The sequence below is a fragment of the Paenibacillus vandeheii genome (assembly GCF_030433635.1).
Taxonomy (GTDB): Bacteria; Bacillota; Bacilli; order Paenibacillales; family Paenibacillaceae; genus Paenibacillus; species Paenibacillus vandeheii.
Map to the genome: position 1 here is coordinate 173,015 of NZ_JAROCD010000010.1, position 57,671 is coordinate 230,685.

General features: G+C 46.5%; 49 protein-coding genes and 1 riboswitch (1 of these 50 cut by a window edge). Of the genes, 48 read left to right on the plus strand and 1 reads right to left on the minus strand.

Annotated features, from left to right (window positions below; genetic code table 11):
* The first annotated feature begins 83 nt into the window (after window positions 1-83).
* Window positions 84-257 carry an aspartyl-phosphate phosphatase Spo0E family protein gene (locus P5G61_RS20670; protein ID WP_094938876.1) on the plus strand — a complete coding sequence of 58 codons (174 nt, stop codon included), beginning with the start codon at window positions 84-86 and terminating at the stop codon, window positions 255-257.
* 79 nt (window positions 258-336) lie between these two features.
* On the opposite strand, the gene P5G61_RS20675 is transcribed toward P5G61_RS20670, so the two are convergent.
* A complete protein-coding gene (locus P5G61_RS20675) occupies window positions 337-768 on the minus strand; it encodes a hypothetical protein (RefSeq protein WP_301248299.1) in 432 nt (143 codons plus the stop codon).
* Between the two features lie 166 nt (window positions 769-934).
* On the opposite strand from P5G61_RS20675, the gene P5G61_RS20680 reads away from it, so the two are divergent.
* The 47 genes from P5G61_RS20680 to metK form a co-directional block, all read left to right on the plus strand.
* Window positions 935-1,405 carry a GNAT family N-acetyltransferase gene (locus P5G61_RS20680; RefSeq protein ID WP_301248301.1) on the plus strand — a complete coding sequence of 157 codons (471 nt, stop codon included), beginning with the start codon at window positions 935-937 and terminating at the stop codon, window positions 1,403-1,405.
* A 192-nt stretch (window positions 1,406-1,597) separates the two neighbouring features.
* Complete coding sequence (gene ychF / locus P5G61_RS20685) at window positions 1,598-2,698, plus strand: redox-regulated ATPase YchF (RefSeq protein WP_024632737.1); 1,101 nt, start codon at window positions 1,598-1,600, stop codon at window positions 2,696-2,698.
* Between the two features lie 558 nt (window positions 2,699-3,256).
* Complete coding sequence (gene prfA, locus P5G61_RS20690) at window positions 3,257-4,324, plus strand: peptide chain release factor 1 (RefSeq protein ID WP_024632736.1); 1,068 nt, start codon at window positions 3,257-3,259, stop codon at window positions 4,322-4,324.
* 24 nt (window positions 4,325-4,348) lie between these two features.
* Window positions 4,349-5,233, plus strand: coding sequence for a peptide chain release factor N(5)-glutamine methyltransferase (gene prmC / locus P5G61_RS20695; protein WP_301248423.1), 885 nt, complete (start codon window positions 4,349-4,351; stop codon window positions 5,231-5,233).
* Between the two features lie 85 nt (window positions 5,234-5,318).
* Window positions 5,319-6,539 (plus strand): FtsW/RodA/SpoVE family cell cycle protein, encoded by a 1,221-nt coding sequence (locus P5G61_RS20700; protein WP_024632734.1) that lies wholly within the window; start codon window positions 5,319-5,321, stop codon window positions 6,537-6,539.
* Between the two features lie 218 nt (window positions 6,540-6,757).
* On the plus strand, window positions 6,758-7,978 hold the full coding sequence (locus P5G61_RS20705; RefSeq protein WP_301248302.1) for an FtsW/RodA/SpoVE family cell cycle protein: 1,221 nt from the start codon (window positions 6,758-6,760) through the stop codon (window positions 7,976-7,978).
* A gap of 775 nt (window positions 7,979-8,753) precedes the next feature.
* Entirely contained in the window at window positions 8,754-10,313 is a 1,560-nt protein-coding gene (locus P5G61_RS20710; protein WP_301248304.1) for a glycosyl hydrolase family 18 protein, read from the plus strand.
* Between the two features lie 274 nt (window positions 10,314-10,587).
* The gene (spoIIR, locus tag P5G61_RS20715; protein WP_301248305.1) at window positions 10,588-11,247 is read left to right on the plus strand and encodes a stage II sporulation protein R; all 660 of its coding nucleotides are present in this window, start codon (window positions 10,588-10,590) and stop codon (window positions 11,245-11,247) included.
* Window positions 11,248-11,486: 239 nt separating this feature from the next.
* Complete coding sequence (locus tag P5G61_RS20720; RefSeq protein WP_301248306.1) at window positions 11,487-12,680, plus strand: L-threonylcarbamoyladenylate synthase; 1,194 nt, start codon at window positions 11,487-11,489, stop codon at window positions 12,678-12,680.
* A gap of 170 nt (window positions 12,681-12,850) precedes the next feature.
* Window positions 12,851-13,411 carry a manganese efflux pump MntP gene (locus P5G61_RS20725; RefSeq protein ID WP_301248307.1) on the plus strand — a complete coding sequence of 187 codons (561 nt, stop codon included), beginning with the start codon at window positions 12,851-12,853 and terminating at the stop codon, window positions 13,409-13,411.
* A gap of 123 nt (window positions 13,412-13,534) precedes the next feature.
* The gene (locus P5G61_RS20730) at window positions 13,535-14,107 is read left to right on the plus strand and encodes a low molecular weight protein arginine phosphatase (RefSeq protein WP_079350321.1); all 573 of its coding nucleotides are present in this window, start codon (window positions 13,535-13,537) and stop codon (window positions 14,105-14,107) included.
* Window positions 14,108-14,191: 84 nt separating this feature from the next.
* Window positions 14,192-14,273: riboswitch (ZMP/ZTP riboswitch) on the plus strand.
* Between the two features lie 139 nt (window positions 14,274-14,412).
* Window positions 14,413-15,006, plus strand: coding sequence for a TIGR01440 family protein (locus P5G61_RS20735; protein ID WP_024632727.1), 594 nt, complete (start codon window positions 14,413-14,415; stop codon window positions 15,004-15,006).
* A 270-nt stretch (window positions 15,007-15,276) separates the two neighbouring features.
* Complete coding sequence (locus P5G61_RS20740; RefSeq protein WP_024632726.1) at window positions 15,277-16,524, plus strand: serine hydroxymethyltransferase; 1,248 nt, start codon at window positions 15,277-15,279, stop codon at window positions 16,522-16,524.
* Between the two features lie 426 nt (window positions 16,525-16,950).
* Complete coding sequence (upp, locus tag P5G61_RS20745; RefSeq protein ID WP_024632725.1) at window positions 16,951-17,580, plus strand: uracil phosphoribosyltransferase; 630 nt, start codon at window positions 16,951-16,953, stop codon at window positions 17,578-17,580.
* Window positions 17,581-17,618: 38 nt separating this feature from the next.
* Window positions 17,619-18,776: a non-hydrolyzing UDP-N-acetylglucosamine 2-epimerase gene (gene wecB, locus P5G61_RS20750; protein WP_024632724.1), complete on the plus strand. Its 1,158-nt coding sequence runs from the start codon at window positions 17,619-17,621 to the stop codon at window positions 18,774-18,776.
* Window positions 18,777-18,962: 186 nt separating this feature from the next.
* Complete coding sequence (locus P5G61_RS20755; protein WP_024632723.1) at window positions 18,963-19,217, plus strand: AtpZ/AtpI family protein; 255 nt, start codon at window positions 18,963-18,965, stop codon at window positions 19,215-19,217.
* A complete protein-coding gene (locus P5G61_RS20760; RefSeq protein ID WP_024632722.1) occupies window positions 19,210-19,587 on the plus strand; it encodes an ATP synthase subunit I in 378 nt (125 codons plus the stop codon). The genes P5G61_RS20755 and P5G61_RS20760 overlap by 8 nt, the downstream gene beginning before the upstream one ends.
* A 45-nt stretch (window positions 19,588-19,632) precedes the next feature.
* The gene (atpB, locus tag P5G61_RS20765; protein WP_024632721.1) at window positions 19,633-20,451 is read left to right on the plus strand and encodes a F0F1 ATP synthase subunit A; all 819 of its coding nucleotides are present in this window, start codon (window positions 19,633-19,635) and stop codon (window positions 20,449-20,451) included.
* Between the two features lie 78 nt (window positions 20,452-20,529).
* Window positions 20,530-20,754 carry a F0F1 ATP synthase subunit C gene (gene atpE, locus P5G61_RS20770; RefSeq protein WP_017691934.1) on the plus strand — a complete coding sequence of 75 codons (225 nt, stop codon included), beginning with the start codon at window positions 20,530-20,532 and terminating at the stop codon, window positions 20,752-20,754.
* 114 nt (window positions 20,755-20,868) lie between these two features.
* Window positions 20,869-21,357, plus strand: coding sequence for a F0F1 ATP synthase subunit B (gene atpF, locus P5G61_RS20775; protein WP_079350326.1), 489 nt, complete (start codon window positions 20,869-20,871; stop codon window positions 21,355-21,357).
* Window positions 21,354-21,902: a F0F1 ATP synthase subunit delta gene (locus P5G61_RS20780; RefSeq protein WP_301248310.1), complete on the plus strand. Its 549-nt coding sequence runs from the start codon at window positions 21,354-21,356 to the stop codon at window positions 21,900-21,902. The genes atpF and P5G61_RS20780 overlap by 4 nt, the downstream gene beginning before the upstream one ends.
* A gap of 16 nt (window positions 21,903-21,918) precedes the next feature.
* Window positions 21,919-23,433: a F0F1 ATP synthase subunit alpha gene (atpA, locus tag P5G61_RS20785; RefSeq protein ID WP_024632718.1), complete on the plus strand. Its 1,515-nt coding sequence runs from the start codon at window positions 21,919-21,921 to the stop codon at window positions 23,431-23,433.
* A 209-nt stretch (window positions 23,434-23,642) separates the two neighbouring features.
* Window positions 23,643-24,515 (plus strand): ATP synthase F1 subunit gamma, encoded by an 873-nt coding sequence (gene atpG, locus P5G61_RS20790; protein WP_024632717.1) that lies wholly within the window; start codon window positions 23,643-23,645, stop codon window positions 24,513-24,515.
* A 97-nt stretch (window positions 24,516-24,612) separates the two neighbouring features.
* Window positions 24,613-26,016, plus strand: coding sequence for a F0F1 ATP synthase subunit beta (gene atpD, locus P5G61_RS20795; protein WP_024632716.1), 1,404 nt, complete (start codon window positions 24,613-24,615; stop codon window positions 26,014-26,016).
* 59 nt (window positions 26,017-26,075) lie between these two features.
* Window positions 26,076-26,480, plus strand: coding sequence for a F0F1 ATP synthase subunit epsilon (locus P5G61_RS20800; protein ID WP_079350329.1), 405 nt, complete (start codon window positions 26,076-26,078; stop codon window positions 26,478-26,480).
* Window positions 26,481-27,083: 603 nt separating this feature from the next.
* Window positions 27,084-27,341: a DUF1146 family protein gene (locus tag P5G61_RS20805; protein WP_024632714.1), complete on the plus strand. Its 258-nt coding sequence runs from the start codon at window positions 27,084-27,086 to the stop codon at window positions 27,339-27,341.
* 519 nt (window positions 27,342-27,860) lie between these two features.
* Window positions 27,861-29,207, plus strand: coding sequence for a UDP-N-acetylglucosamine 1-carboxyvinyltransferase (gene murA, locus P5G61_RS20810; RefSeq protein ID WP_024632713.1), 1,347 nt, complete (start codon window positions 27,861-27,863; stop codon window positions 29,205-29,207).
* A gap of 462 nt (window positions 29,208-29,669) precedes the next feature.
* On the plus strand, window positions 29,670-31,016 hold the full coding sequence (spoIID, locus tag P5G61_RS20815) for a stage II sporulation protein D (RefSeq protein ID WP_301248313.1): 1,347 nt from the start codon (window positions 29,670-29,672) through the stop codon (window positions 31,014-31,016).
* A 901-nt stretch (window positions 31,017-31,917) separates the two neighbouring features.
* Window positions 31,918-32,655: a stage II sporulation protein SpoIIQ gene (gene spoIIQ, locus P5G61_RS20820; protein WP_301248314.1), complete on the plus strand. Its 738-nt coding sequence runs from the start codon at window positions 31,918-31,920 to the stop codon at window positions 32,653-32,655.
* Between the two features lie 171 nt (window positions 32,656-32,826).
* On the plus strand, window positions 32,827-33,114 hold the full coding sequence (spoIIID, locus tag P5G61_RS20825) for a sporulation transcriptional regulator SpoIIID (protein ID WP_024632710.1): 288 nt from the start codon (window positions 32,827-32,829) through the stop codon (window positions 33,112-33,114).
* A gap of 219 nt (window positions 33,115-33,333) precedes the next feature.
* Window positions 33,334-34,332 (plus strand): rod shape-determining protein, encoded by a 999-nt coding sequence (gene mreB, locus P5G61_RS20830; RefSeq protein ID WP_024632709.1) that lies wholly within the window; start codon window positions 33,334-33,336, stop codon window positions 34,330-34,332.
* A 102-nt stretch (window positions 34,333-34,434) separates the two neighbouring features.
* A complete protein-coding gene (locus P5G61_RS20835; RefSeq protein WP_301248316.1) occupies window positions 34,435-35,319 on the plus strand; it encodes a flagellar hook-basal body protein in 885 nt (294 codons plus the stop codon).
* A gap of 372 nt (window positions 35,320-35,691) precedes the next feature.
* Window positions 35,692-36,531, plus strand: a complete 840-nt coding sequence (locus P5G61_RS20840) for a flagellar hook-basal body protein (RefSeq protein WP_301248317.1) — start codon at window positions 35,692-35,694, stop codon at window positions 36,529-36,531.
* A gap of 12 nt (window positions 36,532-36,543) precedes the next feature.
* On the plus strand, window positions 36,544-36,768 hold the full coding sequence (locus tag P5G61_RS20845) for a DNA-directed RNA polymerase subunit beta (protein WP_024632706.1): 225 nt from the start codon (window positions 36,544-36,546) through the stop codon (window positions 36,766-36,768).
* Between the two features lie 484 nt (window positions 36,769-37,252).
* Entirely contained in the window at window positions 37,253-37,684 is a 432-nt protein-coding gene (gene fabZ / locus P5G61_RS20850) for a 3-hydroxyacyl-ACP dehydratase FabZ (protein ID WP_024632705.1), read from the plus strand.
* 57 nt (window positions 37,685-37,741) lie between these two features.
* Entirely contained in the window at window positions 37,742-39,463 is a 1,722-nt protein-coding gene (locus tag P5G61_RS20855) for a phospho-sugar mutase (RefSeq protein ID WP_301248318.1), read from the plus strand.
* A gap of 239 nt (window positions 39,464-39,702) precedes the next feature.
* The gene (locus P5G61_RS20860; protein WP_301248319.1) at window positions 39,703-41,724 is read left to right on the plus strand and encodes a DUF5693 family protein; all 2,022 of its coding nucleotides are present in this window, start codon (window positions 39,703-39,705) and stop codon (window positions 41,722-41,724) included.
* Window positions 41,700-42,971, plus strand: coding sequence for a polysaccharide pyruvyl transferase CsaB (csaB, locus tag P5G61_RS20865; protein WP_301248321.1), 1,272 nt, complete (start codon window positions 41,700-41,702; stop codon window positions 42,969-42,971). The genes P5G61_RS20860 and csaB overlap by 25 nt, the downstream gene beginning before the upstream one ends.
* Window positions 42,972-42,977: 6 nt before the next feature.
* Window positions 42,978-43,736 (plus strand): WecB/TagA/CpsF family glycosyltransferase, encoded by a 759-nt coding sequence (locus P5G61_RS20870; RefSeq protein ID WP_301248323.1) that lies wholly within the window; start codon window positions 42,978-42,980, stop codon window positions 43,734-43,736.
* A gap of 409 nt (window positions 43,737-44,145) precedes the next feature.
* Entirely contained in the window at window positions 44,146-45,273 is a 1,128-nt protein-coding gene (locus tag P5G61_RS20875) for a glycosyltransferase family 4 protein (protein WP_301248325.1), read from the plus strand.
* A gap of 163 nt (window positions 45,274-45,436) precedes the next feature.
* A complete protein-coding gene (locus tag P5G61_RS20880; protein WP_301248327.1) occupies window positions 45,437-49,381 on the plus strand; it encodes an S-layer homology domain-containing protein in 3,945 nt (1,314 codons plus the stop codon).
* Window positions 49,382-49,585: 204 nt separating this feature from the next.
* Window positions 49,586-49,927, plus strand: a complete 342-nt coding sequence (locus P5G61_RS20885) for a hypothetical protein (protein ID WP_079695642.1) — start codon at window positions 49,586-49,588, stop codon at window positions 49,925-49,927.
* A gap of 416 nt (window positions 49,928-50,343) precedes the next feature.
* The gene (locus P5G61_RS20890) at window positions 50,344-53,526 is read left to right on the plus strand and encodes an S-layer homology domain-containing protein (protein ID WP_301248328.1); all 3,183 of its coding nucleotides are present in this window, start codon (window positions 50,344-50,346) and stop codon (window positions 53,524-53,526) included.
* 155 nt (window positions 53,527-53,681) lie between these two features.
* Complete coding sequence (locus P5G61_RS20895) at window positions 53,682-56,279, plus strand: hypothetical protein (RefSeq protein ID WP_301248329.1); 2,598 nt, start codon at window positions 53,682-53,684, stop codon at window positions 56,277-56,279.
* 138 nt (window positions 56,280-56,417) lie between these two features.
* The gene (locus P5G61_RS20900; RefSeq protein ID WP_301248330.1) at window positions 56,418-56,984 is read left to right on the plus strand and encodes a hypothetical protein; all 567 of its coding nucleotides are present in this window, start codon (window positions 56,418-56,420) and stop codon (window positions 56,982-56,984) included.
* A gap of 136 nt (window positions 56,985-57,120) precedes the next feature.
* Window positions 57,121-57,393, plus strand: a complete 273-nt coding sequence (locus tag P5G61_RS20905; RefSeq protein ID WP_301248331.1) for an alpha/beta-type small acid-soluble spore protein — start codon at window positions 57,121-57,123, stop codon at window positions 57,391-57,393.
* Between the two features lie 257 nt (window positions 57,394-57,650).
* Window positions 57,651-57,671, plus strand: the start of a protein-coding gene (gene metK / locus P5G61_RS20910) for a methionine adenosyltransferase (RefSeq protein ID WP_094939255.1). The gene runs 1,182 nt beyond the window's last position; 21 of the gene's 1,203 nt are visible here — the first part of the coding sequence; the start codon lies at window positions 57,651-57,653; its stop codon lies beyond the right edge, outside the window.

Consider the following 57,671-nt stretch of genomic DNA (forward strand, 5'->3'; position numbering starts at 1 on the left):
GGGAGCTTTTTCGTGTTGGAGTTCGCCTGATTTCCTACTAATTAGCAGAACGGACTAAAATGTTACAACAGGGAGGGGTGAATATGGATTGTGGTAAACTCAAGTTGCAGATCGAAGCTGCGAGACAAAAGCTTTATCAACTAAAGATGGACTATAATGGATATCTGCTTCATCCTCATGTTATAAAGCAATCTATGGTCCTGGATGATCTCATTAATCAATACAATCAAGTTAAAATAAAAAAGCCGATGGGTTAATTCAATCGACTTTGGGCGAGAAACTTTGGCGGGTGCTCGCCCCTATATTTTAACATAGTTCATGGAGGGAAGTACGTTATTACATACATTCTTCTTTTACAGTAATCTTTTTGTTGGTTACAGTCACATACGAGTTGCCAGACAAGTATTCGGTATAACCGCATGCGGTTTCGGTATAGATTTTACCACGACTGTCCGTGAATTCCAGATAGATGGATGCTTCACCGGAAAGTCGCAGCTGCGGAGCGAACTTCATTTTTTCACCGCTGGCTACACCTTTCATTAAGGTGTGTATAGTACCCTCATTGTTTGTATTGAACGAGTCCATGCCGCTGTTCACGCGTGCTGTAATATTTGAAAGATCATAATCGGACTGATTGTGAATCGTGATCCTTAAATGTCTGAAGGGATCCAGCGCCTGGTAACCCATTGAAATAACTAATCCAATAAAGAGAATCACTGTAGATAGGATGAATATTTTCCTTTTTGAAAAGGGACGACGTGTATTCATAAGTATTCTGCTCCTTTCTTTCATATAGATATAAACAGAGTGAGGTAAGCAAAAGTTGTATAGGACTTGGCTGGAATTGCATCATGCAGACCATGGGATAACAAGATACAATACTATAGAGTGCAAAGAGATTGTACATAGAACACTCGAACTAGGAGGGAAACCAATGAAACTGATCCCAATGAATCAAGAAGAATATGCAAATTTCAGTATTCGCTCGATTAAAGATTTTGCAGAAGAGAAAGTGGAAGCGGGTACTTGGGCTGCGGAAGAGGCGCAGGGACTTGCGGAGGTATCCTACGACAAGTATTTGCCTGAAGGGCTGAATACACCGGGTGCTTACCTCTATAATTTGGTGCATGAAGTGGACGGGAATGTGGGTTATATCTGGTTTAATGTTACGGATAACCGCCGTGGCAAGGACGCGTTTTTGCTGGACATTGTGGTCGAAGAAGCCTATCGGGGCAAGGGTTATGGTACAGAGACGATGGAGGCACTTGAGAGGGAAGCCTTGAGTCTGAGCGTGGATCGCATTGGTCTTCATGTGTTTGGACATAATGTGCGGGCAAGCAGCCTGTATCGCAAGATGGGGTATGAGGTAACCGATCTAACGATGTATAAGGAAATCAAAGGGTAAACCTAAAAACGGATAATCTAAGCCAGACGTATGATCTACGCAAAACGAATCACCCGCAGTAACCGGGGATTTCGGGAAGCGGATGGTGCTCTGGTCGAATTGGCGAAGTTCCTTGATGCCTTGGGGTTTGTCATATATAATGTATAGGATTATCCATACCGAACAAGTAATCAATGAGGAGTTGTCATATACATGGCTTTGAAAGCTGGAATCGTGGGCCTGCCTAACGTTGGTAAATCCACACTGTTTAACGCAATTACACAAGCTGGTGCCGAATCGGCAAACTATCCGTTCTGTACGATTGACCCTAACGTGGGGATCGTTGAAGTACCGGATGAGCGTTTGGACAAATTGACAGAACTCGTTGTACCGAAAAAAACGGTACCAACGGCGTTTGAATTTGTAGATATCGCAGGTCTTGTTCGTGGTGCGAGTAAAGGCGAAGGTCTTGGTAACAAGTTCCTTGCCCACATTCGTGAAGTAGACGCGATTGTACACGTGGTACGCTGCTTTGTAGACGAGAACATCACACACGTCGATGGCAAAATTGATCCGGTAAGCGACATCCAGACGATCAATCTGGAGCTGATCCTGGCCGATATCGAGAGTGTCGAGAAAAAAATCGATCGCTCCAAGAAAAACATGAAGGGCGGCAACAAATCAGCTGCTCAGGAAGTGGAAGTACTGGAGAAAGTGAAGGCTGTTCTGTACGAAGACAAGCCAGCACGCAGCATGGAGCTTACGGATGACGAGCGTCTGATTGTGCGCGATCTGCACTTGCTTACGCTGAAGCCTGTTCTGTACGCAGCCAATGTAGCTGAGGACGAAATCGGCGATGTGGCGAACAATGCCTATGTGCAAAAAGTAAGAGAATTTGCAGCTGCTGAAAATGCAGAAGTTGTGCCGATCAGTGCAAAAGTGGAAGAAGAGATCTCCGAGCTGGAAGGCGAAGATAAACAAATGTTCCTGGAAGAACTCGGTATCGAGGATTCCGGTCTGAACCTGTTGATCAAAGCCGCTTACAAATTGCTGGGTCTGTACACGTACTTCACAGCAGGCGTACAGGAAGTTCGTGCATGGACGATTCGCAAGGGTACGAAAGCACCAGGCGCAGCAGGTGTTATTCACACAGACTTTGAGCGCGGATTCATCCGGGCAGAAGTCGTTTCCTACGACGATTTGGTTGCAGCCGGTTCCATGAACGGTGCCAAAGAGCGTGGACAACTTCGCCTTGAAGGTAAAGAGTATGTTGTCAACGACGGCGATGTTATGCACTTCCGCTTCAACGTTTAATTCATATTCAATCTACAATCAGATATAACGTTAACCAAAAGTCCTGTTGTCTTCCCGTGAAGATAGCAGGGCTTTTTTTATATTCTAATCCTCCGGCATAGCGTTACTTATACTGGATTGTTTGCCATCGGTGGATATAATAAAAATGAGGGAAGCTGCGGGAGGCGGGAATGAGACATTATAGTGGGAATTCATTATGCTTCACCTTTGTGATAAAAGGAATATGGTTGTCTGCCCGGTGAACTATTGCTATCCAGAAGCATAAGAATATGCTATAATTAAGAGTCGTATACCTATGTTAAATTTCACGCTCGACTTAATGAGTTGAAGCGGGTTTTCATACCGGGTACGCGATTTCTTTTATATCTTAAAAGTAAAGGATTTGATGACGTTGTAGCGATGTTATACGTCGATCATAAATGAATGTTACGGTCAGGGATTTCTAAGAACTCCGTGCCTTGTGAAATATAGATAATCTGATGATGCATGAATGAATGTCTATCAGGATCGAATGAATGTTGAATGCTGGAACGAAAATAATGCGTGAGGTGACTATATATGTTTGATAAATTACAGGCGTTAGCCGACCGTTACGAGAAACTCAGCGAATTGCTGTGTGACCCGGATGTAGCAAGTGACAACAAGAAGCTGCGGGAATATTCCAAAGAACAATCGGATCTCCAGCCTACCTATGAAGCGTACAATGAGTACAAACAGGTAAGCCAAGATCTCGAGGCTGCAAAAGAAATGCAGGGCGAGAAGCTGGACGACGAGATGCGTGAAATGGTCAAAATGGAAATCGATGAACTGAGCACTCGCCAGAAAGAACTGGACGATCTGATTCGTGTTCTCATGCTGCCAAAAGACCCGAATGATGATAAAAACGTCATCGTTGAAATTCGCGGAGCGGCTGGTGGAGATGAAGCGGCGCTGTTTGCAGCGGATTTGTACCGGATGTACACACGTTTTGCTGATACGCAAGGCTGGCGTGTGGAGCTGATGGACGTGAATACGAATGACTTGGGTGGCTTTAAAGAGGTTGTTTTCCTCATCAATGGACGCGGTGCATACAGCAAACTGAAATACGAAAGTGGTGCACACCGTGTGCAACGTATTCCTACAACCGAATCGGGCGGACGGATTCATACGTCTACTTCGACAGTAGCGGTTATGCCTGAAGCCGAAGATTTTGATATTGAAATTCACGACAAAGATATCCGTGTAGATACGTTCTGTTCCAGTGGTGCTGGTGGACAATCGGTTAATACGACGAAATCGGCTGTACGGGTAACTCACGTTCCAACAGGAATTGTGGCGACGTGTCAGGACGGTAAGTCCCAGAACTCGAATAAGGAAAAAGCATTGCAAGTTCTGCGTACGCGTATCTTCGATATGATGCGTCAGGAAGAAGAAGCAAAAATTTCGAGTGAGCGGAAGAGCAAAGTAGGTACAGGTGATCGCAGTGAGCGGATTCGTACCTATAACTTTCCACAGAGCCGTGTTACGGATCACCGGATCGGATTGACGATGCACAAGCTGGATCAAATTATGAATGGTGAGATTGCGGATATCGTGTCTGCACTGACGATTGCCGAGCAGACGGATATGATGGATAGAGGAGAATAATCTGTGACCCGCGCGCAGTTTGTCATGACGCCGGAACAGAGCTGTCGGGAAGCCTTCGTGGAGGCTTCCTCTTTTTTGGAGAAGTGCGGCGTGTACGAGCCGCACAACAATGCCCGGCTGCTGCTTGAACATGTACTCGGCCGCGAAGGGGCCGAGTATTACATGATGCAGCCGGAGCCCTTTCCCAGCGAGCTTCGCAGCCGCTGGGAAGACGCCGTCACGCGCAAGGCTGCGGGTGAGCCGGCGCAGTACATTATCGGCAGCCAGGAATTCTATGGGCTGCCGTTCGAGGTCACGCCGGCCGTGCTCATTCCGCGGCCGGAGACCGAGCTGCTGGTCGAGGCTGTGCTGCGGGAAGCCGACCGCGTGTTTCCCGGCGGCGCTCCGCTCGCCGTCGACATTGGCACGGGCAGCGGCGCCATCGCAGTGACGATGGCTTCGCAGCGCCCGCGCTGGCAGGTAGGCGCCGGAGATATCTCGGCGGCAGCCCTGCAAGTGGCCGCGCGGAACGCGGCCACGAACGGGGTACAGATCGACTTCCGCGAAGGCGATCTGCTGGCCCCGTTCGCCGGGGCACGGGTGGACATCCTGGTGTCCAACCCGCCCTACATCCCGGCGGCAGATATCGCCGGGTTGCAGCCCGAGGTGCGCGATCATGAGCCGCGCACGGCACTGGACGGCGGCCCGGATGGACTGGGGCCGTACCGCATCATGGTGGAGCAGCTTGCGCTGCTGCCTGCGCCGCCGCAGATCATTGGTTTTGAGTTGGGTCAGGGACAGGCCGGGGACATCGCAGCTCTGCTTGAATCGGCCGGATATTGGCCGGAAATTATCGTCGTGCCAGACCTTGCAGGCATTGAACGGCATGTATTGGGTGTTCGCACTTCGGAACAGGTGACGAAAATGTAAGGTTCCACAGGTTTTCTTTTTGCCGTGAAATCCTCTACAATGAGATATACCGAAGATTGCTGAATGCTTGGAGGAACATAACTACATGCTGCATAAATTCAAAAAAATAGACTATTCAATTGTTTTTATATTGCTCATTCTGATGGTCATCAGTATTTTATCGATCTATAGTACCACCTTTGGCAGACCGAAGCTGGAGGGACTCACGAAAAGTGCAGTGTTGTATTATATTTTAGGCTTCGTGGTCTTTTTTGGGATGACGATGATCAATTACAAATTCATTATCAAAAATTATTTGTATATCTATGGCGTGGGTATGCTGCTTCTCATTTTCGTTATGTTCTTTGGTAAAGAATATTACGGAGCGAAAGGTTGGCTATCCATATTCGGAGTCAGTTTGCAGCCTGCTGAATTGTTCAAGCTATGCCTGATTGTGTTTTTATCGGCCTTTTTGGCCCGCAAGAAGAATCGTCCGCTTTATTTCGGACGTGATGTCATTCCAATCTCACTCTGTGTACTGCCGCCATTACTACTCGTATTACTCCAAAATGACTTGGGGAATGCGTTAAGTTATGTGGTCATTCTCGTGGGACTATTATGGATTGGTAATATTAAATTTACTCATGCCCTTATCGGTTTTATTATTGCTGTAGCTGCATTTATCGGTGGTATACAGGCCTATATTCATTATCATGATGAGATTGTGAAATTTCTGAAGGATGTTGGGCGTTCGCACTGGGCGGATCGTTTCGACCCATGGCTCGTGCCGGAACTGACCTCAAGAGATGTGCTCTGGCAGACGTATAACGCGAAGCTTGCGATCGGTTCTGGCGGCATTACAGGCAAAGGGTATTTGGAAGGAACAACGATTCAGTCCAATCGGGTGCCATTGGCATATGCCGATTCGATTTTTGTACAGATCGGGGAGGAATTTGGGTTTATAGGTGCCTCCGTGTTGCTGCTACTGTACTTTATTCTTATTCACAGGCTGGTGCTGATTGCGCTGGAATGTAAGGACAGGGCAGGGCCATATCTAATTGTCGGCATTATAGCGATGCTGCTCTACCAGATCTTTGTCAACATTGGTCCGTTCATTGGTCTGATGCCATTGACAGGGATTACGTTGCCGTTTATCAGTTCAGGTGGTACCTCAATTATGATCAACATGATTAGTATGGGGATTGTGATGAGTATCAAGGTGCATACGGAAGAGAACGAAGATATTCTGGGTTCCGCTGAACAACCCGGCATTACAGAGATGGTCATGAAGCTATTTAGACGCAAATCAACACAGCAGGAGCAATAATTTTTATCCAAGGAAGAACCCTTTCCGAAGAGAATACGATATATGTTAACCCTGGAATCAACAGATCGGAGCAAGATAGATCTGTGGGTTTCAGGGTTTTTCGTTATTTTGTTTGGCAGGTTTCCAATTTGTCTTCCAATTCTATACAATGGTAATATTGAAGACTACTGGAAAAAATTAATGGGTTGTTGAGCCTCAGGAGGATATGTGGTGCGAACATGCTGAGAATGCTGAAGAAGATGGACGGGGTTATTCTGTTTGTGTTGTTGCTGCTTATGGTTATGAGTGTATTTACGGTGTACAGTGCCATTCAGTCCGATCCGAAACTTGGGAATCATCATATCAAAACCTTGCTGTTTTACGGGATTGGATTCGTAGCCATCATTGGTATTGGATTGGTCAATTATAAACTGTATATCCAATATGCATTTTATATTTACGGTGTGGGGATCATCCTGCTGATTCTTGTCAATTTTGTTGGCGGACCTATCAATAATGCGAATGGCTGGATAAAGATTAATGAATATCTTTCTTTTCAACCGGCAGAGTTGTTCAAAATGATCCTAATTCTGTTTCTGGCGCATGTATTGGTCAAAAGAAAAAATTCTACGCTTCGTTTCTGGAAAGACATCGTGCCTATTGGTTTATGGACGTTCGTTCCCTTTGCACTCGTAATGATTCAGAATGACCTGGGCAACGCCCTCGGATACATCGTGATTCTGGTTGCTGTGTTATGGATTGGGAATATCAAGCTGTCGCACGCATTAATTGCTCTTGCCATAGTGGGAATATCCTTTTTTGGATTCGTCAAAGCATATACGTCGTATCACGATGAGATTTTTACCTTTCTGGAAAAGGCGAACCGGGAGCATTGGGCCGAGCGAATTGATCCCTGGCTTGTACCGGATAAAGCAACGTCGAAGGCCTCGTGGCATACGAAAAACGCCGGTCTTGCCATAGGATCGGGAGGCATAACAGGCAAAGGTTACATGCAGGGAACTTCCGTTCAATCGGGGCGTGTACCGTATACGTATTCGGATTCCATTTTTGTGGTTATTGCTGAGGAGTTTGGTTTTGTAGGCGGCTCTGTTCTGCTCTTACTGTATTTTATCCTCATCCATCGTATGGTGTTAATCGCCTTCCACTGTAGAGACCGGGCAGGACCTGTGGTGATTGTAGGTATTATCGGCATGCTGTTATATCAGGTGTTTGAAAATATTGGTGCTTTCCTCGGACTGATGCCGCTTACGGGCATTACACTGCCGTTTATAAGCTACGGAGGAACCTCGTTGCTCATTAATATGGCATGTATCGGGCTTGTGATGAGCATTAAATTGTATGGTCAGGAAGACGAGGACGAGCTTTTTATGGGAGAACAGAAACCTACCTTACTGGAACGCTTATGGAGGTTGGTCAAAAAGGAAAAGACAACAGCGTAACTTTGAACTTTGGTATGATTCAACTCTGCCATGGACATCCATCATCCCATTCAGAGGTTGTTGGAGTATGTAATGGAGCCGTATATGATTTGTTTGCTATCCGATCTTTGCCTGCGCAGCTAGGTGAAGATCTTTTTTTTTTGTTTTAAAAGAATAGTAATCTTTGAATTTTGGATGAATACCAAATTTAATTTTTATTGACAAATATTTCAATTCTATATTATCCTAATTTTAACTAGATTTAAAACGTATTTCAACAGACCCTTAACCCTGCACGACAGAACAGTAATAAATACGTTAACTATGGGTATCAAACAACTCCCCCACCAGCACTCAGTCATGCTAAGTCGAATGTATTCGTCATTCGTTGGTGTACTCTTCCCTAAATCATCAGAATAAGTCAGCTTAACTGGAGATTCCTATATTCTTTATACCTCCCAGGTCAATGTTCAATAATTCATTCTTATCATAGCTTGTTTGCTATTCTACAAAATCATCTATTGGTTCTGTGCAGAACATCCGATGGCTCGTTTATTCTTCAAAGTGAAATCGATTTCAATCTAATTGTAAACGCTTACTTATGTTTTAGTTCTCTCTGATTTGAAGCAGAAAGGATGAGAAGCTATGTGCGTTAACACGTACAGGTATGGATGCACAGCGGCGTTGATGAAGGAAGAGGTGAGAATTGCAGGGCACGGCCCTCCTGTGAAGTGGGATACAACCATAGGCCACGCTGCTGAATTTAAAAATTTAAACCCCGAAGGAGCGTTCGAAAATGAATATTAATCGAGTTGGTAAGGCCCCATCGATCATAAAAGTGTTCATGCTCTTGTTTTTATCTTTTGCATTAATAGCTTCCACGATTGTCATTGGTCCTGCCAAGAAGGCAGGGGCTGCTCCACTCCCGAAGAAAATCATTGCTTATGTGGCGGGGTGGGCCAATTGGACCGCGAATGATATCAAGGCAGAGCAACTCTCTCATATCAATTACTCCTTCGCGCTCATCTCCAACGGCAAAGCGACGATTACCAATACAGATCGTACCAAACTGCAGCTCATGGTTGGACTGAAATCCAGAAACCCTGATCTGAAGGTGTTATTGTCTGTCGGTGGCTGGGGAGCTAACGGTTTCTCTGACGCTGCGCTAACGGACGCCTCACGCACAACATTTGCCGACAGTATTGTGCAGCTGGTAACCACCAATAATCTGGACGGCGTCGATCTGGATTGGGAATATCCGACTAACCCTGCCGCAGGCACAACTGCACGACCGCAGGATAAACAAAATTTCACACAACTGCTCTCGAAGGTTCGTGAGAAGTTGAATGCTCAAGGACAGATTAATGGCAAACAATATCTGCTGACCATTGCTGCCGGAGCGAGCAGCAGTTATCTGAACGGTGTGGAAATCAATAATATCACGCCTCTGCTCGATTGGATCAATTTGATGACTTACGATTTTCATGGAACCTGGGATGCAACAACAGGTCATCATACGAATCTGTCCGGAAGAGATATTAGTGTAACGTCTGCGGTCAATCTGTTCAGAAACAGCGGTGTTCCCGCGAACAAGCTGGTCATTGGCGGAGCTTTTTACGGCCGGGCCTGGACTGGTGTCCAGAATTCAAATAATGGTCTGGACAGACCTGGTTCCGGTGGATTTGAACCCGATTACAACACGATTGTCAGCCAATATTTGAATAAAAACGGATATACACGGTATTGGGACAGCAGTGCCCAAGCTCCATATCTGTTTAATGGGAATACCTTTATCTCCTATGACGACCCGCAATCGCTCAGCCTGAAGGTGCAATATGTGAAGAACAGCAATCTGGGTGGTATCATGTTCTGGGAGTACAGCAATGACCGATCGGGTGCGCTGCTTCAGGCGGTATATTCAGAGGTTACAGGTGGTGGTTCGGTGCAGCCGCCAAATCCAAGCGGGTACGCGTATTTGGTTGCACAAGCGAATCAGCAAATTGTCTCCGCCGAGAATCAGGGCAATGACCAGCTTGTCGCTAATCGGACAACGGCAGGAGACTGGGAGCTTTTTGAATGGATCACAAACTCCGATGGAACGGTGTCCCTCAAGTCCAAAATCAATAATAAATATGTCACAGCAGATGTTAATGCGGGTGGCTCCCTGATCGCCAAAGCCACAACCATTCAGCAATGGGAGAAGTTCAATCGTGTGGATTTGGGTGATGGAACAATTGCATTGCAGGCCCTCGCCAATAACTTGTATGTGACCTGTGATCTGAATAATGGCGGTAAGCTTGTAGCGAGCCGCAATTCGGTTGGCGGGGCATGGGAAGCTTTTCGAGTGAATAAGTAACTGAGAAGTAAAAGCTTCATGCCGCAAGCCAAGTTGATAACAAAAGGGTAGCCTAGAATTAGATGGATCAAGGAAGTGCCAGCCGACAAGCGTTCCATGGGCAGGCGCTTCTTTGATTTTCGTCAGACATACGGCGTGCTAACGGTTCTTTCGTTTTAAGTCTGTCCATCCTATTTAAATTTTAATAGATTTGTAATCTAGCAGGTTTACTTCGGTCTCTTCCGGGCATACTGATAGACATGAGAGAGTTACATGGGCCGAGGGGGAGAACGGAATGAGCAGAAGAATCGTGAAACAAATTGGACTTATTATTGTATGTCTTATGATGATCATAATGATGTGGGAAGGTCAGAAAACCGATGCAGCTGTGGCGGCCACAGCAATTCCGGAACAATCCATTCGCTTGCGTATTCTCGCAAACTCGGATGCAGCGGGAGATCAGCTGGTCAAACGCGAGATTCGTGACGCGGTCGTTGCTCAGATGGGTGAGTGGGTAACTGAACTGGAGAATCCGCAAAGCCTGGATGAAGCACGTGGGGTCATTCGTCAGCATTTATCTGAAATTGAGGATCGCGTGGGAGAAGAGCTTGCCAATCGTGGCTTAACCTATTCGTATAAGGTGGAACTCGGGGTTGTTCCTTTTCCAACCAAATTATATGGAGGTACGGTATATCCTGCTGGAGATTACGAAGCAGTACGGATAACACTGGGTAAAGGTGAAGGACAAAACTGGTGGTGTGTATTGTTTCCACCATTATGCTTCATAGATGCAGGCACAGGTGATGCACTTGCAAAGCCTGCAACAGCATCTGCAGCTGCCGCAGAGCCTGGGGATGCACAAGCATCTGTACAGGCAGCTACACCGGAAGCGCGTTTCTTCCTGTGGGATATGGCGGTCAAATTGTGGGACTGGGTAACGGGATTGTTTGCATAACATGTGGCTAGACATAAGCTTTATCAGGGGGGCTTCGATTCAGGGAAGTGCCCTTTTGCTTTATTATGGTTCGAGTCAAAGTCCCCGTGATGTTAATCGCAAGATAGAAGTCTGACCGCATCCTTGGACAGAGCAGATATGTTATAATTACAGGAATCAGCAATATAAGCGAAGAAGGCAGCGCGTAAGCGCGTTTTCTTGCATTAACTACCCTACTGAAGTTTAGGAATGATGGATATATGACTAGAGAGAACAAACAATTGCATCAGTCTTTCATGAATGACATGGATAAAGATGGAAGTATAGAGAAAATGGTTACGAGCATGTGGGACGTCAATATACTGGTAACCAATGAAAACACGGAAGATACGGCCAAAGGAAGTACGTATAAACAGGCCCTCGCTGACTTGCAGGATGCCGCAGCCTGTCTTCGTCAAGGGCAGACCGTAGCCTTCCCGACCGAGACGGTTTACGGTCTGGGCGCTGACGCTCGCAGCACAGCAGCGGTGGAAGCTGTATTTGCAGCCAAGGGGCGGCCTTCAGACAATCCGCTGATTGTGCATATTGCACAGCGTGACCAGCTGGATACACTGGTCACGGAAGTGAATGGCACAGCGGAGGCCCTCATGACGGCCTTCTGGCCGGGGCCGCTTACGCTTGTGCTGCCGGTTAGGCCAGGGGCGGTATCCCCGCGGGTTACCGCCGGTTTGGATACGGTGGCCGTGCGTATGCCGGACCATCCGGTGGCCTTGCAGTTGATCGCGGCGGCGGAATGCCCGGTCGCCGCGCCGAGCGCCAACCGCTCCGGGCGGCCAAGCCCGACACTCGCCGCACATGTGCGCGAGGATCTGGCAGGCCGCATCGGCGGCATCGTGGACGGCGGCCCCACCGGGGTGGGCGTCGAGTCCACGGTAGTGCAGGTCGGTGACGACGGTACCGTCACCATCCTGCGCCCTGGCGGCATTACGGCGGAACAGCTGTCCGCCGTTGCCGCCCGTGTCGCCACGGACCCGGCGCTGCTCGCCGAGGGGCCCGGTGGCGATGACAGCCCGGCGCCGCGCTCGCCGGGCATGAAGTACACGCACTACGCGCCCGCAGGTGCGCTGTGCGTGGTGGAGGGGCCGCCCGCAGCCGTGGCGGCCTGGATCAGCGCCGCCCTCGCAGAGGCGGCGCAGCGCGGGGAGCGCACCGCAGTGCTGGCGTTCGCCGAGCACGCGGAGCAGTACCGCGCCGATGCCGTGTTCTCGCTGGGCGAAGCCAGCGAGCTGGAGGAAGCAGCGCGCCGGCTGTACGCCGCGCTGCGCAGCTGCGATGAGCAGGGAGCCACATATATTGTGGCTGAAGCCTGCTCGCGCGAAGGGCTGGGAGCAGCCGTCATGAACCGGCTGCTCAAGGCGGCAGGTCACCGACTCATACAGGTCGGTAACCGATAGCCCCCTTTTCAACGGCTTCGTCAGGCACGTATTTTCTTCTCCCTCTACACACCACGACCAGCAATCTCTTTTTTTGAATGCCAGGAATGCAAAAAATCTCCTCAGGTCATGTTTAGGTCCTTGTCCGCATAAGGTGTACAAGAACCTTTACGTGACTTGGGGGTATGGGGATGTGGGATGTGTCTGCCCATGTAGGGCAGTTGGTAACCATTTTGATCATGGCAGTCGCACTCGGACTCGACGCGTTCTCACTCGGCATCGGGATTGGCATGAAGGGTATTCGTCTGAGAGACGTATTGCGAATCAGTACCGTAACGGCCTTGTTTCACATCATCATGCCGCTCATCGGCATGTATACGGGCAAATACGTCAGTTCCCTGCTTGGTGACATTACGGCGTATGCAGCTGGCGGTTTGCTGGTCCTGCTCGGTGCCCATATGATTTTGAACGCTTTCCGGGAGGGAGACACCAAACTGGTGGATCATCGCTCTCTGCTCGGTGTGATTCTGTTCTCTCTGAGTGTCAGTGTGGATTCGTTCTCCGTTGGAGTCTCGCTCGGCATGTTCAGCAGTGATTTGGTGTTAACAGTGCTGGCTTTTGGCGTATGCGGTGGGTTAATGTCCGTTATGGGTCTGCTGTTGGGTCGGCGTGTGAGCCAGAACATGGGGGATTATGGAGAAGCGGTCGGCGGAGCAATCTTGCTCGCTTTTGGACTTTTGTTTATATTTTAAAATATAACGTTAACTATAATTACAGCCTAGTGCAGTCTTCAATATATAGGTATGAGGTTCATTGGATCAGATGGAGTTTTAACATGATTCGACAACATTTGCAAAATGGGGAGGCTAACCACAATGAAACATATTTTGTTTGTATGTACAGGGAATACTTGCCGCAGCCCCATGGCGGAGGGACTTTTACGTAAACTGGCGTCTGAGCGTGGCATTCAAGTGGACGTTCGTTCCGCAGGTGTAGCCGCAACAACGGGCATGCCGATTTCCCGTCATGCGGAGGCCGTATTAAGGGATCACAATGTGGAGGGACCACCTCATTCGACGCTTCTAAGCGCGAACCTGGTTGGCTGGGCCGATCTGATTCTCACATTGACACGCAGTCATAAACAGCATGTCATGCAGGTTTTTCCTGACTCGGTACACAAGACATATACTTTGAAAGAATACGTGGAAAATGACGAGCAAGTCCTGAATGATCTTCAGGAACTGGACAGCCTGTTTGCGACATTGGAGATGAAACGTGCGCTCGGTCAGGAGATTTTGGCATCTGAACGTGAGCGGGCAATTGAGATTAGGCAGCGCATTCCGAGCTTTGACATTTCGGACCCGTTTGGCGGCAGTCGCGACGATTACAACATTGCTGCGGCAGAGATTCGGACCGCGCTCGACAGACTTTTGGACAAGTTGGAGTAATTGGAAGCCATATTAAAACGGACATGGGATGTAAATTAGTCGTTGATTTTAAACGCAGGTTGTTTTATGATGAATGGGAAAACAGGGATCCGGTGTAACTGGCGACGAAGTGGGCACAACCACAATGGAGCACCGGAACAAACGGCCGGTCGCCTGGGCAAAAGAGCAATTCTGCGTTACCCGCAGACTGCTCTTTTTTTCGTCTTTCATCTGATTATTCGCTATAATAGTACCTGAAATGCCATGCAAGAATACGAAAGGCAGCCAAGAGGAAGCCGAGCATGATTTTATCGGGAGGCGATAGGATGACTATTGAATTAGATTCGGAACAACCCGGATTGCATGAACAGACTGCATCCATACTGCGTGAACTGGCGCTTGCCGGCCAGCTTGGACCTGGACAGATTGTTGTGATCGGTACAAGTACAAGTGAAGTCGCAGGCAAACGGATTGGTACAAGCGGTGCAGTTGAAGTGGCGCAGCAGCTTCTTGCGGGTATACGCGAGGTGCAGCAGGAGTTCGGTTTTGAAGTTGTATTCCAATGCTGTGAGCACCTGAACCGCGCACTGGTTATGGAGCGTTCTCTGCTTACACGTCTTGGATTGACTGAAGTGGGTGCAGTACCTGTGCCCAAAGCAGGTGGTTCCATGGCATCCGCAGCATATCGCTCGCTGACCGATCCATGCTTGGCTGAACATGTGCAGGCCCATGCGGGACTGGACATTGGCGAGACGATGATTGGCATGCACTTGCGGCATGTGGCAGTACCTTTCCGTACAGCACTCCGCTACATTGGTGATGCCCGTGTAACTACAGCGTTGACCCGTCCCAAGTTGATTGGTGGCGAGCGCGCAGTGTATCGCATGGAAGAGCAACCGGATTCGACATTTTGTGACTGATATCTTCACTATATAAAGCCAAATTAGACTTTACATGAAAACGGAGAGTGCAACACCAATCTGAAGAAGCAATGCGTTCGCCTGAAAGCTTTCCGAAGGAAAGCTACATCGGAAGCATACGCTATCCCCGGATTTTCCCCTTACTATAAGGGAGTTCAGAAAAATCCAGGGATAACAGCGATCGGAAGATGGTGATGCAATCGAAGTCAGGAGTGTAACCACTGTAGTTTCGCTTTATAACTTCACTTATAAACTGGGAGGAATTTAATCATGGAACAATTGCGCAAGAATGACCCGGCAGTACTGGAAGCGATGAATCTTGAACTGAAACGTCAACAGAACAACATTGAGCTGATCGCATCCGAGAACATCGTAAGCGAAGCAGTTATCGAGGCTCTTGGATCTGTACTTACGAACAAATACGCTGAAGGCTATCCAGGCAAACGTTACTACGGTGGTTGTGAACATGTCGATATCGTTGAGGATATTGCACGTGACCGTGCCAAAGAACTGTTTGGAGCAGAACATGTGAATGTTCAGCCTCACTCCGGTGCACAAGCGAACATGGCAGTATATCTTGCGGCTTTGAAACCAGGTGACACTGTACTGGGCATGAACCTTGCGCATGGCGGACACCTCACACATGGTAGCCCGGTTAATGCTTCCGGCTTGCTGTACAATTTCGTGGCTTATGGTGTACAAGAAGATACGTTCCTGATTGATTACGATGAAGTGCGCAAAGCCGCATTCAAACATCGTCCTCGCATGATCGTTGCAGGTGCAAGTGCATATCCGCGTATCATCGATTTTGAAAAGCTTGCTTCTATCGCCAATGATGTAGGCGCTTTGTTCATGGTGGATATGGCTCATATTGCAGGACTGGTAGCTGCCGGATTGCATCCAAGCCCGGTTCCACATGCGCATTTCGTAACAACAACAACACACAAAACGTTGCGTGGACCTCGTGGTGGTATGATTCTGTGCCGCAAAGCATGGGCAGCAGCGATTGATAAAGCGGTATTCCCGGGTTCCCAAGGCGGACCTCTGATGCACGTGATTGCTTCCAAAGCGGTAGCCTTCGGTGAAGCACTGCAACCTTCGTTCAAAACATATGCACAAAATGTGGTGAAAAATGCACAGGTGCTGGCTGAAACGTTGATTGCTGAAGGATTGAACATCGTATCCGGTGGTACAGACAACCACTTGATGCTGATCGACACACGCAGCGTGAATATCACAGGTAAGGAAGCTGAGCATGTACTTGATTCCATCGGTATTACCGTGAACAAAAATGCCATTCCGTTTGATCCGACCAGCCCGTTTGTAACAAGTGGTATCCGGATCGGTACACCTGCGGCGACTTCCCGTGGTATGAATGAAGAAGCGATGGTGGCAATTGGTAAGATTATTGCCAAAACATTGAAAAACCCTAAAGATGCAGCGAAATTGGACGAAGCCCGTGCGGAAGTGACTGCACTGACAGACCAATTCCCACTGTACACAGACCTTAAATACTAAAAAAACTTGCACGTGCTGCTTGTATTTGAGGTGTTCTTAATGTAAACACTCAGACGGAGCAGACAGAATGAAGACGGAGAAGCGTAGCGTTCGCCTTTATCCCCGGATTTTCTCCTTAATAAGGGGGTTCAAAAAAATCCGGGGATAACAGCGATCGAAGGGTCATTCTGTTTGCGGAGCATCGCTGTGTTTACATGCATTTCATCATCTCAACGACATAACAGCACGAGCAAACAGGACCGGAAGACTCATTTTTCCGGTCCTATTTTTGTAGGATTCGGTTTTCTGTAATGATTAGGTGCCCTTTGATGGTGTAATTCGGTGTGGGTGATGATATAATATACAGGATTTATCGGGGCCTATGAATGATGATTAGGCATATTTGGTAATGCTGAACATGAAGAACATACCGGAGGGACAAATTAGATGGGAAAATTAGTAATATGTGATCACCCTTTGATTCAACACAAACTGACGTTTATACGCGATATGCGTACGAATACGAAAGATTTTCGTGAATTGGTGGATGAAGTAGCAACGTTGATGGCTTACGAGATTACAAGAGACGTTGAGCTGGAGACGATCGATGTACAGACACCTGTAGCTGCAACACAAGGTAAAGTTATTTCTGGACGTATGCTCGGACTGGTACCAATTCTGCGCGCAGGACTCGGCATGCTGGATGGTGTTGTAAAATTGTTGCCAGCTGCAAAAGTTGGACATGTTGGTCTGTTCCGTGACCCGGAAACACTGCAACCGGTAGAATATTACACTAAGCTGCCTACAGACGTAACTGAGCGTCAACTGATTGTCATCGACCCGATGCTGGCAACGGGTGGTTCTGCTATTGCTGCTATTGACGTGCTCAAAAAACGCGGCTGCACACAAATCAAAATGATGAATCTGGTTGCAGCTCCTGAAGGAGTAAAAGCCGTTCAGGAAGCCCATCCGGATGTAGACATCTACGTCGCTGCGCTGGATGATCGTCTGGATGATCACGGCTATATCGTTCCCGGACTGGGAGATGCAGGAGACCGTCTGTACGGCACTAAATAAGCATATTGCATGCTGAATAGAAAAGGGGCTTTGCTTCAATGTCCAAGAAAATTAAAGTCATGACGATATTCGGGGTGCGCCCGGAAGCCATTAAGATGGCTCCGCTTATTTTGGAACTGCAGAAACATCCCGAATCTATTGAATCGATCGTTTGCGTTACTGCACAGCATCGTCAGATGCTGGATCAGGTTCTTGAGGTGTTCGATATTCATCCGGACTACGATCTCGATGTGATGAAAGACCGCCAGACGCTGAATGAAATTACGATTCGTGTGCTGGGAGGTCTGGAGCCGGTTTTGCGTGAAGCAAAGCCGGATATCGTATTGGTTCACGGGGATACGCTGACAACGTTTGTAGCCAGCTATGCTGCGTTCCTGCAACAGATCCAGGTGGGGCATGTGGAAGCGGGCCTCCGGACGTGGAACAAGCTCTCTCCATACCCGGAAGAAATGAACCGTCAGTTAACCGGGGTGCTTGCTGATTTGCATTTTGCGCCTACGGACTGGTCGTCTTCCAACCTTGCCAAAGAAAATAAACCGGAGTCTAGTACGTATGTCACAGGCAATACGGTAACAGATGTGTTTCAATATACAGTACGGCAGGATTACACACATCCGGTACTCGATTGGGCACAGGGCAAGCGTCTTGTGCTGATGACAGCTCACCGCCGTGAATCCCAAGGCGAGCCTCACCGTAACATTTTCCAGGCTGTCAAACGGATTGCCGACGAGTTTGAGGATATTGCCATCGTGTACCCGGTGCATCCAAGTCCTGCTGTGAAGGAGCCGGCTCACGCGATTTTGGGGAATCACCCCCGTATTCAACTTATTGATCCACTAGACGTGGTGGATTTGCATAACTTTTACCCGCATACGCACTTGATTCTGACAGATTCAGGCGGTTTGCAGGAAGAAGCACCATCATTTGGTGTGCCTGTTCTCGTCCTGCGTGACACAACGGAGCGTCCGGAGGGAATCGAGGCTGGAACACTGGAGTTGGTGGGTACCGAAGAGGAACGTGTATATGAGCGGACCAGAGCTCTGCTTACAGACGAAACACTGTATGCAAGCATGAGTCAAGCTGCCAATCCTTATGGTGATGGACATGCTTCGGAAAGAATTGTCAATGCGATTTTGCATCATTTTGGTGTGAATAGTGAACGTCCGGAATCATTTCACAGAAAATTCAAAAAATAATTCATTTTTTCTGACGGATTTATAAAGGGTACAGCATACAGTTAAACTGTACGGTTTACGCGGGTTTATGGGCTCTGAGGGCCTGTAATCCCGTCGTTTTCCCCTTTAAAACACTAAAATCATTCAATTGACAAAGGCTCTCATCATTCAGTAAAATTAACTGGGATTGCAAGGGTGGCGTGGAAAATGGCCGATTCGAACAAACCAAATTCATCCCGTAACCATGATGATAATGTGTGGAAAGCAATGGGGCTCGTGACAGCTTTTGGAATCGAGATTGCCATTCTCGCTGTTGCCGGATATTACGCTGGCTCCTGGTTGGACAAGACCATCGGAGGTAACGGAATATGGATCGCCGTAAGCGTTCTCTTTTTCTTGGCGGCGGGCGGTGTAAGCATCTACTTTATCGCGAAAAAATTCATGGGGGAAAGTGATGAGTGAACTAACCAGATACCGCAGAATGATGACTGTTTTCATCATGTACTTTCTTATGATTTGTTTTCTCGCTGCGGCCTTTATGCCACGTGTGGAGACAATTGCTTTGGGACTGGCCCTGGGTACAGGAATTAGTTGGATCAATGCATTTTACCTGGGCTACAAAGTAAGGAAAATGTCGGATGATGCGGCAGAAGGTAACTTGAAGCGTGTGAACCTGGGATTTTTGACAAGAGCGGCACTCGCAGTGCTCGGTATCTTCATATCGATGCGCTTTCCGCAGTACTTCAATACATATGCGGTTGCAGGCGGTCTGGTCCTTGCACAATTTTCCTTACTGATTATAGGGATCGTCTATTCCCGCAAAGCAGAATGATGTTAGGTGCTGCAGCTTTCAAGTCGAGAAAGGGGTGAGAAAAATATGCATGAAGCTCCAATTATTATGCTTGGCGGATTTCGACTGGATCTATCGGTTCTGTTGATGCTGGTTGTAACAGGTGCACTTGTTTTTATTTTTGCTGTACTGGCAACACGGAGATTATCCGTTGAAAATCCCGGCAAGCTGCAAAATTTTATGGAGTGGGCAGTAGAATTCGTCCGCAATCTGATTTCCAGCACGATGGACATGAAGAAAGGGAAACATTTTATCTCTCTCGCTCTTTCCATGATTATGTTCATTTTTGTAGGCAACATGCTCGGCCTTCCGTTTCAGGCGGTAACCGCGGTGGATAGCGCAGAACATGCGCAGGTGTTTGGTCAACCGATTGTTACGGCAGTGGACGCGTTTGAAGAAGCGCATGCCAAGGACCCTGAAGCACACCCGCACGTTGAGCTGGCCTGGTGGAAATCACCGACAGCTGACTTGTCTGTAACGATGGGATTGGCACTTGTAGCATTCCTGGTGTCTCATGGACTGGGATTGTTCCGTAACACAAGAGGATATCTGCAACATTATCTTAAACCGTTCGCTTTGTTCTTGCCGATCAACCTGATTGAGACGGCATCCAAGCTGCTAACACACGGAATGCGTTTGTTCGCGAATATTTTCGCGGGCGAGGTACTGATTACAACGATCCTGAAGCTGACCACATTCAAAGTGTTTGGTGCCATTGCAGCGATTCCGCTATTAATGGTGTGGCAGGGCTTTAGTATCTTTATCGGCGCAATCCAGGCATTTGTTTTTGTAATCTTGATGATGGTGTACATTTCACAAAGCATCGAGACGCATGACGAACATTAAGTTTCAAGCCCTACGAAGATTTCTTCACCAGGCTGAACAATAAAAAATTCGATTTAACATTTTAAGGAGGATATACAAATGGGAGCAATGGCATTAATCGCAGCAGCAATTGTTGCAGGACTGGGCGCGTTTGGCGCAGGTATTGGTAACGGTATGGTAATCAGCAAAACGGTGGAAGGGATTGCCCGTCAACCGGAAGCAAAATCCACTCTTCAAACAACAATGTTTATCGGTGTAGGTCTGATCGAGGTATTGCCGATCATCGGTGTGGTATTGGCGTTCATGTTCTACGGTATGGCTTAATTAAATCGATACAGGTTTGGCGGGGAAGGCCATAGCCATCCGCGCCTTCTTTTTAGGTAATGTCCGTTCTAACGGATGACGTTTCAAGGATACCTCCAGGAAGGAGTGAACAGATTGAGTTTCATATGGGAAAATACGCTTCTTGCGATGATTGCATTTGTAATTTTATATTGGCTGCTTAGCCGTTATGCTTTCGGTCCTTTGTTCTCCATTATGGAAAAACGTCGTGAACTCGTGATGACGCAGATGAATGAGGCTGCTCAGACTCGGGAACAGGCCATTGCCTATGTGGAGGAACAAAAACAAGCTCTGGAGCAAGCGCGCAAAGATGCTTACGACATTATTGAACAATCCAAACAAACGGGCGGCAAACAAGCCGAATCGATTCTGGCTGATGCGAAAGCAGAAGCTAATCGTCTCAAAGACGATGCTGTACGTGAGATCGAGAGTGAGAAGAACAAAGCGGTCGCAGCGCTTCGCAGCGAACTGGGTACAGCTTCCGTTCAAATCGCTTCCAAATTGATCAAAAAAGAAGTTGAGAACGGTCCTGCACAAGAGGAACTTGTGAACCAATACCTCAATGAGGTAGGAGGCCGACAATGAGCCGCGATACGATAGTTGCCAAGCGTTATGCGAAAGCATTGTTCGAAGTTGCTCTTCAGCAACAGCAGGTACTTGAAGTTGAACAGGAACTGCGTGCGGTTGTTAGTGCATTGACCGGGGATGCTGATATTGAAAAATTTATCGTATCTCCGAACATCTCTGATGAAGCCAAGCAGAATGTGCTTCATTCAAGCCTTGATGGCAAGGTATCCAAGCCTGTCCTTCGCACCGTGCTGCTGTTGATTGAGCGCGGACGCGTTGAATTGCTTGGAGCTTTGCTGAATGATTATCTGAAGATCCAAGGCGAGTCGCTCGGCATAGCTGATGCGCGCGTCTACTCGACTTATGCATTGAATGATGAAGAAAAAGAAGCGGTAGCCCGTGAATTCGGTGGCCGTGTGAATAAAAAGATTCGTATCGAGAATATTGTTGATCCGACTCTGCTGGGCGGATTGAAGGTCGCCATTGGCGATACGATCTATGACGGCAGCTTGGCTGGCAAGCTCGAACGTCTTGAGCAGTCTTTTAACAGACGAGTACAGTAGATTGGGGTGAGGACACTTGAGTATCAAACCAGAAGAAATCAGTACATTAATTAAGAGCCAAATCGAACAATACAAGACCGATATCGATGTAGTCGAAGTCGGGACGGTTATTGAAGTCGGTGACGGTATCGCTCGTGTATACGGACTTGAGAACGTTATGTCCAATGAGTTGGTTGAATTCCCAAGCGGTGTTATGGGACTCGCCATGAACGTGGAAGAGAGCAATGTCGGTGTCGTTATCCTGGGACCTTACTATGATATTCGTGAAGGCGACCAAGTAAAACGTACCGGTCAAATCATGCAAGTGCCGGTTGGCGAAGCATTGATTGGACGTGTTGTTAATCCGCTCGGTATTCCAGTGGATGGCAAAGGGCCAATCGCAACAACGGAATTCCGTCCGGTTGAAGGTAAAGCACCAGGCGTAATGGATCGTAAATCGGTTCATGAGCCGATGCAAACAGGAATCAAAGCGATTGATGCCATGGTTCCAATCGGTCGTGGACAACGTGAGTTGATCATCGGTGACCGTCAAACAGGTAAAACATCGATCGCGATCGATGCCATCCTGAACCAAAAAGGCAGTGGCATGAAATGTATCTATGTTGCTATCGGTCAAAAACAATCTACAGTTGCACAAGTTGTGGAAACTCTTCGTCGTAAAGGCGCTATGGAGTACACGATTGTTGTAACTGCGGCAGCATCCGACCCATCACCGCTCTTGTACATCGCACCGTATTCCGGTTGTTCGATGGGTGAGTACTTTATGTACAAAGGTGAGCACGTTCTGGTCATTTATGATGACTTGACCAAACAAGCTTCCGCATACCGTGAGCTCTCCTTGCTGCTTCGTCGTCCTCCGGGCCGTGAAGCATATCCAGGTGACGTTTTCTATCTGCACTCCCGTTTGCTGGAGCGTGCTGCGAAGCTGAATGATGAACTGGGTGGTGGTTCTTTAACCGCACTGCCGTTTATTGAAACACAAGCTTCCGACGTATCTGCATACATCCCGACGAACGTAATCTCCATCACGGACGGACAAATCTTCCTGGAAGCTGACCTGTTCAATGCTGGACAACGTCCTGCGATCAACGTAGGTATTTCCGTATCCCGGGTTGGTGGTTCTGCTCAGATCAAAGCGATGAAAAAGGTTGCAGGTTCCCTGCGTCTCGACCTCGCTCAATATCGTGAGCTTCAAGCGTTCTCCCAGTTCGGTTCCGATCTGGACAAAGCGACTCAGGCCCGCCTGAATCGTGGTGCTCGTATGATGGAAATCCTGAAGCAGGGTGTGAACCAGCCTCTGCCTGTAGAACAACAGGTAGTCAGCTTGTACACAGCGGTTAAAGGATTCCTGGATGAAATTCCTACAGGTGATGTGACTCGTTTTGAGCACGAATTCCTCGCGTTCATGGAGAGCAGCCATCCTGAGATTCTTCAATCCATCCGTGATACCAAAGAATTGACTGCAGACAATGAGAATGCGCTGAAGGGTGCTATCGAGAAGTTCAGAAAGAGCTTTGCTGTCTCCGTCTAAATAGATGATATGCAGCTGCGGAGTTGTCTAACCGATTCCGCATGTCTGCATGCAAAACTTTGACGCTGTCCAAGTTTTGATAGGCTTACGAAGTAACTTTGACGTTGTCAAAGTAGGGTTGTGCTTACGATGTAGTTTTGACTTCGTCAAAACTAGTGAATGCTTACGAAGTAACTTTGACGTTGTCAAAGTTTTGAGGTGGTGAAATCATGGCAAAAGGCATGCGCGAAATAAAGCGGCAAATTAAAAGCGTACAAAGCACCAAGCAGATCACCAAAGCAATGGAGATGGTAGCTGCCGCTAAACTGCGTAAAGCGCAGGAGAAAGCTGAGGCAGCCCGTCCTTATTCGGAGAAACTGAAAGAAGTTGTGGCTAGTATTGCTTCAAGCACGCAAGGTATTCAGCATCCGATGCTGGAGAGCCGTCCGGTTAAAAAGACAGCGTATCTGATCATTACATCGGACCGCGGCCTTGCGGGCGGATACAATGCTAACGTTTTGCGTCAGGTCAATCTGACGCTCAAAGAGCGCCACAATTCTCAGGATGATTACGAATTATTCGTCATTGGGCGTAAAGGACGCGATTATTTCAGACGGCGCGAAATTGCGATGGCATCCGTTACAACGGATCTATCCGATTCACCAGCATTTGCAGATATCAAATCCATTGCACACGAGGCTGTTCAAGGGTTTGAGCTTGCTAAATTTGATGAGTTGTACATTTGTTATAACCGCTTTGTGAATGCGTTGACCCAGATTCCTACGGTAGAGCGCCTTCTTCCGATGGAGACACCTGAGGTAACTGCTGCGGAAGGACCAACGGCAAGCTACGAATATGAGCCTTCGGCGGAAGCTGTACTGGAAGTTTTGCTACCTCGTTATGCGGAAACGCTGATCTATGGTGCACTTCTGAACGGTAAGGCGAGTGAGCTGGGAGCGAAAATGACGGCGATGGGTAATGCAACCAAAAATGCATCCAAACTCATTAACGACTTGTCATTGACGTATAACCGTGCCCGTCAAGCGGCGATTACGCAGGAGATTACGGAAATTGTGGCAGGTGCCAACGCAGCACAAGGCTAACCGTTTTTTTATTAATGAAGGCTTGCAGTGCAGAGATATGAGAGAACGGAACATTATTTCTGCAAAACTAGCAGGCTTGTAGGAGGGGAACGTTAAGATGAACAAAGGACGCGTTGTGAGCATCATGGGTCCGGTTGTTGACGTCGAGTTTGATCGCGGCGGTCTGCCGGAAATCCTCAATGCCATTACGATCACTACAGTAAGCGAAAGCGGCGTAAGTGTGAATCTTACACTCGAAGCTTCAAAGCATCTGGGTGACAACCGGGTACGTTGTATCGCGATGTCCTCCACGGATGGACTCGTTCGTGGTATGGAAGCAGTAGATACAGGAGCTCCAATCTCTGTACCAGTCGGGGAAGCGACACTGGGTCGTGTATTTAACGTACTCGGCGAAGCTATTGATACTGGTGGCACTGTAGCTGCTGCACATAAAAATCCGATTCACCGCTCGGCTCCTGCATTTGATGAACTGACTACCCAGGCTGAAATGTTGGAGACAGGTATCAAAGTTATCGACTTGCTGGCTCCTTACGCCAAAGGTGGTAAAATCGGTCTCTTCGGTGGTGCCGGCGTAGGTAAAACCGTAACGATCCAGGAGTTGATCAACAACATCGCACAAGAGCACGGTGGTATCTCCGTATTCGCAGGTGTTGGTGAGCGTACACGTGAAGGTAATGACTTGTATCACGAGATGAGTGATTCCGGCGTTATCAACAAAACAGCAATGGTCTTCGGACAAATGAACGAGCCTCCAGGCGCACGTCTTCGTGTAGCCCTCACAGGTCTGACCATGGCGGAATACTTCCGTGATGAAGAAGGCCGTGACGTGTTGCTCTTTATCGATAACATCTTCCGTTTCACCCAAGCAGGTTCAGAAGTATCTGCCTTGCTCGGACGTATGCCTTCCGCAGTAGGTTACCAACCAACGCTGGCAACGGAAATGGGTCAACTGCAAGAACGGATCACTTCGACTAAAAAAGGTTCTGTAACGTCCATCCAGGCCATCTACGTGCCTGCGGATGACTATACTGACCCGGCTCCAGCAACGACGTTTGCCCACTTGGATGCAACGACGAACCTGGAACGTAAAATTTCCGAGATGGGTATCTACCCTGCGGTAGATCCGCTGGCATCCAGCTCCCGGATCTTGTCCCCTGAAGTTGTAGGCGAAGAACATTACAACGTAGCTCAAGGCGTTAAGCGCATCTTGGCTCGTTATAATGAATTGCAGGACATTATTGCGATTCTGGGTATGGACGAGCTGAGTGAGGAAGACAGAGCGCTCGTTTACCGTGCTCGTAAGATTCAACGTTTCTTGTCCCAGCCATTCCACGTTGCTGAAGCATTTAACGGTATTCCGGGTAAATACGTTCCGGTTAAAGAAACGGTGCGCAGCTTTAAAGAAATTCTCGAAGGCAAGCACGACGATCTTCCGGAAGCAGCTTTCCTCTTCGTGGGTACGATTGAAGAGGCAGTGGAGAAAGCTAAAACACTGGTATAATCTGAATCCAGGATTGTCCTTATGAAGCGAGCTATCGGATAGTTTCAGGAGGGATGGAATTGAGCACCTTTTTGTTGGAAATTGTAACGCCTGAGCGTCTGGTATATTCAGAACAAGTGGATAGTATCACAGCTCGTGGCATTGAAGGGGAGCTGGGCATTCTGCCAGGCCATATCCCTATGGTTACACCTTTGCAAATCGCACCAATCTATATCAAAAACGGAAAAGAGAATAAACGCGTCGCTATTGGTGGCGGGTTTATCGAAGTCCGTAAGGATAAGGTTGTTGTCCTCGCAGAAAGTGCCGAATTCCCGGAACATATCGATGTGGACCGTGCGCGTGCGGCGAAAGAGCGGGCAGAACGCCGTCTTGGCAGCCAAAGCAATCAGGACCATTTTGATCACCGCCGGGCAGAGATTGCTCTGCAAAAAGCGGTTAACCGGATCAACGTATACGGCAAATAAACTGTTCATTGGAGCCTGGCGGCTTAGTCTGCCGGGCTTTTTTGAGTTTTCAGAGCGTCATCTTTTCCAGTTACAGTAAAATATATGGACGAAATCTTCAGCTGAAGCACGAAATTTAACGGTAAATAAAGTTAATTGTATTCACCGTTTATGGGCAGTTGAATAGAATGTAGGACTAAAGTCGTGGCGATAATGATCACTGTTGGAACCATTTTTAACGACGAAATTCCAAATTATTTCCGAGGAAATGACAGGATCGATATCGAAATAACGCTCTTTTATGTCGTTTTAGTCACAAAATCCCGGCATTTTAAATTTAAAATATGATCTAAGTGGAAATCAATGTAATTGACAATGTATGATGAAAGAGCCTATATTCCATAGAGTCAGCAGATGCAGGAAGCTGCGTTGATGAATTCCATAGTCATTCACAGCCAGATAGTTGCTGCTCCATGATTGGGCATCCAGATTTCCTGCATAGCAGGAGTAAGTCCGACAGTAGGCTCAGTACGTTGTGTTTAAGTCATTCCATTGTTCTAACAAGTTATGAATGTCAGGCATAATTATGCTGATCGCTGCAACAAATGTGGAGGTAATGAATATATGGATACTGACCTGACGAATCAGTTGAACCAGACATTAAGTACGAATGGCTTAGTCTCAATTATCGTCTCTCTTTTATGTATAGCGTTGGCGTGGTGGGCTTTGCAGAATCTCAAGCTGGATTTAATTATCAGGCAGCCACGAGGAGCACAGGGAAGACTGTTACACTTATTGTTGGCCATTATACTTGGGCACGCTGTTTCAGGTTTTGTCATTGACTATTTGTCATGGACACAAATGTTGCGCAATTTGTTTTAATGTCGAGATGGTTGGTTAATCATCTGTTAGGTTCTTCAAGCAGTTCAATGTCGAATAACATCGATTAATTGTGTTAACAATTAGAGTATGAGCTGTCGGCAAAGAAATTAAGTAAAAAGTGTGACGTGTAATTGGATGAATTTGAGATGTTTTATTTAAAAATGCTTGTATCGTACAATTCAACAATGTTATGATGGAAGTTAGGGAATTCACAATTGTTCACTTATTTTGTGGTTATAAACGGGATATCCGGTTGAATCCGGCTAATAATCATCCCAATCTGTCTGTTCAGATGCTTGCTGGCCTGTAGGCATTACATTTACAAGTCGGAAGGCATCATGCAATGCACGTGGTATCATCGATATGGATTATAAACCAATTCTTTTCTGAATAGACATCAAGGGCATTATTTGCCAGGTTATGTCGAAATTCCACACACAGCAACAGTCTTTTCTATTACAGAAGGGCTCACGTATTCCGGAATGAAGAAAAGGGAATAAAAGCGCGGAGGGAACCATGATGAGCAAATTTATCGTCCGCGGTGGCAAAAGGTTGACCGGAAGTGTCAAAGTTAGCGGCGCTAAAAATTCTGTTCTTCCGATCATCGCTGCCTCTCTCTTAGGGGAAGAAGGACAAAGCGTTATTATTGACGCTCCTCCTCTAGACGATGTGATGACGATTAACAAGGTGTTGGAATCGCTGGGAGCGGGTGTTACATACCGGGACGAAGTGATTACCGTAAATGCGGAGAAACTTACTTCCTGTGAGGCACCGTATGAATGGGTAAGTAAAATGCGGGCGTCTTTTCTGGTCATGGGGCCATTGTTGACGCGTATGGGTCATACAAGAATTTCACTTCCTGGTGGATGTGCCATCGGTACACGGCCAATTGATCAGCATTTGAAAGGTTTTGAAGCCATGGGCGCTGAGATCAGCTTGGGCCAAGGCTATATAGAAGCTCGCAGCCAAGGACGGTTGCGTGGCGCGAAAATTTATCTGGATGTGGCTTCCGTTGGTGCCACTCAAAATATTATGATGGCTGCAACATTGGCTGAAGGTGTAACTGTTCTGGAGAACGCGGCAAAAGAGCCAGAGATTGTGGATCTTGCCAATTTCCTGAACGGAATGGGTGCCAAAGTGCGTGGTGCCGGAACAGGAGTCATCCGCATCGAAGGTGTGGAGAAACTGTCTGGTGTGAAGCACACGGTAATTCCGGATCGGGTTGAAGCAGGAACCTACATGGCTGCTGCTGCAATCTCCGGTGGCGATGTGTATATCGAAGGTGCGATTTCAGACCATTTGGGTTCTGTTATTGCGAAGATGGAAGAGATGGGTGTAACAATTCATCCTGACGAGAATGGCGTTCGCGTTATTGCGGATCGTCCGCTCAAGGCTGTGGATGTGAAAACATTACCATACCCAGGCTTCCCTACCGATATGCAATCCCAGATGATGGCACTCTTGCTTGCCTCTGAGGGAACCAGTGTTGTGACAGAGACTGTTTTTGAAAATCGCTTCATGCATGTGGATGAATTCCAGTTGATGAATGCGGAGATCAAAGTTGAAGGACGTTCGTCCATCATCACGGGTAATGCCAAGCTGAAGGGTGCCAAAGTAACAGCTACCGATTTGCGTGCGGGTGCCGCACTCATTATTGCGGGTCTTGTTGCCGAAGGTACAACAGAAGTAGGCGGTGTTCATCACATCGACCGTGGCTACGTCCATCTCGCTGAGAAGCTTAACGGACTCGGAGCCGACATTTATCGTATTTCGGTGGAAGAGCCTAAGCTGGATGCAGTTAAAGCATCGAACGAAAAAGTCGGGGAAGAAGTGCCGATGTTCAAAGTACAACCAACCTGGGCTTAACGTCCACTAGGACGACGGTCGTTGCTCTGCGTAGGATCAATCACACATCAGTGTGAATTGTGGTTACGAGAGCATCTCCCGTCAACGAATTTAAACTCAAAAGCTAAGCCATCTGGCTTGGCTTTTTTTTATGTTCTACGATCCACTGAATCAGTACCTGATTCTATTAATAGCTGGTCCTAACTTATATAGCATAACATCGTATTCTGTACCAATTCTGAACAGAATGAAAGAGCATGCTTTTAGAGGGAGGGGCGTGCCCTATGTAATGGAATACCGCGACAAATCAACGTTTTTGAATAATACATAACCGAAGTAAGTTAGAAGTAACCACATATAGTATGCCTTCGTTTCTCTTAAATCAGGTTCTATCAGATCGGGCAGGCTCATACCCTAAACTATGGATTTGAACAAAAGGACCGGCGCTTTGACCGGCCATGGACAACGGAGGGTTATATTAAAATGAAAGAAGCCCGTGTGCAGGTTAAGGTACCTCTTGTCCCTCGTCCACAAGTGAAGGAACCTGAAGAGAATGCTGGTTTCGGTGTGGAAAAAGACAAGCTTGCTTCAACGAACATCAGAACTGTCCCAGAAGAAACGATACGAACATCTCCTAGACGGCCTGGCCCGAAACAGGAGTCAGCCGGGCAAGCTGCAATGCGGGTACACATGCCCGTCATTGAATTGGACCAGTTTCGTCGTGTGAAGCGCCGCCGAATGCGTACGTTTGGCCGAGGCCGCAGATGGGGCAAGAACAACACTCGCTGGCAGCCGGCAGCGGCTGTTTCTGCAGTACTGGCTCTCGCGTTGCTGATCCCCGCCATTTTGGTCTGGCCGCGGGCGAATGATCCTGTTAAACCGATCCCTGTCCCACCTGGTACAGGCAGTATAACGACTCCAGCACCTTCGCCAGCGGTGCCCGTAACCTACCCAGAACCTAAGGTGAGGGTGTACCTGTCTGCAACCGGTACGACGATGAACCTGCCACTTGAAGATTATGTTACAGGAGTGGTCGCTGCCGAGATGCCAGCTGAGTTCAGATTGGAAGCTCTAAAGGCGCAGGCCATTGCTGCCAGGACATTTATCGTAAGGAGGCTGGCGGCAAACGATACAAGCGGTGTACCTTCAGGAGAAGCCGATGTGACGGATACGGTGAGTCATCAGGTGTTTATACCACCAGAACAAGTAAAAGCCGACTGGACGCGCCTGGGGAAAGCGAAGGAATGGGAGAAGCTGCAGCAGGCTGTTCGTGAAAGCAAGGATGCCGTCATGACATATCAGGGCCAGGCGATTACCGCCTCCTTTTTCTCCACAAGTAATGGATATACGGAAAATGCAGAGGATGTATGGGGCAACCCTGTAGCTTACCTGCAAAGTGTAAGTAGTCCGTGGGATAAAAACCTGGCTCCAGGCTTTGAAGAAACGATCACAATGAAGCGCAGTGAGATTCTCCAGAAGTTGAATCTCGGGGCGAGCTCCATCCCGGTTACAGCTCAGCAGAGTGGCTCATGGATGGAAGTATTATCTACTACTAAGGGTCATCGGATTAAGGAGATACAGATTGCAGGAAAATCGTTTAGCGGGCCAGAGGTTCGAAAGCTGCTTGGGCTGAGATCCAGCCAGTTCAGTTGGAAGACGGACGGGGATGAGGTTCAGCTTACAACCTATGGATACGGTCACGGGGTTGGTATGAGCCAGTGGGGAGCCAACGGCATGGCACAGGAGGGTCACACCGCGACCCAGATTCTCAAACACTACTACACCGGTATCTCCTTCGGACAGGCATCCAAGATGCTGGCATCGAAGTAGGAAACTGAAACGAATGGATAAGGAGATAAGCAGCAGGTGAACAGTGATCTATGTAGGCTCTCCTTCATCCCGTTGGAAGGCTAACGAATCTCAGTCATCTTATTAGGCCTTATGTTGAACAATAGAAATTCTAACGAATCTCAGAGAAGCTAATTCCGCAGAAAAGCTGAAATTTATCGAAATATCCCAGTAATCCAGAGAATAACGTTGAGATTCGTTATATTACCCAACGGACGTGAAATGCCGCAATAGCGTTGATCAGGTTCGTTAGATGCTTTCTGTAAAAGGACATGATGAAATGTTATTTGCCGGAATAGTGTTCTTTTGTCAATAAAATGCACAGTGTTGTTAGGAAGTTTTCCTGTAGTAAATAGCTCCCGAATTGTTGTGCGATAGAAATAACCATTAGAGCGGCCTCTGCCTCCCTGCTCTTTCGCATCTCGCTACTCTATCGGAGAACTCTAACGAATCTCAGACGTCTTATATCGCCTATATAGCTAATCTCAACCTACCTATAATCACCTTAAATTGCTTTCATCAACTCATTTCATAGAAGGATCGGCCATTACAGCCAATCCAGGTTTTCTCTACCGCCCCCCTTTCCGAGCCTTTAAGACTTGGCTATATTAGGCTGATCATAGTTACACCGGAACGGAGAGTTCAGAAAAAACCTGTAGGAGCGAAGCGTCCGCCTTTACTCCCGGATTTCACCTTTGAAGAAGGTGATAGAAGAAATCTGGGAGTAACAGCGGTCGAAAGGTTGTTCTGAACGCGGAGTGGTCCAGTGTAACACCCCAATCTCGCCTTATATAGCACTCTTTGAAAGCTTTGTGAAAATAATTAGAGTCGCGCGTGTATAAAAGAGTTGCACCCGGTAACACTTGTTACTGAGGTGATCAAGATGAATGAACAAAACAAAAAAACAGTCCAAGAAGAAACTCCTAAAACAACTCAAGGAGTACCGGCTAGCCAGCCCTCTTCATGGAGAAGAGCAATGTCCAAACGCTGGGTCTTCCCGGCAGCCTACATCGCAGCAGCAGGCATTATACTAACCTTAGTGTGGGTCTATCAGGGCACAGGCGAAAAAACGCTGAACTCGGACCCTACAAGCGGGGTAGTAGAAACCGGCGCATCGGGTACGGAAGAAACTGCGGTTAATGGAGAACAGGAAAGTGTGGAAGTTGTTGCAAAGTCGGAGAATTTTGTATGGCCGGTAGCGGTTCCTTCAGAAGTTTCGGTAGTTAAACCTTTCTATGACAACGAAGCTTCTACGGAGGAACATGAAGCAGCGATGGTGCAGTACAATGACACATTTATTCCGAACACGGGTGTAGATCTGGCACGCGGGGATAACAAAACGTTTGAAGTCAAAGCAGCACTCGGCGGAAAAGTGACCCGGGTCGAACAAAATCCGCTGACAGGTCAAGTTGTGGAAATCACACACAGTGATAACCTCAAGACCGTGTACCAAAGCTTGGCTGACGTCAAAGTAAAACAGGATGATGAAGTGAAGCAAGGAGATGCAATTGCATCGGCTGGCGTTAATGAACTGGAAAAAACGCTGGGCAACCACCTTCACTTTGAAGTTTACGAAGACGGACAACCGGTTAACCCGCAAGGATATCTTCCGGAAAAATAAATGATTTTTATCGCAGCAGCATGACGGGCAGAGGGAATTCTCCTCTGCTCTTTTTGTGCTTTTCAGAAAATTATGGGACCTTCGAAGCTTGTCACACCTTTAAACCGCGAATATATAGGCATGCTCCTCATATAATGTACCAAACTATCCACACAGTAGGGAGGCGGGAGCGTGCACGATTACATCAAGGAACGGACCATCAAAATTGGTCGCTGCATTGTTGAGACGAGGAATACGGTCCGTACCATTGCCAAGGAATTCGGCGTGTCAAAGAGTACTGTGCATAAGGATCTGACGGAGCGTCTGCCGGAAATTAACCCTGATCTTGCTGACCAGGTGAAACACATTCTGGAGTATCACAAGTCCATCCGTCATTTGCGGGGCGGTGAAGCGACCAAAATTAAATACAAAAAAACAAGCGGTAAAAAACGCGAGGTGCTGGCTTCGGCTAAATCGTAAGGACCTGCGGAAAGACGTAGGCTAAAAAGCTCACACATGCATTGAATCCCTCCCCTGAAGTATGATATGTTAAAAGCTGGTACAGGATCGAATTATGACATCTTATCAGCCCGATTTTTACATATATATGTTGCACTTTGTCGAACGAGCGGTGACGTGATAAGGGACTCTTTTTCACAGGATACGCTGACCAAATAATATCACTTTGGGGGCTCTTTTATGTTTAGCAAGGATATCGGTATTGATCTTGGCACGGCGAACGTGCTTATTCACGTGAAAGGAAGTGGGGTTGTCCTCGATGAACCTTCCGTCGTGACCATTGAAAGCGATACGAAGCGGGTCCTTGCTGTTGGGGAAGAAGCGCGTCGTATGGTGGGGCGTACTCCAGGTAACATTGTTGCCATTAGACCGCTGCGTGACGGTGTTATTGCGGACTTCGAAATTACGGAAGCAATGCTTAGACATTTCATTAATCGTGTGGGAGCAAGGAGCTGGCACAGCCGCCCGCGTATTTTGATTTGTGCGCCAACCAATATTACTTCCGTAGAGCAGAAGGCTATCCGTGAGGCTGCTGAGCGCAGCGGTGCCAAAGAAGTATTTCTGGAAGAAGAGCCGAAAGCGGCAGCGATCGGTGCGGGAATGGATATTTTTCAGCCGAGCGGCAATATGGTCGTGGATATCGGCGGCGGAACGACTGACGTTGCAGTCCTATCTATGGGCGACGTAGTCACCGCCTCTTCTATTAAAGTCGCAGGGGACAAGTTCGACGAAGCGATTACCAAGTTTATCAAAGCCAAATACAAGCTCATGATCGGTGAACGTACAGCCGAAGATCTCAAAATTGCGATTGGTTCCGTACATCCGGGTGGACGTCAGACGGAGATGGACATTCGCGGCCGGGATATGGTCTCTGGTTTGCCTGTTACCGTAACGGTGTCGGGAAATGAAGTGCAGGAAGCGTTATGGGATTCCGTGCAATCCATCATCGTTGCAGCCAAGTCGGTATTGGAGCGGACGCCACCAGAATTGTCAGCAGATATTATCGATCGAGGTGTCGTGTTGACAGGCGGGGGTGCTTTGCTGAACGGATTGGATGAACTGTTGTCCAATGAATTGCATGTACCGGTATGGGTTGCAGAGGATCCGATGCATTGTGTCGTCAAAGGTACAGGCATTATGTTGAATAATTTGGATCAGGTGGTTAAGAAAAAGTTCTAATCTGCCGATATAAAAAGCAAAGGTTCGCCCATGCTCGGGAGAAGAACGGACAAGCAGTTATCCTGTTATGCAGGACAAGCGCTTGAGGAGAGGGGTTAATACATGTTAAGAGGTCTGTACACCGCTACCGCGGGAATGATTACGCAGCAACGCCGCCATGACACCGCAACGCAGAATATCGTAAATATGAACACAACGGGATATAAACAAGTGAACAGCGTAAGCCGTTCTTTTCCGGAAATGCTCATTACGTTGGTAGGCGGAGATGCCAATCTTCCGACGAAGCGGCTGGGCAAGCTGAACACGGGTGTGTTCGCGGAAGAAAGTTTGTCCATGAATTTGCAGGGAGCCATTATGGAGACCGGGCAAAAGAGTGATTTTGCCATTTCGTCCAATCTGGCCGTGAATGATCCACAGACAGGACAACCTGTCTCGTTTGACGGTTCAGGCAAATTTGTACGGGCTGATGGTACAGTAACCTACCAGCCTCAAGCGTATTTTACAGTGCAGGATGCAGAAGGTAACACAAGATATACGCGTGATGGTCACTTCGAGGTTACAGGAACAGGACAGCTGTTGAGCTCAACGGGATCACAGGTGTTGGATAATAATGGACAACCCGTTGTGTTGACAGGTGCAGTAGACCAATTTAAAGTGGATGAGCAAGGTCGTCTTGTCAATGCAGAGACGGGTGCACCGACAGGGGTTACATTGGGAATCAGCGTCATCGATCAACCCAACCAACTGGTACGTCAAGGTGATGGCAATTTCAGCCTGAATGATCAAAATGGAGCAACGGCTCGTATGCTGGCTGTAGGTGATAATGTGCAGATCCGTCAGGGCTACCTGGAAGGCTCGAATGTGGATGCATCACAGGCAACTGTGGATATGAACGCTGCGTTCCGTGCATATGAAGCAAACCAGAAGGTCGTACAATTCTACGACCGCAGTCTGGACAAAGCCGTTAATGAAGTTGGGCGTGTATAACGCCGACATATAATATAGCCGCGTAGCGAAAAGCCAAACGCCCTTTGCGTAGCAAAGCAGAGAGGCTCACGCGAAGCAATAAGCCAAGCGCAGCGACGGTCTCGACAGTCCTTTGCGAAGCAAAGCAAGGAGAGACCCGCGGAGCTACCCGTCGCACAAAGAGCGTGCCCAGGAACGATTCAGCCATGTGAAACCATGGCGTGAATCGTTCCTGGGCAGTCGCGGCGCACACATACCACCGTCACTTAGCAAGATCGTACCCCACGCACCCTCTCCGCCTGTTTCGGGAGTCCAGAGGGCAGCGCCATCTGGGGCCCTCCCTACCAGGGAGGGTTTGGGAGGGTAGAACCACCAGGGGAGGGTAACCACCGAATGAATAATTCCATGATTAGTGCAATGGTCTCCATGACCGGAATACAGCAGCGTCTGGATGTCATTTCCGATAATATTGCCAACGTGAATACGGCAGGCTATAAGAGTAAGCAAGCAGCATTCGAGGATGTACTGACCCGAGTGCAGCAGCAGCCGGATAAGTATAAGCTGGATGGACGCTCCACTCCGATGGGGTACAACCTCGGGTTTGGAGTCCGTTTGGCGGATGTGACGAAGGATATGTCTCAGGGCTCGCTCAATGAGACAGGAAATCCTACCGATCTGGCGATTGAAGGCAATGCGATGTTTGCCGTTGAAGCAAATGGTGAGAAAATGTGGACGCGTCAAGGCGCATTCCATTTTGTCCCTGATACAAGACCCAAAACAAATCCCAATGCGCCAGATATGATGGTATTGGTCAATGGCGAAGGCCATTTTGCATTGGATCGTCAAGGTAATCGCATTACGGCACCGAATAACAGCAAGGTTGCTTTTGATGAAAAAGGCAATCTGTTGATCCGTCGTGGCAATGAAGCCAATGCAACGATTGGAGCCCAACTGCAACTCGTAGATATCGAGCGTCCCGAAGGACTGGTGCAGTATGCAGATAACCTGTTTGGTCTGGATGCCGGTCTAACCGAAAATGATGTATTTGGAGCCAATGCTGCTACACGTGAAGCGACAGCCATGATTCGTGCAGGCTACATTGAACAATCCAACGTGGATTTGACACAGGAAATGTCCTTGCTGATGCAAGGACAGCGGACTTACCAACTGGCGGCACGTGCGTTGACATCCAGTGATTCCATGGCGGGTCTTGCCAACAATATGAGAGCATAAAAGGTGAATGTGATGACAGATACACAGCAGCAGAACAGCAAGCCGGATAAGACGAAAGTCAAGAAGAAGAAGAGTGGATGGCGCATCGCAAGATGGTTTCTGGTTCCGGTCCTGCTTGTTCTTGCCCTCGCTGGCGGATTGGTGGCTGGCTACGTGGTACTGGGCAAACAGGATATCGGTTCCGTATTGCAGTGGAGTACATGGGAACATGTATATGATTTGGTGTTCGCTCCGTAGATAAACGACATATGCGAAAACTCCTGCGCAGGCAGGAGTTTTCTTTTTGGCGTTGAAAACAGTATAATGATGGATGACGTTTCACAGCAAAAGAGGCCTCCCCTGCGAAAGACTTTCGTCATCGCTAAGAGAGACCCCTTATCTCAACCTTCACTACTGCAGTCATGAAGGATATAACTAGTGTTAACTGAAAATATGCTTTTCATACACAATTAAATGAAAACCACATTTATATGAGGCTCGACTTGATCATGTTGGGGTTGATGGCTTCCGCACTAAAGTAAGTGGAGGGGACGGAATTGTTCAGAAGAAGCGAAGCGCTCGCCTTTGTCACCGAATTTTAGACCATTCTAAAATGTATCAGAAAATTCGGGGACAACAGCGATCGAAAGAACGATCCGTAACCGTAACGACCGCTATTGCGCTTGACGTCAGTCCATGATGGAGAATTCTCATATAAATGACCCTGAGAGGAGATTACACTGTGCTCGACATCAAACAAATTCAAGAAATTATTCCGCACCGTCCCCCATTTTTGCTGGTGGACAAGATTGTAGAGTTAGAGGATGGCAAACGTGCCGTTGGATTAAAAAATGTAACCATTAACGAACCTTTCTTCATTGGTCATTTTCCAGAGTATCCGGTTATGCCGGGTGTGTTGATTACAGAAGCACTGGCACAAGTTGGTGCAGTAGCCATTCTTAATCTGGAAGGCAACAAAGGCAAAATCGGCTTTTTGGCGGGACTGGATAATTTCCGTTTCCGTGGACAAGTTGTGCCTGGAGATACGTTGATGCTGGAAGTGGAAATTACGCGTCTTAAAGGTTCCATTGGTAAAGGCAAAGCTACAGCCAGAGTGGGCGACAAAGTGGTAGCTGAAGGCGAGATCATGTTCGCACTGTCTGACCCAAGCTAATGATTGTATAGTTCAGAACTCAATTGAATTTTATATAGAAGGAAGGGGTTTGCAGGAATGGAACAGTTAAGCGGAACAGCAGCACAAACATTGCAGCAGTGGTTGGAGGATGCTTCGATTGATGAAGCGACGAAACAGGAGCTTCGTGATTTGCAGGATCAGCCGAAAGAGCTGGAAGATCGTTTCTACAGAAATCTGGAGTTTGGTACAGGTGGATTACGTGGTGTAATTGGAGCGGGAAGCAACCGGATGAATCGTTATACCGTGGGTCGTGCAACGCAAGGATTTGCGCGTTATTTGCTGGAGCAGCATGGCGACAAAGAAGGTAAACCTTCTGTAGTGATCGCACATGACTCCCGTCATTTCTCACCTGAGTTCACACTGGATGCGGCCCTGGTTCTGGCTGGGAATGGCATTGTAGCTAAGCTGTTTACTTCCCTGCGTCCTACGCCTCAGCTTTCCTTCAGTGTACGTCATCTGCAAGCAACCGGCGGTATTGTGGTGACTGCAAGTCATAATCCTCCTGAATACAATGGCTACAAAGTGTACAATCACGAGGGTGGCCAACTGGTACCGCACGAAGCGGAGAAAGTCATTCAATACATTCAGGAAGTTCCTTCCCTCGCGGATGTGAAAAAGCTGACGCAAGAAGAAGCCGAAGCCCAAGGATTGCTCGTATGGCTTGGAGAAGAGGAAGATCAGGCATTTGTTGATACAGTCGCCAGCCTGAGTCTCAGTCGTGACCTGATTCAATCCGGTGTCGGCCGTGATTTCAAAATCGTCTTCACTCCTCTGCACGGAACAGGAAATGTGCCTGTAAGACGTGTGTTGGAACAAATCGGTTTCGAGCAGGTTCACATTGTGGCAGAACAAGAACAGCCAGACGCTGAATTTTCAACTGTGAAATCCCCTAACCCGGAAGAACGCGAAGCGTTCACACTCGCAATGAAGCTGGGTGAATCCGTGGGTGCGGACATTCTGATCGGTACAGATCCGGATGCAGACCGCATGGGTGCGGTAGTTAAAAATAATGATGGCAAGTATTTCGTACTCTCAGGTAACCAATCCGGAGCCATCATGGTGCATTATGTGTTAAGCCGCTTGCAAGAGACAGGTAAACTGCCGAAAAACAGCGCAGTTGTCAAAACGATTGTAACCAGCGAGATGGGAGCGGTCATTGCCGAGCATTACGGTGCAGAAGTGATGAATACCCTGACAGGCTTCAAATATATCGGTGAAAAAATGAACCAGTTCGAAGCAACCGGCAGTCATACGTTTTTGTTCGGTTATGAAGAAAGTTATGGCTACCTGGCAGGCAGCTACGCACGTGACAAGGATGCTGTCCTGGCGGCGATGCTGATTGCTGAAGCAGCTGCTTATTATAAAAACCAAGGCAAAACTCTCTATGATGTCCTGCAAGAGCTGTACAGCCAATTCGGATATTTCCTGGAGAAGCTGGAGTCCCGTACGCTTAAAGGCAAGGATGGCGTAGCTCAAATTCAGGCGAAAATGACCGACTGGCGTTCCAATCCGCCACAAGAAGTAGCCGGCATCGCTGTACAAGATGTGCTGGATTACTCCCTTGGCTTGGATGGCTTGCCTAAAGAGAACGTTCTGAAATATATTTTGGCAGACGGATCATGGTTCTGCTTGCGTCCTTCGGGAACAGAACCGAAGATTAAAGTGTACTTCGCCGTGCGTGGAGAGAGCTTGGAAGACGCGGAAAGCCGTATCCAACTTCTGGCGACTACAGTGATGACGCGTGTAGACGCACAATAAATACGAATGCAGTACTGAGCAAGAACATGAGAAAGCCTCTCCGCACCGTAAGGTTGGTTGGCGGAGGGGCTTTTCTTTTAGGTAAAAAGGGTGAATGTCTACATCTATTTTGGATGAATTGCGGATAGATGCACGTTGGTTAACACAAGCTGTGTGTATCCGGTATTTATTCACTATACTGCAATGAAAATCATGAGCTGAACGTGTATTTGGTTCCAATACTTGAGGAGGTACATGTAGTGCGTCAAAAATGGCTTTATTGGAATACCGCTTCCCGGAAGTGGCTGTGGATTGTTGTCATTATCGGTTTGATTGCTTCCATCCCTGTCATCAGTGATCGGGTGCAGACGGAATCTTCCGCCAAAAAGGTGGAGCTTGTCTTCAATTATCGGGGTCTTTTGGATATTTCGGCTTATCAGGCCCATCCGCAAGACTTCATGAATGAGCAGCTGACTCGTTTGAAAGATGCCGGAGTGACAACTATGGCGGTGTTCGAAAGTACACTGGATGAGTTGAAGAAGTCCCGCCGTCTGATGGTGTATAACGGGCAGGATATTGCGAACATGACTAAAAATGTCATTCCTTCTAACGATAATTACACGTATGTGCTGTTCACCAACGAGGAGAATGCACAAACGTATACTCCTATCATTGAACAAACGTTCGCCGATCGGGAGATTCCTGTGGTTCCATGGGAATATGAAGGTCGTAGCGGCTTAATATTGCAGACTCCACCGGAGAATGCGAACATGCAGCCTTTGCAGCCAGATCCAGTTGCCGTGAAGATGCTGCGTGATAAAGGATTTTACATTTTGCCACGGATCGCAGACAGTGTTCCTTACAATCAGGAATCCATGGAACGCCTGCTTACCTTCTTCGAAGAGAATGGGGTAAAGCGCATCTTGTTTGATGGCGATGCTGTGAAAGGGTACAATGATAATGCAGAGATGAAGAGTCTCGATATGTTCGCTCAGTTGCTGAATAAGCACCATATTGGTCTGGCGGCTATTGAGAATTTGAAGAAACCACAATCCGGTTTTGAGACGCTCTCCTATAAAATTGACTACAATGTAACTCGTCTGTATTCCTTAAGTGACGGGGATGCCAATCTGGATGTAGACACCATTGCTGACCGTTTTGTTTTGGCTACCAAAGACCGCAACATTCGTATGCTCTATATGAATGCTTCGCCAAGTCGGAATACGGCCAAAGCCATGATCACCAATCCAATTGATAATCTGATCAACAGTTTGGGTGAGCCCGGTCATGCGATTGAGCGTATGGGGAAACACGGCTTTGAACTGGGACAAGCTGAAGCATTCACAGTTAAAGATTCTTCCATTCAGCGTTATGCCAAGCTGGTTGCCCTGATTGGTGCAATCGCAATGATTACGCTCATGGTCTCATATTTTGTACCCCTGCTGACATTGCTGGTATTTGCTCTGGCTCTGGTGGGCAGTGCCGGATTGTTCTTGCTTAAACCGACGTTGCTGGAGCAAGGAATTGCCTTGCTGGTCGCAATTAGCGCGCCGACCATCGCGATGGTGCTGGCGGTTCGTACAGTGAACTATCAGCAACAGCGTCAGCCAGACGCGCCTGCGGGTCGTCGGTTGGCACAAACGTTATTTTTATATGTAAGAACGTCGATTCTTTCGTTCCTGGCGGTGCCTTTTGTCATCGCTTTGCTGAACAGCATTACGTACAGTCTGGTGATCAACCAGTTCCGAGGCGTGAGCCTGTTGCACTTTGCACCGATGGGGCTTGTTGCGATTTATATTTTGTTTTACCGTGGTTCGGGTACGTTCTCCATTAAACAAATTAAGGAGATTCTGCGTACACCGATTAACGTATTAATGGTTGTATTGGCATTGGTTGCTGCTGTGGTTGGATACTATTATTTGAGCCGTACAGGCAACTCGGGTTCGGTTACACCATTCGAGATGTTCCTACGTACAACGCTGGAAGATACATTCGGCGTACGGCCAAGATTCAAAGAATTTATGCTGGGACACCCGCTGTTTATCGTTGGCGTGTTCGCCGCTTTAAAATATCGTAAAGTCATCTTTGTGCTCATTATTGCAGCAATTGGACAATTGTCCATGGTGGATACGTTCGCGCATATCCATACGCCAGCTGTGTTGTCACTCATTCGTGGAGTGATGGGATTGGGACTTGGCTTAATCTTCGGTATCGTTGCTGTGGGTGTGTGGCAAGTAGCGGAAGGATGTTGGAAAAAATGGTCACCACTTCTCAAAAGTTAGTCATCTCGGGATATTACGGATTCAACAACAGCGGAGACGAAGCGGTACTTAAGTCAATCTTGACCGCGCTGGAAGAGGAGAGCCACAGATCGAACGTCACGATTGAGCCGATTGTGCTCTCCGATGACCCGGAGTGGACCACTTCAATGTACGGTGTACGTTCAGTACATCGGATGAAGTTGAAGGAGGTTCGCGAAGCGATCAAGGAAAGTGATGGTTTAATTAGCGGGGGAGGAAGTCTGCTGCAGGATGCAACCGGACTGAAATCCATCCCTTACTACTTGGGTGTCATCAAACTGGCCCAATGGTTGAAAAAGCCAACATTTATCTATGCGCAGGGCATTGGACCTGTAAATCGCAAAATTTTTAATCCAATGATTCGATCGGTCTTCAAGGCCTGCAATTATGTATCTGTGCGTGATGAACAATCCGCTGAATATTTGCGCGGACTTGGATTGCAGTGGAATCAGATTCATGTCGTTCCCGACCCGGTGATGGGCCTGCCTTTGCCAGAACTGAAATCGGAAGAGGGGGGGTTAGTAAAATCTGACAGCAAGCGATGGAATGACGCTGGAACTGCTGCAGAGGAATCTCCAGAACCATCATCTAATGCTCAGGAGATCACAGTGGGTGATCAAGCTGTTGATCTTAATGCAGAGGATGTAATTGCAGATAGAACAAGTGTTCATACGAAGCTCCCGGTTGTCGGCGTATCCGTACGTTTCTGGGAGTCGGATCGTAAAGAGCTTACAGCGATTGCTGCTGGATTGAAGAAGCTTTGCACCAAAAAAGCAGTCCACTTGCGCTTTATGCCATTTCACTTGCCGAGTGATTCGGAGGCTTCACGTTTTGTCATGGAAATGCTCGGCGATCTCGATAACAAGGGTAGCGAAGTCAGCATGACCAAGGATCTCACTGATCCGCAGCTGATGCTGCAGGAAGTCAGCAATTGTGATGTCGTTATCGGCATGCGTCTGCACAGTCTGATCTATGCAGCATCACAGTATGTTCCTCCTGTTGGTATCTCGTATGATCCGAAGATTGATCAGTTCATGCTGCGTCTGGATAGTGAATCCGTGGGCAGTACCGATGCGCTTGATGGGGATAAACTGGCGAAGACGGTGGCTAACCTGTTGGATCAGCGTTCACAGTGGCTGAAGGAACATGAAGACAGCATTACCGAATTGAAGCAGGAAGCCAAAGTGCCTGCTCAGCAAATTATTAAATATTTAGGCCGCAAAGGGTGAAATAAGATGAATCAGACCGGACCAATACCTACCGTTTCGATCTATGGTATTCCTTTTTCCAAACTAACGATGAAAGAAACGGTGGAGGTTCTGCGCCAAGCAGTTCTTACGAAGCAGCCGCACCAAGTCATCACAGCCAATCCGATCATGGTCATGGCCGCGCTGGAGAATCCGGCAATGATGAAGGTTATGCAGTCTGCTGAAATGATTGTTCCCGATGGAACAGGCGTTGTATGGGCTGCCAATTATTGTGGAGAGCCTGTGGCAGAACGGGTGCCTGGATTTGAGCTTTTACATGAATTGCTGCGTGTTGGAGAAAACTATCGGTGGGGCGTGTATCTGCTCGGTTCTACACCCGAGGTGATTCAAGAAACGGCAGTTCGGTTACAAGAGCAATATCCGGCGATTCGAATTGTAGGTTATCGTGACGGTTATTTTGGTCCGGCTGAGGACGAGCAGGTTGTCGCTTCCATCCGTGAAGCTGCACCTGATCTTCTGTTTGTTGCACGTGGGGCAGATACGCAGGAACCGTGGATTCACAAGTACAAGGATGCGCTTCAAGTTCCTGTAACCATGGGGGTTGGAGGCAGTTTTGATGTGATATCGGGGAGAACCAAACGTGCACCTAAAGTGTTCCAAAAGTTAAGACTAGAATGGTTTTACCGTCTGCTTCGCGAACCTAGTCGGGCTGGTCGAATGCTTGCGCTTCCGAAATTCGCTATCAAAGTGATGCGGGACAAAGAAAACGTGACTAAAGTCCGTTAAAATTAGGCTATTACGCGTAAAATGCACGTTTTTGCTAAAAATTGAGGTTGGCGTTTCGCTTGGGATCAGCGTATAATTCATTCCGGATTACATGTGTGCCACTCGAATAAAAACTTTTAGTTGCACATGACCACTCCGATGTCAGAATAACCTTTTGATCGCTGTTATGCCTGGATTTCTTTTATTAACCTTTGAAAGGTTGAAATCCCGTGATAGCATATGCTTTCGAAGCAGCTTTCTTTCAGAAAGCTCTCAGGCGAACGCTTCGCTTCTTCAGGTTTTCCTTGCACTCTTCGTTATCGTGTAACAAGTATTCAAAAATGACTGACAAATGATTTTTTATATATAAAAAGAGATCAGGGGATTTATAATTTCTTACAGGTATTATAATTGGGGGTCGAATGTTCAAATGGTAGCGATCTTTATCATTGGATTTATCGTGTCAATGGGACTGGCTCTTGCCCTGACACCGCTTGTCAAAAAGTTCGCAGTCAGAATCGGAGCAATGGATACGCCGAATGCACGTAAAGTGCACACTCGGATTATGCCGCGTCTTGGTGGTTTAGGAATTTTCCTTGCCTTTATCATTACGGTTGCTGCTTTGCTTCCTTTTGTGTCATCATGGTTTACAACAAGAGATATGAGCTTTGTCAGTGCTTTTCTGATTGGTGGCTCGATCATCGTACTGATTGGTGCGTTGGATGATCGTTTTGAACTGTCAGCCAAAGTGAAGCTGCTCGGACAAATTGTTGCTGCTGCTGTAGTCGTATTCGGATTCAATATCCGCGTAGACTTCGTCAACATTCCTTTTCAGGATGCATACTCCTCACTGGAAGCTTGGGTGTCCATTCCGCTGACGATCCTCTGGATTGTTGGTGTAACGAATGCGATTAATCTGATTGATGGTCTGGATGGTCTGGCTGCCGGTGTATCCGGTATTGCCATTGGTACCATTGCCGTGATGTCCTTCTTGATGGGGAATATGATGATTGCCTTGATGTGCCTGGTGCTGCTGGGTAGTATTATCGGTTTTCTGTTCTTTAACTTTCACCCGGCCAAGATCTTCATGGGAGATACGGGGTCGCTATTCCTTGGTTTCTCTCTGGCGATGCTGTCCATGCTCGGATTCAAACAAATTGCTGTCGTGTCCTTCATTACCCCGTTGATTATTATCGGTGTGCCGCTCTCGGATACCTTCTTCGCGATCATTCGTCGTGCGGTACAACGGAAACCGATTTTCTCACCGGATAAAGGTCACTTGCATCACTGCTTGCGTGAGCTTGGATTCAGTCACCGTCAGACGGTGCTGATCATCTACGGTATTGCCGCATTCTTCGGTGTGCTGGCGATTATCCAATCTTCCGCTGCGATGTTCGAAGCCAACTGGGTAACGTTCGTCGTGATTTGTATCATGATGTTCTTCCTCCAGGTCGGAGCAGAAGTCATCGGACTTGTAAGCAAAACCAGAAGGCCGGTTATTAACTTCCTGATGCGTATGCGCGTCAAGATGAACCCGGAAACCCGCTCGAAATCCTAAATAGATATGCCCGTTTACTGATATTATTGAATATTCTTTCAACCCAAACCTTGTCCTTCGTGGACAAGGTTTTTTGTTTATTTTGCTGTTTTTACTAAATAATTGGAACCTAATGGCCGATATATAACGGTAACTGACTTAAAAAGAGGAGAGATGATACGTAATGCAACAAAAGAAACGGCCGTTGGCATGGATCATGCTGGTCGCTATGGTGTTCTCATTGTTCCCGCAGGGTCTGTTCGGTGGGGCCGTTGCTTCGGCTGCGGACGGTGACACGACAGGATCTAACGCGTATACCACGTATTTTACACCAGATCTTAGAACGTTAAGGGAGACTGCTGCGCTGGCTATCGTGCCAGATGCAACCAAGGCTTTCCTGACACGTTCGAATGCATATACAACCTCAACTTCATCCATTACGATCACTGGTTCTTACGCTTTTGTATCGAATACCAGTTTGAAGGTAAAAGTTGAACAGCTAAATCTGGTTACTAGCGGATCGGAGAGCAAGTGGGTCGCAGACTCTACAAAATCAATTACAACAGCAGTTACTGCTGATCCCAGTGGTAATAATAAATTCACAGCGAACAGTCTGAATCTGTTTCCGGGATTTAATAGAATCACTTTTCTAGGGAACCAAGGATCAGTAGAACGTTCTGATACGTTCTATGTATTGTACGATCAGGCTCCTTTTATCGAGAGCTTTCAAGTGTACACGGACAGTTCTGCTACAGGTGGAAACAAATCCTATAACTTGAATGAGGGTTCTAATACGGTTGTAGATACACAGCGTGTTTCTATTCAAGGTAAAGTGCAGAACTCCACGCTCGTTAGCGTAAAAGTAAACGGAGGCGATGAGATCAATGCTTCCATGCTGCAAGATGGATCATTCTTTTTGCCACAGCTGGCTTTAAAAGCCGGACTGAATAACTTGAAGTTCAAGATTTCCAGCGCATCTAATGCCATTGAAACAGAACGTTCTATTTACTATTTTGATAAAGATCAACCTTTTACGGATTTAAAAGTGCAATTAGGTGGACAGGACAAATCCATTCTGGGTAGCAATCCAACCTTTACGGGTACAAGTCAAACAACAGCAACCCTGACTGGGCAGGTTTTGCTTCCATATTCAGCGAGTGCTCAGCCATTTAGTCCGACAAATGGTGAGATTACACTTTCCAATGGGAATTTGACACAACCGGCTAATTTTATCTTTACAGCTACCCCAGAGGATGAAATCCTTATTACAGGGGCAGACGGTGTAACAATTGAATATCGTTTGGTCAAATTCAAGGTAACAACACCATACAACCTAGAGTTGGATGGCGCTAATCCAAAGAAAGATCAAACACTACGTCTTCGTCTTGCATATGGAAATTTCAGTGCAGGCTACAACGCGAGTTACACTTACTCTGCAGGAGCACAGGATATTACGGAAATCTATTATTTGCCTGATTATAAAGAAGGTGAAGTTATTGATTCCAAAGCAAAACTCGATGGTACGAAGTTACAAAATAATGATTTCTACATTTTAGTAGAATCTAGCGAGCAAATCTCCGGTGAACTTAAAGGTGAGTATTTGCCTACAGGTACGACTAAGTTAACGATTGATGGTAACGTAGATGGACCAGATGGGTTACCTGCTAATCAGAAAGTCTATAAAATTTCCGGTTTCCTAGGAGGCGAGCAGCAGGTTCGCTTCTATTATGGAAGTCCAACCAACTTGCCTAAAGTTGTGAAAATCTCTTATGTAACTGCAAGTTCTATTTATGTAGAGAGCCTTCAAAACGGACAGACATATACATTCAATTCTAAAAAAAACGACCAAAAGCTTACGTTAAAAGGCCGATTTATTGGATTTAAAACGATAGGCGGTACTAACTTTGTTGCTGAAGTAATTGTAAATGGCAAAAAGTTTACTACAACGGATAAATTTCCTGAAGATGACGGCACATTTAGTGTAAACCTGCCTGTATTAAAGCAAGGGCCGATTGTTTATGGTGAGAATACGATTCTCATTCGTGCTACGGATGAGGATGCGAATAAGCTTCCTATTACGATTTCGACGACGTTGAAAATCAATGTAATTGATCAGAATCAATCGACGGTTACATCTTTTATGCCTACGTTGATTCCTAAGGACTCACGTCAGCAGTTTCTTAACAAACCGATTACGCAATATGAAGATGAAGAGATGAAGCGAATCTTTTCCGTTACACCGGAATTTGCATTTAAAGAGGACAAGTATGTAACAAGCGAAGAGAATTATGATCTTGTTATTAACGGTGGTGGAGCCGAGATTGTAAATGTATATTTTGGCTCAGATAAAATCTTCACCAAAGAGCTGACCACAACGACAATATTTGAGGTAAATCAACCGAGTACTTCTGGTTTGCCAAGCTATGATATTACAGGGAACAGTGACCTGTTTATCGCCCGGATTCAGAATCTCAAGTTCGATGCACCAGGAACGCATGTATACACCCTCGAATTGATTAACAGCACGGGTGCTAGAACAACCCAACGGCTTGAGATTGTACGTGAGCCATCATCTTACCGCATCTTGTCTCCACAGCCTACAGTAGGTAGTAAGATCGTTGTGAACAAAAACTTTGTTCGATTCGACATCGAAGCTGAAGGAGCAACCCAGGTATTGGTTGGCAAGGAGCCAGCTGTGAAACGCACAGATATGAACAATCGTTTTGTGCTGGATTATGTAGGTCTTAAACCTGACAAAGATAACGCAATCAAGATACAGATTATTCGTGACGGTGGTACGATTAACGATACAATTAATGTGTATTATACAAGTGCCATTGCGATTGATTCACAGTACATGGCTCCTAAAGTGGCCAGCAAGTATACGGTGTTTAACAAAAATGTAATGCTTTCGTTCCCGAAAGGAACAGTATTACAATCTACAACAACGAGCGGTATGGTGAAATTTTATCCCGACAACAAACTATTGTTCGGTATCGCTGATCCGAAAGATGGGGTCGTAGAGCGGAAAAATGACTACGGTAACGTCATTGGAGTGAATACGGATGACAGAAGCACGAATGGTGCAAGCGTAATCCGAATTCCTACCGAATTGTCCAGCTTCTTTGCCTCTGTAATCAATACAGCTAACTTTACACAAGTATCTGATATTTATTGGATTAATGGTGGATTGGGTGAGCTTGGTGATCGTGGTACGAACGGGTATAAAGCAGGAACCAACGGAATTACCCCGTATTCCATTGATGGAGAGTTTACAAGATATGCGCAGGAGCGTATTTTGACACCTTCTCAACGGGGAACGTTAACTCTGAGCTATGATCCTACTATTGTTGACGATGTAGGTTCTACTATTACGGTATACCGCTATTCGGATGACTCTAACGTAGGTAAATGGGTATCCATTGGTGGTGTAGTAGATACGAAGGGGCACACAATTACGGTACCGTTTGATGAATTTGGTTACTACAAAGTTATGAAGCAAAGTCAGAGCTATCCGGATATCACCAACCATCCATGGGCGCGCAACTTGTTGAATGCGATGTACTCCAAAGGAATCATGAACCCGCTTAGAACAAACGCCTTCGGCGCAGATGACCAAACGACACGTGGTGAGTTCGCTACATTGCTAGTGAGAGGTATGGATATTCCATTGGTCAAAACGACCAAAACAACCTTCACTGATGTTTCTGAAAATACGAAATCCGATCGCTGGACATTCGAAGCGATTGAGACGGCTGCGCGTGCAGGTATTGTGCAAGGGCTTAGTGATGGATTCTTTGGACCAGATCAGCCTGTGACGCGTGAACAAGCAGCAGTTATGATCGCAAGGGCGATGAATGCCAAGCTCGCTGCCAATGACAGCAAGCTGTCTGCAACTTTGGCAAAATCGTTCCTGGATTCAAGCTCCATCGATTTCTATGCACGTCCAGCCATCGTGGCGGTTACAAAAGCCAAAATCATGGAAGGAAGCCCTGTGACGATCCCAGGCGCAACCAAACCTCAATATCAGTTCAATCCGAAGGGTAACATGACTCGTGCGGAAGCTGCGAAAATTGCAGTAGAGCTACTCAAGAAGAGTACGAAGCTATTCCCTAAAACGTTGAGCTAATCTAGTATAGTTATAATTATTTAGAGAGGACCTGTCCCTTTTGATAAAAAGGGCGGGTTCTTTTTATGGCTGTCAAACCACTGGTAAAGAACACTTTTATAATAGAAGGAAACTGTTTTTTACCAATAACTATTTTTGTAATTTGCTAGAGATTAAGATACAATAACGGTAAATACACAATGATCTAGAGGGTGAAGTTAGCTAATGAAACCGATTTATTCGAAAGCCCAGTTGGGCTACATGAAGGCAAAGACACAGTTCGAGAAACAAGCAGTCATTCTGGAGAAGAAAATAGAAGATACACGTAAAACGCAGGAAGTTTCCCAAGAAGTGATGGAAGGGCTTGTCAAGGCGACTGGCTTCCATGATGCGTATAACAATTTGGTTCTGGCTGAGAATGACTTAATTGAATGGTCTCACACCACGATGAAACATGAGAAGACGTACCGGGAAAATAGACAACCCATTGACGACATGTATCTGAGATTGAACAGTGATCCGAATATGCGTGCTCAAATTATTGATCTTGCGATGAAAATTCGCTAAGTTATAGAACCAGAACTGTACGAAAGGCATTCCATATGGAATGCCTTTTATTTATTTCATATTTAGAAGAATTTGTCGCTTCATGCAGCGAGTTATCGGGTATAAATAAACGTCCCCATCAATCCAAAAACAAAATAATCTTATGCAGACTGCTCCATCATTGGTGGTTTGAAGGTTTTGAACCTCGCATGTACCCGCACTGCATCAATACATAAATAAGTTCAAAACTTTTTTTGCTGAATCCGCAACTTTTTGAAATCTGCTGCGTTTAAGATGTAGAGTCAAAAACATTGGGGAACTTACCAAGAATGACCTCGTGAAGAATCTTGTCTATTTATTAGAAAAAATTGCTTTACGGCACGAGAGACCCATTGTATAATACGTAAGGTAGGATTAGGAAACTACTCTATTTTCGTATGGTTCTATTATTATTCTTGTTTACAAGTTTCTGTGATATGCTCACAGACATCATTTATATTAACTTGCTCATGACTCTGGAAAGGGGGTGCGACAATAGAATGAGGAACACGAGCGACCCTATTAAAGAAAATTCCAATGTTATGAACGCCCAAGGAGGAGAAAAAAAGGTTATGAAGAAAATTTTATCCGTAGCTCTGTCTACAGCAATGGCATTCTCAATGTTTGCATCTGTAGCATTCGGTGATACAGCAGTTTCGCCACAACAACAGTTTGATGCATTGAAAGCAAAAGGTGTTTTCACTGGTTACCCAGATGGAACTGCTGGTTTGGACAAAGAGATGACTCGCGCTGAGTTCGCAAAAGTTATCACTAAATTGCTTGGCCTGAAAGAAATCACTGGTGTATATTCTTACAACGATAAAAACTACAATGCTAAAAACTGGGCTGCTCCTTACATCGAAGCAGTAACAGCTGCAGGCATCATGGAAGGTAAAAACGTTGAGAAGAAAATCTTTGACTTCAACGGTAAAGTAACTATCGAAGAAATGGCGAAAGTTCTGACAATCGCTTTGGACCTCGAAGTTCCTACTGAAACTAACAACACAGCAACAGCTTGGGCTAAAGGTTATGTTCAAGCAGCAATCAACGCTGGTCTGCTTGACACTAGCTTGAACTTCCAATCCAACGCTTCCCGTCAATTGCTTGTAGGCGCTGCTTACGCAATTGATCAAGCGCAAAGCTTGAAAGTTGCTTCTTATGAAGTAAGCGAAGCTGGTAAAGTTGTTACTTTCAAAATCAGCGACGGTGAATCCGTTAAAGTAACTTTGGATAAAGCTCTTGAAGCTAACAAAGAAACTGAAGTAAAATTCACTTACAAAGATAAAGAGTTCACTGAGAAAGTTACTTATGTAGTAACTGCAGCGACTAAAGTTCAAAGCGTATCTGCTAACAACTTGAAACAAGTAACTGTTACATTTGATGGTGATGTTGACGCTGCTACAGCAGAAGATGTTAACAACTATCAATTGAGCAAAGATATCAAATCTGCGGTTCTGTCTGCTGACAAGAAAACTGTAGTTTTGACTTTGGATAACGAGTACTACACAGGTGGTAACAAACTAGATAACCAAAAAGCAATCAAATTGACTGTTAGTGGCATCAAAAACTCTGACGGTTCCAAAACAATTGCACAAGAAGTTACTTTCACACCAGTTGACGTAACTACACCTTCTGTAAAAGAAGTTAAAGGTTTGGGTACAGGAGCATTCCAAGTAGTGTTCTCTGAGCCAGTTGATCGCGCTTCTGCAATCACTACTTCTAATTACAAAGTAGATGGTAAAGTAATTTCTGGCACAGTGGAATATGCATTCCCTGACAGTGTTATCATCACTACTGGTTTGACAACTGGAGATCACAAACTCACAGTTAGCAATGTTCAAGATTTCTCAGGACTGAAAGTAGTTCCAGTAGAATCTGACTTCTCTGTTGCTGCTGACACTGAAGCTCCAACTGTAACTACTGCTAAATCTTATGACTTGCAAAAAGTTGAAATTGAATTCAACGAGCCAATCAGATCCTTCACACGCGTGTACAATGGTACAACTGCTAAAACTGGTGAAGTTACACGTTCTGGTAACAAATTGACGGTTACATTCACAAGAGCTAATGCTTTGAGCGTGGGTGAAAACACAATCGTTATCGAAGGCGCTACTGATTACAGTGGAAACACTGCTACTCGTGAAGTGAAAGTTACTCCAACATTGGATACTGTTAAACCAGTAGTTAACAATGTTGCTGTATCTACTGAAAGTGGTAACCACGTATTGAAAGTGAAATACAGCAAATCAGTTGTATCATCCACTAACACTACTGGTACAACTAAAGCTAACTACACGATCAAAGATAAAGATGGTAAAGTTGTTGTAGGTTATGGTTTGGACGGAAGCGGACACCCAGTTAAAACTATCAACTTCGATGCTAACACTAATGAAGCAGTTATTACTTTGTCTGGATATCTTCCACAAGGAAACTACACTGTAGAAGTGTCTGGAGTTCAAGATAATGCTTATGTACCTAACACAATTGTGCCTGTATCTTCTGCAATTACTGTTGGGAACACATCTGAATTTAAAGTAACTAGATTCTGGACGAAAGAAGAAAACACCAATGGTTCAAAACGTGATGTTAATTTCTTCGTTACATTCAGTAAAGCTGTTGCTACAGATGGAACTGGTAACGCTTTGGAAAGATCCAAATACGCATTGAAATGGACTACAGGAGCAACTACATTTGAAGCTCTGCCAAGCAATGCAACAGTTGAATTGGTTACCCCAGAAACTGTGAAAATTACAGTTCCTTATACTGACAAAGAACTGGATACTACCCTTGCAAAACTTCGTGTATCTTTAGTAGCTGATCAAGCCGGTGCTTTTGCTTACACGGACAACAGCTATGTAAGTGGCGATATTGCAGTAGCGGGAACTTCAGTACAACTGGTTCCGGATTCTGTTAAAGCTACTGCTACAAACAAAGTTACAGTTAAATTTGATGGTATTTTGAATACTGTTGATGCTAACGACTTTGCTGTTAATGTAGGTGGAACTAATTGGAGTGTTGTGCTTGATGGTCAACCAACTTACTCTAATGGTCAAACAATTGTTAACTTCACACTTGCTGGAGAGAACAAATTGGTAGCTGCTCCAGATGCGAAATTTGGTCTTAGAGTAACTACTCCAAACACTCAAGATAACTTGGGAGTTCGTGTAACTGTACCAGTTGCATCTGCTGGTCTAACTGTTATTGACAATATCAAACCAGAAACTAAAGACTTCGCAACAAATAAAGCAATTGGGCTTGTTAGCAATGGCGGTAACAGCTATACTGCTAAAGTGAAATTCACTGAAAACATTGCTGCAGTATCTGGTACAAACGTTGTTAAATTGAGCGTTACTGGTACTACAGTATCTGGTGTCACTTATGCAGTAGATGCTGATGATCAAGACGTTCTAAATGTGACATTCACCTCTGAAGCGGCTCTTACAGCTGAATCTGTAGTTACAGTTGAATTGGATAGCAGCAATGCTAACTCTAAAGTTGTAACTGACCAATCAGATGCTAAAAATGCAGCTGCTGCATTCTCTCTGAGTGGTGTATACAAAGACGTTATTGTTACTCCTTAATAATAATTAATTTTTAAAAAAGAGATCTACATACTATTGTATGTAGATCTCTTTTTTTATTGAGTAAAAAGAGATTAGAAAACAACATCGTAACTTTCTTCACTCTCCAAACGTTTATACTATAAAGCAACAAGCAACTTATGGGAGGTTTGGAAGTGGATCAAAAGAAAATAGTTGTGAGCTTGCTCGCAAGTGCGTTGTTGATCAGTTCAACGGCTGGCATTGCCATGGCAGCGAGCACAACGAATAAAACGTCTGCCACCAGTTCCAATAGCAGTGTACCAAAGAAAACAACAACAACGAACAAGGTCGTACATACACTGAGTAACTTGTCCCCTGTCAAAGTAACCGCACGTAGCTCCGTTAGATTAACGGATGTAAACATCTTATCTCAGGATGATGGAAACGTTGTTACGTATACTCTGTCATATAAGAACAATGACAATACCCCAATGATGATGCTCGATTATTGGAGCAAGGTAAAAACCAAAGGCGGTACGCTGTTCTCACCTAAACTGATTGCGAAGGATCAGGAGAAGAAAACAGTCGCACCTGGATCAACGGTAGATCTGACTTACGTCATGAAGGTTGGTCGGGAAGTGAAGCTGAGTGATCTGAACTTCCTCATCGTAAAATGGGATTTCAGTCAATCTAACTATGAACGTACGCTGGGTAAGTTTAATGTACCCGCATCCTATAGTATTACTACACCCGTAGGCAAACCGAAGACGGTTCGTCTAAGTGATTCTGCCGTGAAGGTGAAAGTGTCTGGTATTAAAGTGTTCCCAGGTGAAGATAAGAATCAGTATGTCAAAATTGGCGTGAATTTAAACAATATTAGTTACAAATTACTTGAAAATCCGAATATCAAATGGATCTTACGTACGCCAAGTGGTACGAACTACCCGTTGACGCCAGACAAGGATAGTACAAGCGTTAGCATACAGGCACAGGCCAATAAGGCCCTGAGTCTGATGGCTTCTCTCCCCACATCGGTGAAGTTGCAAAAGTCTGAACTATTGCTCGTGGAAGAGCAGGGTGAAGAGAAGACGGTCTTACCTGTTGCTGCGTTGCAGCTGCCTGAGGCAAGTAAAGCTACCAACGTAGAGGTGGCTGCCAATCAACCGAATATCATATCTGTTGAGGGACAACGATTATCTACATTGCTTGAGTCAGCAAAGGTTCGTATTGATGACGGCGAATATGATCTGAATATGCAATTTGTACTTAAGAACGAAGGTAAGAAAGCCGTTAAAGCACCAACCTATACATTTGAAGTGCGAACAGCTGACGGAACAGTTTATCCGATTGAAACCAAAGCATTGGACGCATTAAAGCTTAATCCGGGAGATATTAAAACAATTAAACTCAACGCGACCTTACAAGGTGATGGGGACACAAGCAAAATTAAGCTGTACGCGATGAGTCCTGTGGATAAGACGGAGAGCACGGATACATCGACACCAACGAGTACAAGTAGCTTTGTTTTCTCCTATCCTGTAGGCGTATATGCGATACCGCAATCTGTATCCACTGGAGACGGTTTGACAACAGAGACGGTTATTAAGAATAGTAAAGGAACATTTGGTGTTTCGTTGGGATCGTTGCAGCGTTTACCATGGATAGATAGTGACATTGTAGCTGCGAAAGTAACGATTCGTAATGCAGGCAGCAAAACGGTGCAGCTCCCAGAGCTTGAAGCAATGTTCACCATTGACTCGGCTCAAATCGATGGAGACAAGAAGTTAATCTATACACAAAGCGGAAAACTGCTTGGAGCCGGTATGACGACAGAGGCTTATCTTTTGACCAAAATTCCTTCTGAGCTTCGTATGGGTCGTCTGGAAGTAAGTTTAATTGAAAAGGTTAGTGAAGAAGAAACGAATGAGTGGATTACTTTAAATACGTCCGGGTTGATCCAGCCCGTATCCTACGTAGCAACGGGTAAGACCTATACAACTGGCATTGCGGATAAAGAGACTGAAATGGGTGTGCGCAGAACGATCCGTTACCCAGGAACATCATCGGATATCGTATATACTGAATTTGAAATGACAAACAAATCGTTGCGTCAAAGTGGGCTTGGCAAACTGGTGGGTTACTTCAAAACTTCGGACGGTCAATATTACAGAGCAACTGCAAAACAATCTGAGCGTTCACCTGGGCCAGGCCAGAAATCAATTGTTACATTCTGGGCTAAGGTTCCGAAGTCAGTCACATTCTCGGATATGCGGTTGGTTGTGGGTGAAGGCATAGCAGATAGCAAGTTTGTCACCGGCGAAGGGGAAGCCACAGCCTATGTGAATGCTCTAGCATTCGAAGTGCCACCAACTTCCATCAGTGTTCAAGGGACTCTCTCAAATATTGATCTCTATCCGTATCTATTGACTGCTAATAGTGTACGTGCATATCTGGCAGGAAGCTCGTCTGTGCAGGTAGAAATGAACTATAGCCTATCCCGCAATGAAGAGATTGAGATGGGCGAGAACGAACATAAATTAATCCTTGCGCTGACCGATCAAGCAGGTAAAACATATGAGAAAGAGTTAGTCTTGGGAACCGATCTGAAAGCGGGAACGAATCAAACACTCACTTGGAGTGTAGAAGACAGCTTTTTCGAGAAACTGCGAGGAGGCTCGTATCGTTTGGCGGTATATGACCAGTTCCAGGGACAACGTATTCGTCTTGCGGAACAAGGCTATGGATACGATCTGACCAAGCTTCCAAAGGAAGAACCTGTAGATTCGAGATAAACGAAATCTTTCTGCGATTAGTGATTTATCCACAAAACCTCGTTTCCAGAGAAATGGAAGCGAGGTTTTGCTTGTCGCATCCCTACTTTTTCTCTATAGTTAAAGTTAATAGATTTCCAGAGGAGGAAAATAAATCACATGAAACCTTATATGAAAGTATCCCTGGCTGCGTTAGCGATTGGTGTTGGCGTGTGGGTTGGGTCTGTATACAGCAATACGGCAATAGGTGCAGGCACAAGCCAACCGGGAACAGCAGATGATCCGGTAGTGACGAAGAGTTATGTTGATCAACAAATTCAAAAGGCTCTAGGTGGTGGCACGAACACAGGGGCTGGAAATACATCAGGTAGCAACAGCGGCTCTACGGGAACCGGAAACTCGGGTAGTACAGGTGGAGATACAACGCTGCCTCCATTGGTATCAGGAGCTTCTGATGCTGTTGAGATTGTAACCGTAAAGCCGGGTCAACAGCTGATCGGTGCATCTGGCGCGGAGTTCATCGTACGCAGCGGTAAAGCTGTGATCGTCAGTGAAGGTACGAATGGTGTAGCTGATCTGACGGACGGGGTTGATTTGACGAATGGTCAGACAGCACCGACCAATCACTTGCTCTCTTTTCCAAGAGATGGACGGGGTATAACGGTATTGGATGGTAACAAGTACAGCCTGACTGTCATGGTACGTGGTGGATATTCTCTGAAATAGGATGAGCACTTTTCGGACTTTTTATTCATTTCATTTGTTCAGATTAACCAGTTCTAACAAACATTAATACGGCTAGCCAGCACTGTTCCTGCTCACTCTATAATTGTACAAAAACAATAACCGGAGGTGCAGGAATATGGCTAGAAGCAACCGCAAAGTGGTACCCGAAAGTCGTCAGATGTTGGATCAGATGAAGTATGAGATTGCCGCTGAGTTTGGTCTGAATGTGGGATATGGCGGTAGAGGTCTGGCTGGTGAAGATACCGAATTTGGTTCTGAGCTAGGTGAGGTCAGCGATCACTCTTATGGCCAGTATAAAGGCTGGGGCCATCTGACTTCCCGTGACAATGGATCGGTCGGTGGAGAGATTACGAAACGGCTAATTCGGCAGGCAGAGCAGCACTTATAGGGTGTTTTCCTTATCCCCATTTGTTTGACACGTCTTGACAAATACGTTAAGATGGCAGTTGAGGTACGCAGCCTTTTCCACTAGGGAAAGGTTGATTTTTTGTTGAGGCCATTACCTGAAAAATCCTTATCTTCGTAACTGCGGACCCTGCGTCCTTATTCCGCCCGGAAAGCTTTCGAGGGTACAGTGAACGAATCAACGTAAATGTTTTGTTCGGGCAATCGCCATACTACTGGTTATGGGAGGTTGAAACTTCAATGTCTATTAAAGGCCGACAT

What these genes read in the sequence shown, in the direction of transcription:
- P5G61_RS20670 (WP_094938876.1), top strand. Translation starts at nt 84, where the DNA reads ATGGATTGTGGTAAACTCAAGTTGCAGATCGAAGCTGCGAGACAAAAG.
- P5G61_RS20675 (WP_301248299.1), bottom strand. Translation starts at nt 768, where the DNA reads ATGAATACACGTCGTCCCTTTTCAAAAAGGAAAATATTCATCCTATCT.
- P5G61_RS20680 (WP_301248301.1), top strand. Translation starts at nt 935, where the DNA reads ATGAAACTGATCCCAATGAATCAAGAAGAATATGCAAATTTCAGTATT.
- ychF (WP_024632737.1), top strand. Translation starts at nt 1,598, where the DNA reads ATGGCTTTGAAAGCTGGAATCGTGGGCCTGCCTAACGTTGGTAAATCC.
- prfA (WP_024632736.1), top strand. Translation starts at nt 3,257, where the DNA reads ATGTTTGATAAATTACAGGCGTTAGCCGACCGTTACGAGAAACTCAGC.
- prmC (WP_301248423.1), top strand. Translation starts at nt 4,349, where the DNA reads ATGACGCCGGAACAGAGCTGTCGGGAAGCCTTCGTGGAGGCTTCCTCT.
- P5G61_RS20700 (WP_024632734.1), top strand. Translation starts at nt 5,319, where the DNA reads ATGCTGCATAAATTCAAAAAAATAGACTATTCAATTGTTTTTATATTG.
- P5G61_RS20705 (WP_301248302.1), top strand. Translation starts at nt 6,758, where the DNA reads ATGCTGAGAATGCTGAAGAAGATGGACGGGGTTATTCTGTTTGTGTTG.
- P5G61_RS20710 (WP_301248304.1), top strand. Translation starts at nt 8,754, where the DNA reads ATGAATATTAATCGAGTTGGTAAGGCCCCATCGATCATAAAAGTGTTC.
- spoIIR (WP_301248305.1), top strand. Translation starts at nt 10,588, where the DNA reads ATGAGCAGAAGAATCGTGAAACAAATTGGACTTATTATTGTATGTCTT.
- P5G61_RS20720 (WP_301248306.1), top strand. Translation starts at nt 11,487, where the DNA reads ATGACTAGAGAGAACAAACAATTGCATCAGTCTTTCATGAATGACATG.
- P5G61_RS20725 (WP_301248307.1), top strand. Translation starts at nt 12,851, where the DNA reads ATGTGGGATGTGTCTGCCCATGTAGGGCAGTTGGTAACCATTTTGATC.
- P5G61_RS20730 (WP_079350321.1), top strand. Translation starts at nt 13,535, where the DNA reads ATGAAACATATTTTGTTTGTATGTACAGGGAATACTTGCCGCAGCCCC.
- P5G61_RS20735 (WP_024632727.1), top strand. Translation starts at nt 14,413, where the DNA reads ATGACTATTGAATTAGATTCGGAACAACCCGGATTGCATGAACAGACT.
- P5G61_RS20740 (WP_024632726.1), top strand. Translation starts at nt 15,277, where the DNA reads ATGGAACAATTGCGCAAGAATGACCCGGCAGTACTGGAAGCGATGAAT.
- upp (WP_024632725.1), top strand. Translation starts at nt 16,951, where the DNA reads ATGGGAAAATTAGTAATATGTGATCACCCTTTGATTCAACACAAACTG.
- wecB (WP_024632724.1), top strand. Translation starts at nt 17,619, where the DNA reads ATGTCCAAGAAAATTAAAGTCATGACGATATTCGGGGTGCGCCCGGAA.
- P5G61_RS20755 (WP_024632723.1), top strand. Translation starts at nt 18,963, where the DNA reads ATGGCCGATTCGAACAAACCAAATTCATCCCGTAACCATGATGATAAT.
- P5G61_RS20760 (WP_024632722.1), top strand. Translation starts at nt 19,210, where the DNA reads ATGAGTGAACTAACCAGATACCGCAGAATGATGACTGTTTTCATCATG.
- atpB (WP_024632721.1), top strand. Translation starts at nt 19,633, where the DNA reads ATGCATGAAGCTCCAATTATTATGCTTGGCGGATTTCGACTGGATCTA.
- atpE (WP_017691934.1), top strand. Translation starts at nt 20,530, where the DNA reads ATGGGAGCAATGGCATTAATCGCAGCAGCAATTGTTGCAGGACTGGGC.
- P5G61_RS20780 (WP_301248310.1), top strand. Translation starts at nt 21,354, where the DNA reads ATGAGCCGCGATACGATAGTTGCCAAGCGTTATGCGAAAGCATTGTTC.
- atpG (WP_024632717.1), top strand. Translation starts at nt 23,643, where the DNA reads ATGGCAAAAGGCATGCGCGAAATAAAGCGGCAAATTAAAAGCGTACAA.
- atpD (WP_024632716.1), top strand. Translation starts at nt 24,613, where the DNA reads ATGAACAAAGGACGCGTTGTGAGCATCATGGGTCCGGTTGTTGACGTC.
- P5G61_RS20805 (WP_024632714.1), top strand. Translation starts at nt 27,084, where the DNA reads ATGGATACTGACCTGACGAATCAGTTGAACCAGACATTAAGTACGAAT.
- murA (WP_024632713.1), top strand. Translation starts at nt 27,861, where the DNA reads ATGAGCAAATTTATCGTCCGCGGTGGCAAAAGGTTGACCGGAAGTGTC.
- spoIID (WP_301248313.1), top strand. Translation starts at nt 29,670, where the DNA reads ATGAAAGAAGCCCGTGTGCAGGTTAAGGTACCTCTTGTCCCTCGTCCA.
- spoIIQ (WP_301248314.1), top strand. Translation starts at nt 31,918, where the DNA reads ATGAATGAACAAAACAAAAAAACAGTCCAAGAAGAAACTCCTAAAACA.
- mreB (WP_024632709.1), top strand. Translation starts at nt 33,334, where the DNA reads ATGTTTAGCAAGGATATCGGTATTGATCTTGGCACGGCGAACGTGCTT.
- P5G61_RS20835 (WP_301248316.1), top strand. Translation starts at nt 34,435, where the DNA reads ATGTTAAGAGGTCTGTACACCGCTACCGCGGGAATGATTACGCAGCAA.
- P5G61_RS20840 (WP_301248317.1), top strand. Translation starts at nt 35,692, where the DNA reads ATGAATAATTCCATGATTAGTGCAATGGTCTCCATGACCGGAATACAG.
- P5G61_RS20845 (WP_024632706.1), top strand. Translation starts at nt 36,544, where the DNA reads ATGACAGATACACAGCAGCAGAACAGCAAGCCGGATAAGACGAAAGTC.
- P5G61_RS20855 (WP_301248318.1), top strand. Translation starts at nt 37,742, where the DNA reads ATGGAACAGTTAAGCGGAACAGCAGCACAAACATTGCAGCAGTGGTTG.
- csaB (WP_301248321.1), top strand. Translation starts at nt 41,700, where the DNA reads ATGGTCACCACTTCTCAAAAGTTAGTCATCTCGGGATATTACGGATTC.
- P5G61_RS20870 (WP_301248323.1), top strand. Translation starts at nt 42,978, where the DNA reads ATGAATCAGACCGGACCAATACCTACCGTTTCGATCTATGGTATTCCT.
- P5G61_RS20875 (WP_301248325.1), top strand. Translation starts at nt 44,146, where the DNA reads ATGGTAGCGATCTTTATCATTGGATTTATCGTGTCAATGGGACTGGCT.
- P5G61_RS20880 (WP_301248327.1), top strand. Translation starts at nt 45,437, where the DNA reads ATGCAACAAAAGAAACGGCCGTTGGCATGGATCATGCTGGTCGCTATG.
- P5G61_RS20885 (WP_079695642.1), top strand. Translation starts at nt 49,586, where the DNA reads ATGAAACCGATTTATTCGAAAGCCCAGTTGGGCTACATGAAGGCAAAG.
- P5G61_RS20890 (WP_301248328.1), top strand. Translation starts at nt 50,344, where the DNA reads ATGGTTCTATTATTATTCTTGTTTACAAGTTTCTGTGATATGCTCACA.
- P5G61_RS20900 (WP_301248330.1), top strand. Translation starts at nt 56,418, where the DNA reads ATGAAACCTTATATGAAAGTATCCCTGGCTGCGTTAGCGATTGGTGTT.
- P5G61_RS20905 (WP_301248331.1), top strand. Translation starts at nt 57,121, where the DNA reads ATGGCTAGAAGCAACCGCAAAGTGGTACCCGAAAGTCGTCAGATGTTG.